The 56,442-nt window shown below is 66.3% G+C and carries 52 protein-coding genes and 1 tRNA gene (1 of these 53 only partly in view); 28 read left to right on the top strand and 25 right to left on the bottom strand.

All coding sequences use genetic code 11. From position 1 onward, the window contains the following. From JMF82_RS08550 to cycA, 5 genes are all read left to right on the top strand, one after another. On the top strand, positions 1-433 hold the 3' portion of the coding sequence (locus JMF82_RS08550; RefSeq protein ID WP_201314101.1) for a DUF2058 domain-containing protein. 107 nt of this gene lie to the left of the window's left edge; 433 of the gene's 540 nt are visible here — the last part of the coding sequence; the start codon falls outside the window, past its left edge; its stop codon occupies positions 431-433. A 101-nt stretch (positions 434-534) separates the two neighbouring features. Then, positions 535-1,419 (top strand): oxidoreductase, encoded by an 885-nt coding sequence (locus tag JMF82_RS08545; RefSeq protein WP_201314100.1) that lies wholly within the window; start codon positions 535-537, stop codon positions 1,417-1,419. A 25-nt stretch (positions 1,420-1,444) separates the two neighbouring features. Then, entirely contained in the window at positions 1,445-2,443 is a 999-nt protein-coding gene (locus JMF82_RS08540; protein WP_201314099.1) for an AraC family transcriptional regulator, read from the top strand. A gap of 113 nt (positions 2,444-2,556) precedes the next feature. Then, the gene (locus tag JMF82_RS08535; RefSeq protein WP_201314098.1) at positions 2,557-3,279 is read left to right on the top strand and encodes a 2OG-Fe(II) oxygenase; all 723 of its coding nucleotides are present in this window, start codon (positions 2,557-2,559) and stop codon (positions 3,277-3,279) included. A gap of 76 nt (positions 3,280-3,355) precedes the next feature. After that, the gene (cycA, locus tag JMF82_RS08530; protein ID WP_201314097.1) at positions 3,356-4,768 is read left to right on the top strand and encodes a D-serine/D-alanine/glycine transporter; all 1,413 of its coding nucleotides are present in this window, start codon (positions 3,356-3,358) and stop codon (positions 4,766-4,768) included. Between the two features lie 120 nt (positions 4,769-4,888). Here cycA and JMF82_RS08525 read toward each other — a convergent pair. The 4 genes from JMF82_RS08525 to JMF82_RS08510 form a co-directional block, all read right to left on the bottom strand. After that, positions 4,889-4,964: transfer RNA gene (locus tag JMF82_RS08525), tRNA-Gly, on the bottom strand. 60 nt (positions 4,965-5,024) lie between these two features. After that, positions 5,025-5,627 (bottom strand): CDP-diacylglycerol--glycerol-3-phosphate 3-phosphatidyltransferase, encoded by a 603-nt coding sequence (gene pgsA / locus JMF82_RS08520; RefSeq protein ID WP_201314096.1) that lies wholly within the window; start codon positions 5,625-5,627, stop codon positions 5,025-5,027. A gap of 83 nt (positions 5,628-5,710) precedes the next feature. After that, a complete protein-coding gene (gene uvrC / locus JMF82_RS08515) occupies positions 5,711-7,537 on the bottom strand; it encodes an excinuclease ABC subunit UvrC (RefSeq protein WP_201314095.1) in 1,827 nt (608 codons plus the stop codon). A 32-nt stretch (positions 7,538-7,569) separates the two neighbouring features. Further along, complete coding sequence (locus tag JMF82_RS08510) at positions 7,570-8,052, bottom strand: low molecular weight protein-tyrosine-phosphatase (protein ID WP_201314094.1); 483 nt, start codon at positions 8,050-8,052, stop codon at positions 7,570-7,572. A gap of 338 nt (positions 8,053-8,390) precedes the next feature. Here JMF82_RS08510 and JMF82_RS08505 point away from each other — a divergent pair, with 338 nt between their 5' ends. Both JMF82_RS08505 and JMF82_RS08500 read left to right on the top strand, forming a co-directional pair. Next, positions 8,391-8,897 (top strand): pilin, encoded by a 507-nt coding sequence (locus tag JMF82_RS08505; RefSeq protein ID WP_201314093.1) that lies wholly within the window; start codon positions 8,391-8,393, stop codon positions 8,895-8,897. Positions 8,898-9,041: 144 nt separating this feature from the next. Beyond that, positions 9,042-9,200, top strand: coding sequence for a hypothetical protein (locus tag JMF82_RS08500; RefSeq protein WP_201314092.1), 159 nt, complete (start codon positions 9,042-9,044; stop codon positions 9,198-9,200). Positions 9,201-9,203: 3 nt separating this feature from the next. On the opposite strand, the gene kdsB is transcribed toward JMF82_RS08500, so the two are convergent. The 5 genes from kdsB to JMF82_RS08475 all read right to left on the bottom strand — a co-directional run bounded on the left by kdsB (position 9,204) and on the right by JMF82_RS08475 (position 14,566). Further along, positions 9,204-9,974 carry a 3-deoxy-manno-octulosonate cytidylyltransferase gene (gene kdsB, locus JMF82_RS08495; RefSeq protein ID WP_201314091.1) on the bottom strand — a complete coding sequence of 257 codons (771 nt, stop codon included), beginning with the start codon at positions 9,972-9,974 and terminating at the stop codon, positions 9,204-9,206. Positions 9,975-10,110: 136 nt separating this feature from the next. After that, positions 10,111-11,412, bottom strand: a complete 1,302-nt coding sequence (aroA, locus tag JMF82_RS08490) for a 3-phosphoshikimate 1-carboxyvinyltransferase (protein WP_201314119.1) — start codon at positions 11,410-11,412, stop codon at positions 10,111-10,113. A gap of 37 nt (positions 11,413-11,449) precedes the next feature. Beyond that, positions 11,450-12,538, bottom strand: a complete 1,089-nt coding sequence (gene pheA / locus JMF82_RS08485) for a prephenate dehydratase (protein WP_201314090.1) — start codon at positions 12,536-12,538, stop codon at positions 11,450-11,452. Between the two features lie 77 nt (positions 12,539-12,615). Further along, positions 12,616-13,701, bottom strand: a complete 1,086-nt coding sequence (serC, locus tag JMF82_RS08480) for a 3-phosphoserine/phosphohydroxythreonine transaminase (protein ID WP_201314089.1) — start codon at positions 13,699-13,701, stop codon at positions 12,616-12,618. 97 nt (positions 13,702-13,798) lie between these two features. After that, positions 13,799-14,566, bottom strand: a complete 768-nt coding sequence (locus tag JMF82_RS08475) for an FHA domain-containing protein (protein WP_201314088.1) — start codon at positions 14,564-14,566, stop codon at positions 13,799-13,801. 102 nt (positions 14,567-14,668) lie between these two features. Between JMF82_RS08475 and JMF82_RS08470 the strand changes: the two genes are divergently transcribed. Together JMF82_RS08470 and infA are read left to right on the top strand one after the other, a co-directional pair. Then, positions 14,669-14,944 (top strand): polyhydroxyalkanoic acid system family protein, encoded by a 276-nt coding sequence (locus tag JMF82_RS08470; RefSeq protein WP_201314087.1) that lies wholly within the window; start codon positions 14,669-14,671, stop codon positions 14,942-14,944. 82 nt (positions 14,945-15,026) lie between these two features. Further along, entirely contained in the window at positions 15,027-15,245 is a 219-nt protein-coding gene (infA, locus tag JMF82_RS08465) for a translation initiation factor IF-1 (protein WP_019466733.1), read from the top strand. 154 nt (positions 15,246-15,399) lie between these two features. Here infA and clpA read toward each other — a convergent pair whose 3' ends face one another. Both clpA and clpS read right to left on the bottom strand, forming a co-directional pair. Then, a complete protein-coding gene (gene clpA / locus JMF82_RS08460; protein WP_201314086.1) occupies positions 15,400-17,667 on the bottom strand; it encodes an ATP-dependent Clp protease ATP-binding subunit ClpA in 2,268 nt (755 codons plus the stop codon). A 106-nt stretch (positions 17,668-17,773) separates the two neighbouring features. After that, on the bottom strand, positions 17,774-18,100 hold the full coding sequence (gene clpS, locus JMF82_RS08455; protein WP_019466735.1) for an ATP-dependent Clp protease adapter ClpS: 327 nt from the start codon (positions 18,098-18,100) through the stop codon (positions 17,774-17,776). 155 nt (positions 18,101-18,255) lie between these two features. Between clpS and JMF82_RS08450 the strand changes: the two genes are divergently transcribed. From JMF82_RS08450 to hflD, 3 genes are read left to right on the top strand one after another with little or no spacing between them, the layout of a single operon-like run. Further along, positions 18,256-18,750: an NUDIX hydrolase gene (locus JMF82_RS08450; protein ID WP_201314085.1), complete on the top strand. Its 495-nt coding sequence runs from the start codon at positions 18,256-18,258 to the stop codon at positions 18,748-18,750. Then, positions 18,747-19,889 carry a tRNA 2-thiouridine(34) synthase MnmA gene (mnmA, locus tag JMF82_RS08445; protein WP_304487913.1) on the top strand — a complete coding sequence of 381 codons (1,143 nt, stop codon included), beginning with the start codon at positions 18,747-18,749 and terminating at the stop codon, positions 19,887-19,889. Before JMF82_RS08450 ends, mnmA begins: the two co-directional genes overlap by 4 nt. Positions 19,890-19,899: 10 nt before the next feature. Then, complete coding sequence (hflD, locus tag JMF82_RS08440; RefSeq protein ID WP_201314084.1) at positions 19,900-20,523, top strand: high frequency lysogenization protein HflD; 624 nt, start codon at positions 19,900-19,902, stop codon at positions 20,521-20,523. Between the two features lie 42 nt (positions 20,524-20,565). On the opposite strand, the gene JMF82_RS08435 is transcribed toward hflD, so the two are convergent. Further along, positions 20,566-21,888, bottom strand: coding sequence for an MFS transporter (locus JMF82_RS08435; protein WP_201314083.1), 1,323 nt, complete (start codon positions 21,886-21,888; stop codon positions 20,566-20,568). 274 nt (positions 21,889-22,162) lie between these two features. Here JMF82_RS08435 and aqpZ point away from each other — a divergent pair, with 274 nt between their 5' ends. Beyond that, the gene (aqpZ, locus tag JMF82_RS08430) at positions 22,163-22,864 is read left to right on the top strand and encodes an aquaporin Z (protein WP_201314082.1); all 702 of its coding nucleotides are present in this window, start codon (positions 22,163-22,165) and stop codon (positions 22,862-22,864) included. A 6-nt stretch (positions 22,865-22,870) separates the two neighbouring features. Here the strand turns inward: aqpZ and JMF82_RS08425 are convergent, their stop codons facing one another. Genes JMF82_RS08425 through ligA form a run of 3 tightly spaced genes read right to left on the bottom strand, consistent with a single transcriptional unit; the run spans position 22,871 to position 26,608 of the window. Continuing rightward, positions 22,871-23,260 (bottom strand): VOC family protein, encoded by a 390-nt coding sequence (locus JMF82_RS08425; RefSeq protein WP_201314081.1) that lies wholly within the window; start codon positions 23,258-23,260, stop codon positions 22,871-22,873. Positions 23,261-23,264: 4 nt separating this feature from the next. Beyond that, entirely contained in the window at positions 23,265-24,221 is a 957-nt protein-coding gene (gene epmA / locus JMF82_RS08420) for an EF-P lysine aminoacylase EpmA (protein ID WP_201314080.1), read from the bottom strand. Beyond that, positions 24,218-26,608, bottom strand: a complete 2,391-nt coding sequence (gene ligA / locus JMF82_RS08415) for an NAD-dependent DNA ligase LigA (RefSeq protein ID WP_201314079.1) — start codon at positions 26,606-26,608, stop codon at positions 24,218-24,220. Before ligA ends, epmA begins: the two co-directional genes overlap by 4 nt. A 131-nt stretch (positions 26,609-26,739) precedes the next feature. On the opposite strand from ligA, the gene JMF82_RS08410 reads away from it, so the two are divergent. Together JMF82_RS08410 and JMF82_RS08405 are read left to right on the top strand one after the other, a co-directional pair. Further along, positions 26,740-27,360, top strand: coding sequence for a phosphatase PAP2 family protein (locus JMF82_RS08410; protein ID WP_201314078.1), 621 nt, complete (start codon positions 26,740-26,742; stop codon positions 27,358-27,360). Between the two features lie 149 nt (positions 27,361-27,509). Next, positions 27,510-28,103: a phosphatase PAP2 family protein gene (locus tag JMF82_RS08405; protein ID WP_201314117.1), complete on the top strand. Its 594-nt coding sequence runs from the start codon at positions 27,510-27,512 to the stop codon at positions 28,101-28,103. 48 nt (positions 28,104-28,151) lie between these two features. Here JMF82_RS08405 and rnk read toward each other — a convergent pair whose 3' ends face one another. Next, entirely contained in the window at positions 28,152-28,562 is a 411-nt protein-coding gene (gene rnk, locus JMF82_RS08400; protein ID WP_201314077.1) for a nucleoside diphosphate kinase regulator, read from the bottom strand. A 246-nt stretch (positions 28,563-28,808) separates the two neighbouring features. Between rnk and JMF82_RS08395 the strand changes: the two genes are divergently transcribed. Together JMF82_RS08395 and JMF82_RS08390 are read left to right on the top strand one after the other, a co-directional pair. Then, complete coding sequence (locus JMF82_RS08395) at positions 28,809-30,284, top strand: MFS transporter (protein WP_201314076.1); 1,476 nt, start codon at positions 28,809-28,811, stop codon at positions 30,282-30,284. A gap of 63 nt (positions 30,285-30,347) precedes the next feature. Further along, positions 30,348-31,553 (top strand): cation:proton antiporter, encoded by a 1,206-nt coding sequence (locus JMF82_RS08390; RefSeq protein WP_201314075.1) that lies wholly within the window; start codon positions 30,348-30,350, stop codon positions 31,551-31,553. 116 nt (positions 31,554-31,669) lie between these two features. On the opposite strand, the gene JMF82_RS08385 is transcribed toward JMF82_RS08390, so the two are convergent. After that, entirely contained in the window at positions 31,670-33,085 is a 1,416-nt protein-coding gene (locus JMF82_RS08385) for a deoxyribodipyrimidine photo-lyase (RefSeq protein ID WP_201314074.1), read from the bottom strand. Between the two features lie 86 nt (positions 33,086-33,171). Then, entirely contained in the window at positions 33,172-34,377 is a 1,206-nt protein-coding gene (gene fabV / locus JMF82_RS08380) for an enoyl-ACP reductase FabV (protein WP_201314073.1), read from the bottom strand. 357 nt (positions 34,378-34,734) lie between these two features. On the opposite strand from fabV, the gene JMF82_RS08375 reads away from it, so the two are divergent. The 4 genes from JMF82_RS08375 (at position 34,735) to JMF82_RS08360 (ending at position 38,081) form a co-directional block, all read left to right on the top strand. After that, positions 34,735-35,868, top strand: coding sequence for a porin (locus tag JMF82_RS08375; RefSeq protein WP_201314072.1), 1,134 nt, complete (start codon positions 34,735-34,737; stop codon positions 35,866-35,868). Between the two features lie 108 nt (positions 35,869-35,976). Then, entirely contained in the window at positions 35,977-36,249 is a 273-nt protein-coding gene (locus JMF82_RS08370; RefSeq protein ID WP_201314071.1) for a hypothetical protein, read from the top strand. Continuing rightward, on the top strand, positions 36,246-36,503 hold the full coding sequence (locus JMF82_RS08365; RefSeq protein WP_201314070.1) for a hypothetical protein: 258 nt from the start codon (positions 36,246-36,248) through the stop codon (positions 36,501-36,503). The genes JMF82_RS08370 and JMF82_RS08365 overlap by 4 nt, the downstream gene beginning before the upstream one ends. 15 nt (positions 36,504-36,518) lie before the next feature. After that, a complete protein-coding gene (locus JMF82_RS08360; RefSeq protein ID WP_201314069.1) occupies positions 36,519-38,081 on the top strand; it encodes a PepSY-associated TM helix domain-containing protein in 1,563 nt (520 codons plus the stop codon). A 19-nt stretch (positions 38,082-38,100) separates the two neighbouring features. Here the strand turns inward: JMF82_RS08360 and JMF82_RS08355 are convergent, their stop codons facing one another. Next, entirely contained in the window at positions 38,101-38,418 is a 318-nt protein-coding gene (locus tag JMF82_RS08355) for an antitoxin Xre/MbcA/ParS toxin-binding domain-containing protein (RefSeq protein WP_236585363.1), read from the bottom strand. Between the two features lie 249 nt (positions 38,419-38,667). Then, positions 38,668-40,101: a PLP-dependent aminotransferase family protein gene (locus JMF82_RS08350; RefSeq protein ID WP_201314068.1), complete on the bottom strand. Its 1,434-nt coding sequence runs from the start codon at positions 40,099-40,101 to the stop codon at positions 38,668-38,670. Between the two features lie 103 nt (positions 40,102-40,204). Here JMF82_RS08350 and JMF82_RS08345 point away from each other — a divergent pair, with 103 nt between their 5' ends. Together JMF82_RS08345 and JMF82_RS08340 are read left to right on the top strand one after the other, a co-directional pair. Next, complete coding sequence (locus JMF82_RS08345; RefSeq protein ID WP_201314067.1) at positions 40,205-40,642, top strand: carboxymuconolactone decarboxylase family protein; 438 nt, start codon at positions 40,205-40,207, stop codon at positions 40,640-40,642. A gap of 10 nt (positions 40,643-40,652) precedes the next feature. Continuing rightward, the gene (locus tag JMF82_RS08340; RefSeq protein ID WP_201314066.1) at positions 40,653-41,117 is read left to right on the top strand and encodes a cupin domain-containing protein; all 465 of its coding nucleotides are present in this window, start codon (positions 40,653-40,655) and stop codon (positions 41,115-41,117) included. A 150-nt stretch (positions 41,118-41,267) separates the two neighbouring features. Here JMF82_RS08340 and JMF82_RS08335 read toward each other — a convergent pair whose 3' ends face one another. Continuing rightward, entirely contained in the window at positions 41,268-43,697 is a 2,430-nt protein-coding gene (locus JMF82_RS08335) for a TonB-dependent receptor (RefSeq protein ID WP_201314115.1), read from the bottom strand. A gap of 133 nt (positions 43,698-43,830) precedes the next feature. Then, positions 43,831-45,855: a tetratricopeptide repeat-containing sulfotransferase family protein gene (locus tag JMF82_RS08330; protein ID WP_201314114.1), complete on the bottom strand. Its 2,025-nt coding sequence runs from the start codon at positions 45,853-45,855 to the stop codon at positions 43,831-43,833. 403 nt (positions 45,856-46,258) lie between these two features. On the opposite strand from JMF82_RS08330, the gene JMF82_RS08325 reads away from it, so the two are divergent. The 4 genes from JMF82_RS08325 to JMF82_RS08310 are packed head-to-tail and all read left to right on the top strand — an operon-like array spanning position 46,259 to position 52,041. Beyond that, entirely contained in the window at positions 46,259-47,329 is a 1,071-nt protein-coding gene (locus tag JMF82_RS08325; protein WP_201314065.1) for an aromatic ring-hydroxylating dioxygenase subunit alpha, read from the top strand. Continuing rightward, the gene (locus tag JMF82_RS08320; RefSeq protein WP_201314064.1) at positions 47,326-48,624 is read left to right on the top strand and encodes an amidohydrolase family protein; all 1,299 of its coding nucleotides are present in this window, start codon (positions 47,326-47,328) and stop codon (positions 48,622-48,624) included. Before JMF82_RS08325 ends, JMF82_RS08320 begins: the two co-directional genes overlap by 4 nt. A gap of 16 nt (positions 48,625-48,640) precedes the next feature. Continuing rightward, positions 48,641-49,954, top strand: coding sequence for an amino acid permease (locus JMF82_RS08315; protein ID WP_201314063.1), 1,314 nt, complete (start codon positions 48,641-48,643; stop codon positions 49,952-49,954). A gap of 5 nt (positions 49,955-49,959) precedes the next feature. Beyond that, the gene (locus tag JMF82_RS08310) at positions 49,960-52,041 is read left to right on the top strand and encodes an FAD-dependent oxidoreductase (RefSeq protein ID WP_201314062.1); all 2,082 of its coding nucleotides are present in this window, start codon (positions 49,960-49,962) and stop codon (positions 52,039-52,041) included. Here JMF82_RS08310 and JMF82_RS08305 read toward each other — a convergent pair whose 3' ends face one another. Beyond that, positions 52,042-52,911, bottom strand: coding sequence for a LysR substrate-binding domain-containing protein (locus JMF82_RS08305; protein ID WP_201314061.1), 870 nt, complete (start codon positions 52,909-52,911; stop codon positions 52,042-52,044). A 193-nt stretch (positions 52,912-53,104) separates the two neighbouring features. Here JMF82_RS08305 and JMF82_RS08300 point away from each other — a divergent pair, with 193 nt between their 5' ends. Further along, positions 53,105-54,049 (top strand): alpha/beta hydrolase, encoded by a 945-nt coding sequence (locus JMF82_RS08300; protein ID WP_201314060.1) that lies wholly within the window; start codon positions 53,105-53,107, stop codon positions 54,047-54,049. A 34-nt stretch (positions 54,050-54,083) separates the two neighbouring features. Here JMF82_RS08300 and JMF82_RS08295 read toward each other — a convergent pair whose 3' ends face one another. After that, positions 54,084-55,655, bottom strand: coding sequence for a phospholipase D family protein (locus JMF82_RS08295; RefSeq protein WP_201314059.1), 1,572 nt, complete (start codon positions 55,653-55,655; stop codon positions 54,084-54,086). A gap of 380 nt (positions 55,656-56,035) precedes the next feature. Further along, positions 56,036-56,442: cell division protein ZipA (zipA, locus tag JMF82_RS08290; protein ID WP_236585362.1), on the bottom strand; the 407-nt coding region annotated here is incomplete at its 5' end.

Raw genomic sequence — 56,442 nt, 5'->3', positions numbered from 1 at the left:
AGGGGCTGCACCTGACGACAAGATCGACGCCCAGCGCCTGCAGGCGGAACGTGCGGAGCGCGACCGCGCGCTGGCCGCCGAACGCAATGCACAAGCCCGTGCCCGTGAACTCGCAGCGCAGATCCGCCAGATCGTCGACGCCAACAAGGTCAGGCGCGAGGGTGAGATCAGCTATCGCTTCACCGACGGCGACAAGATCCACAGCGTGCTCGTCAACGAATCGCTGCGTGCGCAGCTTGCGAAGGGCACGCTGGTCGTCGTCCGTTCCGGCGATGGGTACGAACTGCTGCCGCGCGCCGCCGCGGAGAAGGTCCGGGAACGCGACGCCGCGGCCATCGTGCTGGACCACGGCCAGCCTTCCGACACCAGGCCCCCGGGCGAAGACGACGAGTACTACAGCCAGTTCAAGGTCCCCGACGACCTGACCTGGTAACGAAACAAGCACCCCGCATTTTTGGCGCAATCGGATTACCTGGCATCCCTGCCCGCCTCCTAAGGTCTTGTCACCCACAAGACCCCGGCAGGAGGTAACCCATGTCACAGGTATGGCTCATCACCGGCAGCTCGCGCGGCTTCGGCAAGGCGCTCGCGGAGGCTGTGCTGGCCGCCGGCCATCGACTGGTCGCCACGGCGCGCCAGCCGGCCCAGCTTGAAACCCTCGTCACGCGCTACGGCGACCAGGTGCGCACCGTCGCCTTGGACGTCACCGACGCCACCGCTGCACACGCCGCCGTACAGGCTGCCGTCGACGCGTTCGGACGTCTGGACGTCGTGGTCAACAACGCCGGCTACGGCAACCTCGCCACCATCGAGGAAGGCAGCGACGCCGACTTCCGTGCGCAGCTGGAAACCAACTTCTTCGGCACCGTGAACGTCACCCGCGCCGCCCTGCCCATACTGCGTCGCCAGCGTGCCGGCCACATCATCCAGTTCTCGTCCATCGGCGGGCGCATCGGCGTGCCCGGCCTGGCCGCCTACCAGTCGGCCAAATGGGCGGTGGAAGGCTTCTCCGAAGTGCTGGCCAAGGAGGTGGCTGCCTTTGGCGTCAAGGTAACCCTGGTCGAGCCGGGTGGTTTCCGCACGGACTGGGGTGGGCCATCCATGACGGTGTTCGAGCCGGCGGCGGATTCGGAATACAACGCCGTGCTCGCTCCCATGTTCGCCGCACGCCAGAGCTACGTGGGCAACGAAAGCGGCGACCCGTCGAAGGCCGCGCAGGCGATCCTTACCATCGCGAACGATCCGCAGCCTCCGCTGCGCCTGCTGCTGGGCTCGGATGCGGTGTATCTGGCCGAACAGCAACTGGCCAAGATCGCTGCGGAAGACGCCAAATGGCGTACGCTCAGCCTCTCGACCGATTTCGACCTCTCGCCACAGGCCGCCGAGGATCGCGAACGCATGGTGCGATCGGTCTTGTAAACAGGCCCGCCGGATTGACGCGACGATGAGAGCCGACCAGATTCCGCTGAGCCGCGGTGCCTTTTCGCGCATGAGCGCACTCGGCCTTGACGTGCCCGCCGTGCTCGCGCACGCGGGCCTCTCGCTGGATCTGATGTCGGCATCTCGTCCCGTCGTCACCACGTCGCAGTTCTTCGCGTTCTGGCGATCCGTGGAAGCCTTGTGTCCGGATCCGTCGCTGGGCCTGCGGCTCGGCGACGGCACCCGCACCGAGGTCTACGACATGGTGACCGCCGCGGCGCTGCACGCCGGCACCCTCGGCGATGCCCTGGACAAGCTGGCCCGTTACAAGCGCCTCACCTGCCCCGAAGACGTCGTGGTCGAATACACCCGTGACGAAGCCGCCGTCTCCATGCGATGGATGCTGGGCGAGGGGCATACCCCGCGATTGCTGGTCGACGCGATGTTCGCCTCGAACTTCGCACTGGCGGAGCGCGGTACCGGCCGTGCGCTGCACCTGCGCCGGATCGAACTGACGCGGCGCCCGGCCGACGGCGCGCTGTTGCAGCCGCATTTCCGCTGCGAACTGCGTTTCAATGCGCCGCAGGATCGCATCGTGTATCCGCGATCGGATCTGGAGCTTCCCTTTGTCACGCAGGACGAGGGTCACCTCGCCAACGTGCTGCCGTTGCTGGAAGGCTCGCTGCGCGAGCAGACCGCCGCCACGCCGTTGCGGGACAAGGTATGGAATGTCCTGTCGCGAGGCATGCGTGGCGGCCACCTGCGGATGGCCCAGGTAGCCGACGCACTGCATTTGAGTCCACGCACCCTGCAACGCCGCCTGGGTGACGCCGGCACCAGCTATCAGCAGGTGCTGGACCAGGTGCGCCACCATCTGGCGCGCCGCCTGCTCGACGCCACCGACCTGGATGTCGGCGAAATTGCCTTTCTTCTCGGCTTCGAGGAGCTCAACTCCTTCAACCGCGCGTTCCGCCAATGGGAAGGAGCGACACCGGCGCGCTGGCGCACAGCCGCCTCCGCTTGAGTGCCGCGGCCGCTGGACCGCGCGGCACCGGCGTGGGCCAAGCGCAAGAACCGGAGTGTCTTCCGCCTGGAACGGCCTGAAGATGGCTCGTTTCCACAGCGCGCCTTTCGCCCATGACATCCGCAACGCCACTGCTCGACCGATACCTGCATGAAACGGACTGGGTCGCGCTCACGGAGCAATTGAACCTGTCCGGCTGCGCTTTGCTCCCGGGCCTGCTTGCGCCCGACGCTTGCGCCGCGATGGCGGCGATGTATGAGCGGCACAGCGGCTTCCGCAGTCGCGTGGTGATGGCTCGCCACGGTTTCGGGCGCGGCGAGTACCAGTACTTTGCGTATCCGTTGCCTGATCTCGTGCAACGCCTGCGTACGCAGCTGTACCGCCGGCTGGCCCCCATCGCCAGCGCCTGGAATGCGCAGATGGGCATCGACACGATCTTTCCGGACACGATCGAAGCCTTCCTCGCGCGTTGCCACGATGCAGGGCAAGGGCGTCCCACGCCGCTGCTGCTTCGCTATGGAGCAGGCGACTACAACTGCCTCCATCAGGACCTGTACGGCGAGCATGTATTTCCGTTGCAGGTCGCCGTTCTGCTGTCCGAACCCGGCAAAGATTTCACCGGCGGCGAGTTCGTGCTGACCGAGCAGCGGCCACGCATGCAATCACGGCCGGAAGTGGTGCCGCTGCGCCAGGGCGATGCGGTGGTATTCGCCGTCAACCAGCGCCCCGTGCGGGGCACGCGCGGCGTCTATCGCGTCACCATGCGCCATGGCGTCAGCCGGTTGCGCAGCGGACACCGCCATACGCTGGGCATCATCTTCCACGACGCCCGGTAGGCGGTACCGGCACGACGGTCCGGGAATCCTTTAGGATGACCGCTTTCGCCCCGCCGCCGAGAGGATCGTGCCGACGATGAAGACCCATGAAACCACCGCAGGGCCTGCCGGGCAGGAGCATCACCTGCAGCGAAACCTGCGCAACCGCCATTTGCAATTGATCGCGATCGGCGGCGCCATCGGCACCGGCCTGTTCATGGGCTCGGGCAAGACGATCAGCCTCGCCGGCCCGTCGGTGATCTTCGCGTACGCGATCATCGGCAGCGTGTTGTTCTTCATGATGCGCGCGATGGGCGAGCTGCTGCTCTCCAACCTGCACTACAAGTCATTCGTCGATTTCAACTACGACCTGCTCGGCCCCTGCGCCGGCTTCTTTACCGGCTGGACCTACTGGTTCTGCTGGGTGGTCACCGGCATCGCGGACATCGCCGCCATCACCGGCTACATCCAGTTCTGGGCGCCCGGCGTTCCCCTGTGGCTGCCCGGTACGGTGTGCATTTCGCTGCTGCTTGGCCTCAATCTCCTCACGGTGAAGCTGTTCGGCGAACTGGAGTTCTGGTTCGCCCTGGTGAAGATCATCGCCATCGTGTCGCTGATCGCCATCGGCGCCGTGCTGATCGCCATCGGCTTCACCTCGCCCTCCGGCGCGAAGGCCGCGGTGTCGAACCTGTGGAGCCATGGTGGCTGGTTCCCGCATGGCGGCGCGGGCTTCCTCGCGGCGTTCCAGATCGCGGTATTCGCCTTCGTGGGCATCGAACTGGTCGGTACCGCGTCGGCCGAGGCGCGCGATCCGGAGAAGACGCTGCCCAAGGCCATCAACTCCATTCCCATCCGCGTGATCGTGTTCTACGTGCTCGCGCTGCTGGTGATCATGACGGTGACGCCGTGGAACCAGGTGGCGCCGGACCGCAGCCCGTTCGTCAACCTCTTCATGCTGATCGGCATCCCGATCGCCGCCAGCCTGATCAATTTCGTGGTGCTGACGTCGGCCACCTCGTCGGCAAACAGCGGCATCTATTCGACGGGCCGCATGCTGTACGGCCTTTCCGCCGGCAAGCTCGGCCCCACGCCGTTCGCCCGCCTGAGCAACAACAACGTCCCGGCGAACGGCCTGGCCTATTCCTGCGCGCTGCTGTTCATCGGCGTGCTGCTGCTGTACCAGGAAGGCGATGTCATGAAGGTGTTCACCATCGTGACCACGATCTCCAGCATCTGCTTCATCTTCGTGTGGTCGCTGATCATGATCGCGTACATGCGCTACCGGAAACTGCACCCCGAGCGCCATGCGGCTTCCATCTTCAAGATGCCCGGCGGCGTTGCCATGTGCTGGCTGGTGCTGGCGTTCTTCGCCTTCGTGCTGTGGGTGTTCGCGCAGAAGGACGACACGCTGCAGGGCCTGATCTACACGCCGGTGTGGTTCGTGGCGCTGGCGGCCTGCTATCCGTTCTACCGCAAGCAGGCGATCGAGCATCGCAAGCACACGCATTGACCGATCAGGAGCGGCGACCGCGCGTCGCCGCTCCATGCGGCGCGGACTTCATGCAGGCAATAAAAAAGCGACCCCGGGGTCGCTTTTTTTGTTGATCGCGATGCATCGACCAACGGAATCTGGAGCGGGAAACGAGACTCGAACTCGCGACCCCGACCTTGGCAAGGTCGTGCTCTACCAACTGAGCTATTCCCGCATCGGAGTCGCGCATTGTAATGGGTAATCGCGGCTCGTCAAGCACCCGTCATGCATTTGTTCAGTCGTCGCCCCGGATGTGTCCCATGGCGTCGCCCTTCAGGCTGGGCCAGGCGGCGCGCAGGTAATACAGGCCCGACCAGATGGTGAGGATGCCGGCGATCACCAGCAGCACTTCGCCGATGTGGTACAGGCGCAGCGCTTCGGCGCTCTTTTCGTGCTGCACGATCAGCACCACCAGCGCCACCATCTGCATGACCGTCTTGAGCTTGCCGATGAAAGCCACCTTCACCGTGGCGCGCATGCCGATCTCGGCCATCCATTCGCGCAACGCGGAGACGCTGATCTCGCGGCCCACGATGATCGCGGCCGTGATCGCCATCACCACGCCCGACCAGCCGCCGCGATGCGATTCGACCAGCAGGAACAGCGTGACGGCGACCATCAGCTTGTCCGCGACGGGATCGAGAAAGGCGCCGAACGCCGACGTCAGGTTCATGCGTCGCGCGAGATAGCCGTCGAGCCAGTCCGTGATCGCCGCCAGCAGGAACACGACCGCGGCGGTGATGTTGTGCCCGGGGAACTGCCAGTAGAACACCAGCACCATGACCGGCAGCAACAGCACGCGGAACAGGGTGAGCCAGGTGGGCAGGTTGATGTGCATAGATCCTTTCCGGGACGGTTCTTCAGCCATACAGGGGCAGCGTACCTGCGAGCCGCAGGCGCGCGCAGCGATCCACTGCGCGCCTAGCCATGCAGTACAGCATAAATGCGTTCCGCCAGGCCGCGATCAATGCCTTTGACCTGCGTGAGTTCCTCCACGCCGGCCGCTTCCACGCCGGCCAGTCCGCCGAAGGCCTTGAGCAGGGCCGTGCGGCGACGTGCGCCGATGCCCGGAACGTCCTCGAGCACACTGCGCTCGCGCGCTTTCTCGCGGCGCTTGCGATGCCCGCTGATGGCGAACCGATGCGCCTCGTCGCGCACGGCCGCCACGAGATGCAACGCGGGCGACGCCGGGCCTGGATGCAGGTTGCGGCCGGAATCGGCGAGGATCAGTGTCTCTTCGCCGGCGCGGCGCCCAGGGCCCTTGGCCACGCCCACCACGTTGATGCCGGTGACGCCAAGCTCCTTCAGCACATCCAGCGCCTGGGCCACCTGCCCGCTGCCGCCGTCGATCAGGAGGATATCGGGACGCGCGCCCTCACCTTCCGCCACTTTGCGGAACCGGCGCACCAGCGCCTGATGCATCGCGGCGTAGTCGTCACCGGGCGTGATGCCGCTGATGTTGAAGCGCCGGTAATGCGATTTCTCCGGACCTTCCGGACCGAACACCACGCACGATGCAACGGTGAGCTCACCCTGCGTGTGGCTGATGTCGAAGCACTCGATGCGGCGAGGCGATTCGCCCAATGCCAGCAATTTCTGCAGGTCGTCGAAGCGCGCCCCCAAGGTCTGCCGGCTCGCCAGCTTTGCCGTGAGCGATGCCTGCGCATTGCGCTCGGCCATCTGCAGGAAGCGCGCGCGTTCGCCACGCACGCTGGATTTCAGCTCGACCGCGTGGCCGGACTGCTGCGCCAGCATCTCGCCGAGGATCTGCTGGCTGGGCAGTGTTTCGCCCAGGATCAGTTCGCGCGGCACGGGACGATCGAGGTAGTACTGCGCGATGAACTGTTCCAGCACGTCGGCGGGCTCCGCATCCAGCGGCAGGCGCGGGAAGAAATCGCGCGTGCCGAGGCTGATGCCGTTGCGGAAGAACAGCACGCTGACGCAGGCCATGCCCGATTCGATGCGGCAGGCCAGCACGTCCATGTCGGCACTGGCGCCCTGCACGTGATGCTCCGCCTGCAGCTTGCGCAGCGCGGCCACCTGGTCGCGCAACGCGGCGGCGCGCTCGAATTCCAGGTTTTTGCTTGCGGTTTCCATCTGCCCGGCCAATTCATCGATGACCGCGCTGCTGCGCCCTTCGAGGAACATCTCGGCATGGCGCACGTCATTGCGGTAATCGTCGACCGTGATCAGCTTGACGCACGGCGCGGTGCAGCGACCGATCTGGTGTTGCAGGCACGGGCGCGAGCGATTCTTGAAATAGCTGTCCTCGCACTGCCTCACCTTGAACAGCTTCTGCATCAGGTTGAGGCTCTCGCGTACCGCGAAGGTGCTCGGGAACGGGCCGAAATAGCGCCCCGGCATGTTGCGCGCGCCACGGTGGAACGCCAGCCTCGGATAATCCTCGCCACCCGACAGGTAGATGTACGGATAGCTTTTGTCGTCGCGCAGCAGGATGTTGTAGCGCGGCTTGAGCGACTTGATCAGCTGCGATTCCAGCAGCAACGCCTCGCCTTCGGTGCGCGTCACCGTGATCTCGGCGCGCGCGATCTGCGACACCATCGCGGCGATGCGCGGCTCCATGCGCGGCTTGAGGAAGTAGCTGCCGACGCGCTTCTTCAGGTTGCCGGCCTTGCCGACGTACAGCAGATCGCCGTCCTCGTCGAAATAACGATAGACGCCGGGCGAAGTGGTGAGGGTCTTGACGAAGGCCTTGCCGTCGAAGGCCTGCGGCGAACTGGGCTGCATCAAGGAATTCTAGCTGGTTAAGGCAAGCCTGACTAAGCATCGCCTGCCAGGCAAAGGCGGGCGATGAGGCCGTCCACGCCACGCTCGGCGAGCGCGACGGACTCACGGAATCCGTCCTCGTCGCCGAAGTACGGGTCGGGAAACTCCAGCGGCGACGGCACGCCTGCCCAGGGCAGGAACAACTCGGGCGCGTTGCCGCGATCACGGCGCAGCGACTGGAGCGCCTCGAGGTTGTCGCTGTCCATCGCGAGCACCCAGTCGTACAAGGCGAAATCGTCGGACCGCACCTGCCTGGCGCGATGCGACGCCAGGTCGTATCCGGCCGCCGCCGCCGCACGCCGCATGCGCGGATCGGCACCTTTCCCCACATGCCAGTTGCCGGTACCGCAGGAGCCCAGCGTGAGCTGGAGTCCTGCCTCCGCGCAGCGCCGGCGCGCCACGGCCTCCACCAGGGGTGAACGGCAGATATTGCCCAGGCACACGAACAAAACGGATGGATTGTCTTTTTTAATCATGTAGTTATTCCGCACCCGGGGACGGCGGCAAGCCATCGGGCGTCGACGCCGGCGGCCTCAGGACATATGGCTGCGGCGCAAGCCATCGTCAAGGCTTCGTGATCGGAACGACACGTCCTTCCCGGTGCCGGCCACGTCGTCGTCACCGGGTGGGTGGTCACGCATGGCGGTATCCACCAGGCCCCTATGGCCTATTAACGGTACGTACACCGCCAGTGGGCAAGATCGAGCGGCGGCCGGCGCCTTCCAAGGTGCCGCCGGCCGCCTCGCGAGACAACCCAGGGAACCGAAGGGGAATACGATCCATGAGCATAAGAAGGCGACTGCGCCATTTGCCGATGGTCAACATCCTGGTCGTCGCCGCCGTGATCGCGGTGCTCCTCGCGTTGATCATCCCTGCGTGGCGCAGCCACGGCATTAAGCAGCACATCGCCGATGCGCTGAAGGGCGCTGACGCCGTGAAGCTGGTAGTGATGGAAGCGGCCACGGTGCATGGCGGTCTGGCCCAGGTTCGCGCCAGCGACCTGCAATACAACGCCAAGGCATCGAGCGGGGAGCACGTGGCCAATGTCGAAGTCGCCGACGGCGGACTGATCACGCTGTCGACCCGCGACACGGGCGCGAGTCCCGATCCGGTGATCATGTTCATCCCGACCGAGGGGACGGGCTCGGCCGGCGCCGATATCACCTGGACCTGCCAGGTCGTGCTGGGGGATGCCTCGCTGGCCCCGGCCAATTGCCAGGGACATGGATACGTACCTTCCACCGCAAGCTCCACGGCACCGGCCCCCGCGCCGGCAACGTCAGCACCCGCGCCGAAAGCCGCGCCGCCCGATAAATCCTGAGCACGCCGGGCAAGCGGGATCATCGATGACGAGGTGCAGGCGCTCCCGCATGGCTTGCAACCGGAACGCGTTGAGGTGAATTGGCCACCCCCCCCCCCTCGCGCCCATCGGCAACACGCCGCGCCTCGATGGATTGAAGCCGTCATGGGCTGCCTGCCACTACCCATACTGTTCTTGTCGGGCCTGCTGATCGGCCGCGCCGCAGGTGGCACCGACGGCGCCCTGTGGGGCGCCGGCACCGGCCTCGCGCTGGGCCTGCTGCTCGGTGGATGGTTCGTGGCGTCGGTGCGACGACGCCGCTAGCTCTCAGACCTCGGCGAGCCAACGCTCCGCGCGTTCGAGGTCGGCCTCGGTATCGATGCCCGGCGGAAACGGCTCGGGTGTAAGACGCACGGCAATGGGATGACCGTGTTCCATCACGCGCAGTTGCTCCAGCGATTCCGCCTGCTCCAGCGGCGTGCGCGACAGCGTGGTGTAGCGCTTCAGGAAGCCCGCGCGATACGCATAGATGCCGATGTGGCGCAGGAACGGCACGTCCGGCGGCAACACGTTGCGCTGCAAGGCGAAGGCGTCGCGCGCCCAGGGCAACGGCGCGCGGCTGAAATAGAGCGCGCGGCCCGCCGTGGTACGCACGAGCTTCACCACATTGGGATCGAACAGCTCATGCGCCTCCACGATGGGCGTCGCCAGCGTGGCCACCGGCGCGTCGTCCTCCGCCAGTGCGCGCGCCACCTCGCGAATGCCGGCGGCGGGCGCAAACGGCTCATCGCCCTGCAGGTTCACCACGATGGCATCGTCGGCCCAACCGTAGTGCAATGCGCATTCGGCAAGACGGTCGCTGCCGGAAGCATGGTCGCTGCGCGTCATGCACACGTCGACACCCTGCCCCGTCAACGCGTCGGCGATGCGCGGATCGTCCACCGCCACCACCACCTGCGTGGCACCCGCCTGCAGAGCCCGCTGCGCGACGCGTACCACCATCGGCACGCCACCAATCGCACGCAACGGCTTGGCCGGCAGGCGCGTGGAACCGTAACGCGCGGGAATGGCGACGATGAAAGGAGGAATGGCGGACATGGCGACCTCGATGTGAGGCGCCAAGCCTAACCGCAAACGCGCATTTGTAGGAGCGCACCCTGTGCGCGAAAAGCCGACGAAGCGGCGATGCCGACGCGCCGCGGTCACCCGCGGGGCGGCTCCTGCAAAGGGAGGCCTATGCCAGTCGAAAACCGCAGCCGTTGGCGAGCTCGAGGAACCCCGGGAACGACGTGGCGACATTGGCGCAATCGCCGATATGCACCGTGCCGTTCGCCACCAGCCCGGCGACGGCAAAACTCATCGCGATGCGGTGGTCACCGTGGCTGTCGATGCTGCCGCCTCCGATGGCGCCGCCTTCGATGGTCGCACCGTCCGGCGCTTCTTCGATGGACACGCCCAGGGCACGAAGACCTCGAGCCATGCAGGCAATGCGGTCGGATTCCTTCACGCGCAGCTCCGCGGCACCGCGCACGACCGTACGCCCCCTGGCAGCGGCAGCGGCAACGAACAGCGCCGGGAATTCGTCGATCATGTCGGGCACCAGGGCTTCCGGCAGCTCGATGCCGTGCAGGGGCGCGTGGCTGACCAGAAGGTCACCCACCGGCTCGCCGCCGCTCTCGCGCTCGTTCTCGATGCGGATATCCGCACCCATCAAGCGCAAGGCCTGCAGCAGACCGGTGCGCCGGGGGTTGAGGCCCACGGCCGGCAGCCGCAACCGCGAGCCGGGCACGATGCTCGCCGCGACGAGGAAGAACGCGGCGGAGGAAAAATCGGCCGGCACGTCGACGTTCGTCGCACGCAGTGCATGCCGTCCGGTGAGCTTGGCGCGGCCCGGCGTGAAGTCGATCGGCCAACCGAATGCGGCCAGCATGCGCTCCGTGTAATCACGCGTGGGGTGGGGCTCGATCACCTCGGTCTCGCCCTGTGCATACAGGCCCGCCAGCAGCAGCGCGGATTTCACCTGCGCGCTGGCGACCGGCAACGTGTACGAAATACCGTGCAGCGGCTGGCCGCCGCGCACCACCAGTGGCGGAAGGCCGTCCTGCGTGTCGATGCGGGCGCCCATCAATGCCAGCGGTTCGGTGACGCGACGCATCGGGCGCCTGGACAGCGATGCATCACCCACGAGCGTACTGTCGAATGCCTGCCCGGCCAGCAAACCGGCCAACAGGCGCATGCCCGTGCCCGCGTTGCCGCAATCGAGCTGCTGCGTGGTTCCGCGCAAACCATGCAGGCCAACGCCATGAACGACGCGTTCGCCGTCGGCCGGGGTGTCGATGCGCACGCCGAGCTGCTGCAGTACGGCAGCGGTTGCGCGCGTGTCTTCACCCTCGAGGAAGCCGCGGATGTGCGACGTGCCGTCCGCCAGGGCACCCAGCATCAGCGAGCGATGCGAAACGGATTTGTCGCCGGGCACGCGCACGTCGCCGTGCAGCGCGCCGCCGGGTTGGCTGGTCCAGTCGAGTCGGGTCACGATGAAATCTCCGCGACCGCCCTGGGCGGCCGCACATGGATCAGGGCAAGGCCACCGGGTATGAGCCAAGCACGCGCACCTGCGCGGCGGCGTCGCCCATTTCCTTCATGGCGGCCTGCATCGGTTCGTCGTTGATATGGCCGGATACGTCGATGAAGAACGCGTACTGCCATTTGCCCGAATGCGCCGGGCGCGACTCGATGCGATTGAGGCTGATGTCGTGCTCGGCGAACGGCTTGAGCACGTGATAGAGCGCGCCCGGCTTGTCGTTCACCGTGATCAGCAGCGACGTGCGGTCGTTGCCCGACGGCGGGAACAGCGAGCGACCGATCACCAGGAAGCGCGTGGTGTTGTCAGCGCGGTCCTCGATGGCCTGCGCAACGGTCTTGAGCCCGTATACGCGGCCCGCCGTTTCGCCGGCAATGGCGCCCGCGTCATCCGCGTGGCGCGCCAGGCGGGCGGCCTCGGCGTTGCTGCCGACGGCAATGCATTCCACATTGGGCAGGTTGATGCGCAGCCATGTCTTGCACTGCTGCAGCGACTGCGCATGCGCATAGACGCGCTTGATGTCCTCGAGGCGGCCATTGAGCGAGTGCAGGCACTGGTGCACGCGCAGTTCGACCTCGCCACAGATGGTGGCTTCGGACGTAAGGAACATGTCCAGCGTCACCTGGATCATGCCCTGACCGGAATTCTCCACCGGCACCACGCCGAAATCGGCATGGCCCGCGGCGACCTCCTGGAACACTTCCTCGATGCTGCCCAGCGGCAGGCCGTAAGCCGCGTGGCCGAAATGCTTGCGCACCGCCTGCTCGCTGAAGGTACCCTCGGGGCCAAGGAATCCGACCTTCAGGGGATCTTCCTGCGCCAGGCAGGACGACATGATCTCGCGGAACAGCCGCACCATTTCGGTGTCGGTCAACGGGCCGTTGTTGCGGTCCACCACCATCCGCAGCACGTGCGCCTCGCGTTCGGGGCGGTAATAGTCGATCGCCGAAAGCCCCTCGCCCTTCACGCGCGCCACTTCCTGCGCCCAGCCGGCGCGCTCGGAGATCAGCTGCTGGATCTGCTGGTCGATGCTGTCGATGCGCTGGCGCACATCGGAGAGCGAGGATTTCTTTTCGGTCATGTCGTGATCTGGCGGTAAAGCAGTCCAAATGGGGAACCGGGGATAGTCCCCGATCTACCGACGTGCGCGCAACGGTTTCATCCGTGACGGTTGGCGAAGTCCTTCATGAAAGCCACGAGGGCTTGCACCGCTTCCAGCGGCACGGCGTTATACAGCGACGCGCGCATGCCGCCCACGGCCTTGTGCCCCTTCAGCGCGAGCAGGCCTGCCGCTTCCGATTCCTTGAGGAAGTCCGCGTCGAGCGCGCTGTCGTGCAAGGTGAACGGCACATTCATCCGCGAGCGTGCCGATGGATCGACCGGGCAGCGGTAATAGCCATGGGAATGGTCGATCGCGCCGTAGAGCAACGCCGCCTTGGCCGTGTTGCGCTCGCCCATCACGGCAAGGCCGCCCTGCTCCTTCAGCCACTGGAACGTCAGGCCGGCGAGATACCAGCCCCAGGTATTGGGCGTGTTGAGCATCGAGTCGTTTGCCGCGTGGTCGGCGTAACGGAAGATGCGCGCCATCGGACGCGTGCTGCGCTCAAGCAGGTCGCGGCGGATGATCAGCACGACCAAGCCGGAGGGACCGATGTTCTTCTGCGCACCCGCGTAGATCAGGCCGAATTTCGACACATCGATCGGTCCGGAAAGGATGTCCGACGACATGTCGGCCACCAGTGGCACGTCGCCGACGTCCGGGATGTCGTGGAATTCCACGCCATGGATGGTTTCGTTCGGCGTGTAGTGCACATAGGCCGCGCGCGGATCCAGCTGCCACGTCTCGCGTGGAGGCAGCCGCAGGTAGTGCTCGGCCTTGCTGCTGCCGGCGAGGTTCACCTTGACGTACGGCGCCGCTTCGCTGGCCGCCTTCTCGCCCCAATGGCCGGTGACGACGTAATCGGCGCTGGCCCCCTCGGCGGCCAGGTTCATCGGGATCTGGGCGAAATGCTGGGTCGCACCGCCCTGCAGGAACAGCACGGCGTAGTTCTCGGGAATGGCGAGCAGTTCGCGCAGGTCGGCCTCGGCTTGCCGCGCAAGGCCCATGAACAACTTGCCGCGGTGAGAGAGCTCCATGACCGAGGCGCCGCAACCCTGCCAGTCCAGCAGTTCGCGTTGTGCACGTTCGAGTACGGCCTGAGGCAGCGCGGCGGGGCCTGCGCTGAAATTCCAGAGTCTGCTCACGAAAGACGCCTTGACGGTACGGGTCACCGCATTATGCCGCGTCGCAGCAACCGATCGTCAACGGCCAGTCGTGTCGGCGAATCGCCCGCAAGAGGCCTCAGAAACGCACCAGCAACGCCACCGCGATGCCCAGGGCCAGCACGGCGGCGGTGGCGATCAGCCACCACACCTCGCCACGCGGGCCGGCATCTTCCTCGGGCAGGTGCTCGGGCTCGGGGGGCGGCAGGACAATCTCGGGCTCGGGCTCCAGCCCCGGCGCATCCACCACGAAGCGGTGCATGCCCAGCCCGATCTGGTCGCCGGGCCGCAGCGTGGCCTGCTCGACCGGCGTGCCGTTCACGCGCAGCGGGTAACGCGCGGATTGCTGCCCGGCCTCCAGCCACAGCTGGCCGTCGCGCCAGAGCACCGACATCGAAGCCGCTTCGCCCTGCGGCAGCTCCAGCGGAATGCGGCCCAGCGGCCCCAGTTCGAGCTTGTCCTGCAGCGACAGCACGCGCCCCGAAAGAGGGCCGGCCACCGCACGCAGCGCCACCGTGCAACGCCCCTCCGCAGGCACCGTGACCGGTGAGCTGTGGGCGGGCTCTTCGTCGGAACGCAGCAGCATGCGGCAGTCACCCACGCTGAGGATGTCGCCCGCGCGAAGCAGGGCCTTCTCGCGCACGGGCCGCGCGTTGACGTACACGCGACCGCCCTGTGGCAGCACCTGCAGTACCCAGCCGCGACGGTCCAGAAGGATCTTGAGGTGATGGGCGCCGGCCTGGTGGGCCGCCAGGATCAGGTCGTTGTCCGGTGCGCTGCCGATCCGCAAGGCGGGGGCGTCCCAGTGGAAATCCTCTCGGGCCGAATTGGGAAACTCGATGCGCATCGGTGAACCGCTGACTAGTCGCCGGGGACTCTAGCAGATGCGTACGCACTCTCCGAGCACATCTGGCATACGATGCGGGTTTACGTTTTGAAGGAGTACGTCATGCCGAAGATCGACATCCGCCGCCCCCATCAGCTACCCCTTGCCGAGGCCCGCGCCGTGGTCGACCAGGTCGCCGCGCGCATGCGCGAGAAGTTCGGCATGGACGGCACGTGGGAGGGCGACACCCTGCGTTTTTCCCGCCCCGGCGTGAACGGCAGCATCGCCGTGGGCAGCGACGCCATCCAGGTCACGGCCGAGCTCGGCATGATGCTGGCCCCCCTCAAGGGGATGGTGGAACAGGAGATCCGTCGCAAGCTGGATGAGCACTTTGGCTGATATTTCTTTAACCATAAGAACTTCCGTGGCATAATCGATGGCTTACGCGGCCATGACGGCTGCCCTTGCCCCACCGGAACGCATGGCCAAAGACGACGTCATCGAAATGGAAGGTACGGTCCAGGAGACCCTGCCCAATACCATGTTCCGCGTGCAGCTGGAAAACGGCCACGTCATCACGGCCCATATCTCCGGCCGCATGCGCAAGCACTACATCCGCATCCTCACCGGCGACAAGGTGAAAGTGGAAATGACCCCGTACGACCTGACCAAGGGTCGTATCACCTACCGCATGAAGTAATCCAACGCCCCTCTGTAGGAGCGCACCCAGTGCGCGAAAAGCCTACGGAGCGGCAATGCCTGACTCTGCGGTCGCGCACTGGGTGCGCTCCTACAGAGGCACGCAAAAAAAAGGCCGCGCGGTGCGCGGCCTTTCCGTTTCCTGGCGCTCCGGGTCAGATCACCGTCGCCGGCAACTTCTCCGCCGCCTCGGTGCTGACCACCAGCTCGCCGTCCTTGACGCTCAGGCTGACCTTGCCGCCGTCGGCCAGCTTGCCGAACAGCAGTTCGTCGGCCAGGGGGCGCTTGACCTTCTCCTGGATCACGCGGGCCATCGGGCGGGCGCCCATCTGCGGGTCGAACCCGTGCTCGGCCAACCAGCGGCGGGCATCGGCGTCCACGTCCAGCGACACGTGCTTCTCGGTCAACTGGGCCTCCAGCTCGATCACGAACTTGTCCACGACGCGCAGGATGTGGTCGAAGTCCAGCGCGTTGAACTGGATGACCGCGTCCAGGCGGTTGCGGAACTCCGGCGTGAACGTGCGGCGGATCACTTCCATCGCGTCCATCGAATGGCTCTGCTTGACGAAGCCGATGCCACGGCGCGAAGCCTGCTGGGCGCCGGCATTCGTGGTCATCACCACGATGACGTTCTTGAAGTTGGCCTCGCGGCCATTGGTGTCGGTCAGCACGCCGCGATCCATCACCTGCAGCAGGATGTTGTACACATCCGGATGCGCCTTCTCGATCTCGTCGAGCAGCAGCACCGCGTGCGGATGCTTGGTCACCGCCTCGGTGAGCAGGCCGCCCTGGTCGAAACCGACGTAGCCCGGAGGTGCGCCGACCAGGCGCGAGACCGAATGCGCTTCCATGTACTCGGACATGTCGAAACGTATCATCTCGATGCCCAGCTGCATGGCGAGCTGCTTGGTCACCTCGGTCTTGCCCACGCCGGTGGGACCGGCCAGCAGGAAGCAGCCGATCGGCTTGGACGGGTCGGCAAGACCCGAACGCGCCATCTTGATCGAGGCGGCCAGCGCCTCGATGGCCGGATCCTGGCCGAACACCACCATCTTCAGGTTGCGCTCGAGGTTCTTCAGCACGTCGCGGTCGGACGCGGACACCTGCTTGGCCGGGATGCGCGCCATCTTGGCGACGATGTACTCGACCTCGGGCACGTCCACCTTGCCCGAGCGCTGGTCGAGCGGCAGCAGGCGCTGGCGGGCGCCGGCTTCGTCGATCACGTCGATGGCCTTGTCCGGCAGCAGGCGGTCGGGAATATGCTTCACCGACAGGTCCACCGCGGCCTTCAGCGCCTCGTTGGTGTAGGCGACGTTGTGGTGCTCCTCGAAGCGCGAACGCAGGCCCTTGAGGATCTCGAAGCTATCGGCCACGGTCGGCTCGACCACGTCGATCTTCTGGAAGCGACGGGCCAGCGCGCGGTCCTTCTCGAAGATGCCGCGGAATTCCTGGAACGTGGTGGAACCGATGCAGCGCAGCTCGCCCGACGCCAGCATGGGCTTGATCAGGTTGCTTGCGTCCATGGTGCCGCCCGAGGCGGAACCCGCGCCGATGATGGTGTGGATCTCGTCGATGAAGAGGATCGCGCCCGGCTGCTTCTTCAGCTGGCCGATGACCGCCTTCAGGCGCTTCTCGAAATCGCCGCGATACTTGGTGCCGGCGACGAGGGCGCCCAGGTCCAGCGACCAGATGGTGGCGTTCTCAAGCACCTCCGGCACGTCGCCGTCCACGATGCGCTTGGCGAGGCCTTCGGCCAGCGCCGTCTTGCCCACGCCGGCCTCGCCCACGTAGAGCGGGTTGTTCTTGCGGCGACGGCACAGCACCTGGATGGTGCGCTCGATTTCGTCCTGGCGACCGATCAGCGGATCGATCTTGCCTTCCAGCGCCAGTTCGTTGAGGTTGCTGGCGTATTCGCTGAGCGGATTGCCCTTGGGCTCGCCATCTTCGCTCTCGCGCTCGCCGCCGGGCATGCTGCTCGACGGCTCGTCGCCGATCTTGGCGATGCCGTGCGAGATGTAGTTGACCACGTCGAGGCGGGTGATCTCCTGCTGGTGCAGGAAATACACCGCGTGCGAATCCTTTTCGCCGAAGATGGCCACCAGCACGTTGGCGCCGGTGACTTCCTTACGGCCGGACGACTGCACGTGGTACACGGCACGCTGCAGCACGCGCTGGAAGCCCAGCGTGGGTTGCGTGTCGCGCTCGTCGCCGTGCGGCAGCACGGGAACGGTCTCGGCGATGATTTTTTCCAGCTCGCGCGTGAGGCGCGGCAGGTCGACGCCGCAGGCGCGCAGTGCGCCCAGGGCCGATTGGTTTTCGGTAAGCGCGAGCAGGAGGTGCTCCACCGTCATGAATTCATGACGCTGCTCACGGGCCTGTTTGTAGCACTGGCCGATGGTGACTTCGAGATCCTTGCTGAACATCCGGACCTTCTCCGCTGTGTGGCAGGGCGGCAACGCCGCGATGGCTACAAAATGGGGGTGACGGCTACTTGTTCAATATCTCCGAACAACCCCGTTTTGACAGGCGCTAAAGCTTTTCCATAGTGCACAACAAAGGATGCTGATGGGCACGTGAATATTCGTTTACCTGGGTGACCTTGGTCTCGGCCACCTCCCGCGTGAAGACCCCGCATACGCCCTTCCCGCGCGTATGGACGTGGAGCATCACCTGCACGGCGCGCTCCTGATCGAGGTTGAAGAAGCTGCGCAGCACTTCGACCACGAAATCCATCGGGGTGAAATCATCGTTCAGCAGCACCACCTGGAAGAGAGGGGGGCGAGCCACCTCCGGTCGCGAGGTTTCAAGCGCCAGGCCGTGACCACTGCCTTGTTCGTGTTCGGGTTCGTGAGCCATGGGTTCTACGTGAGATTTCCTGGGAAAAAGTATAGCGCTGCCGTCCCGGTCCGGCCTGTGCCGGTGGATGCAGAGCCTCGTGAAAGCGTGGTTGCCTTCAGGTAATGGCACAATGACCGCTTTTCCAGTGCCGTCATCGCCGCCATATGGCCTCCATGGCTGATTCCCCCACCCTTTCCGGTCATCCTGTCTGGTGCCCGCATGTGACAGTCGCGTGCGTCGTGGCCGACGGCGATCGCTTCCTCATGGTCGAAGAGGAGGTGAACGGTCGCGTTGCCTATAACCAGCCGGCGGGCCACCTGGATGACAGGGAAAGCCTGGTTACCGCCGCAGCGCGCGAGACGCTGGAGGAGACCGGTTGGACGGTGGCGCCGGAACACCTCGTTTCCGTCAACCAGTGGCGCAGCACCGAGCACGGCGACGGCGTGGTGCGCTTCACTTTTGCCGCCCGCGCGCTCAGCCACGACCCGACGCGCCCGCTCGACGACGGCATCCGTCGCGCCCTATGGCTGACCCGCGACGAAATCGCGGCGCTCGGTGAGCGGCTGCGCAGTCCGCTGGTGCTGATGAGCATCGACGCCTGGCTGGCCGGACAACGCTATCCGCTGGGCCTGTTGCACAGCCTGCTGGATGAGGATCGGTTTCCGTGAAGGTGATGCTGGGCATTTCCGGCGGCGTGGACTCGTCCGTGGCGGCGCTGCTGTTGCAGCAGGCCGGCTACGAGGTGGAAGGCCTGTTCATGCAGAACTGGGAAGAGGACGACCGCGACGGCCCTTGCACCACCGACGCCGACCGCAAGGACGCCGTGGCGGTGTGCGGACGTCTGGGCGTCCCTTTCCATGCGCGCAACTTTGCGGCGGAGTACTGGGACGGCGTGTTCGAGCATTTCCTCGCCGAATACCGCGCCGGCCGCACGCCGAACCCGGACGTGCTGTGCAACCGCGAGATCAAGTTCAAGACCTTCCTCGATGAAGCGCATGCGCTGGGTGCCGACAAGATCGCCACCGGCCACTACGCCCGCGTGGATTTCCACGAGGGCAGGTACCGCCTCCTGCGCGCCGTCGACGCCGCCAAGGACCAGACCTACTTCCTGCATGCGCTGGGCCAGCAGCAACTGGCGGCCACGTTGTTCCCGGTGGGCGAAATCGAGAAGCCGGAGGTCCGGCGCATGGCGCAGGAGGCCGCGCTGCCGACCCATGCCAAGAAGGATTCCACCGGCATCTGCTTCATCGGCGAGCGCGATTTCCGCAGTTTCCTGGCGCAGTACATCCCGGCGCAGCCCGGTCCCATGCGCACGCCGGAGGGTGAAACCGTCGGCGAGCACCAGGGCGTCATGTATTACACCCTGGGCCAGCGCAACGGCTTGGGGATAGGCGGCCGCCACGGCGCCAGCGGCGAAGCCTGGTACGTGGTGGGCAAGGACGTGCCCCGCAACGAGCTCTACGTGGCCCAGGGCGGCGAGAACCACTGGCTCTACTCGCGCCGCCTGCATGCCGAGCCGCCCAGCTGGATGGCCGGCGAGCCGCCGGCCCAGCGCTTTCGCTGCACCGCCAAGACGCGCTATCGCCAGGCCGACCAGGCCTGCGAGGTGTTCGTGCGCGGGGACGGCCTGGAGGTGGTGTTCGACGAGCCGCAGCGCGCCGTGACCCCAGGGCAGTCCGTGGTGTTCTACGACGGCGAGGCCTGCCTGGGCGGCGCCGTGATCGATCGCACCGATGCGCCGTTCGGTGGCTGGAACGATGTCCGCCCCTCCTTCCCCTCCCCTACCGAGTCCGTGTCCGGTGCTTGAAACCTTTGCCATGAACGAAGAGCGCGTGCTCGCCCTGGCCGGCCTGTTCCAGGCCGCCACGCTTGCCCAGCAGTTGGCCAACGACGGGCGCTGCGACGAGGTCGCGATGGCCGGCAGCATCGCCAGCGTGTTTCGCATCGACGCGCCTTCCGTGGTGGGCGTGTATGGCGACGTCTCGGCGGTGCGCCTGGGCCTGCGCCAGCTGATCACGTTGCTGGACGAGAGCAACCGCGACGTGGCGATTACCCGCATGGCGTTCACGGTGATGCGCCTGGAGCGCAGCCTGGCGCGCCGCAGCGACCTGCTCGACCAACTGCAGCAGGGCATCGTATCGGCGCAGCGCCAGGTCGAGCACTTTGGCCAGGATTCGCCACAGGTGGTGAAGCGTCTCGCCGAGCTTTATGCCACCACGTTGTCCACGCTCAAGCCGCGCGTGATGGTCACCGGCAACCCGCAGCAGCTGCAGCAGCCGGCCGTGGTGGAAAAGGTGCGTGCCAGCCTGCTGGCAGCGGTGCGCTCGGCGGTGCTGTGGCGCCAGTTGGGCGGGCGCCAATGGCAGATGCTGTTGTATCGCAAGCAATGCGGCATGCTGGCGCGCGGGCTGCTGACGGGGTCGACGATCAGCAACTCGTGACGGACGGCCTTGGTGCGCGCCCATCGCGCACTGGATGCGCTCCTACAGGGGCTGCTCGCCGCCGTTGCGCCTGGAAAGCATCAGCCATAGCGCGACCAGCACGCTGACGACCGCCGTCATGGCCACGTAGTGAGCGGGTGCCATGCGGCCGACCCGTTCGCCGAGGTAGCTGATCAGCGTCGCGGTGAGCGCGCCGAATGCCGCGTAGGCCACGTTGTAGGCGAACGAAATGCCCGAATAGCGGATGGGCGCGGGAAACGCCATCACCATCACGGTCGGCACCACGCCCACGCTTCCCACCAGAAAGCCGGTCAACGCATAGAGCGGCAGGAAATGCGCGCCGCCGGCTTCGAGGTCGGCGAACAACGCATAGGTGACCGCGATCAAGGCCAGGGAACCCACCAGCAGCGCGCGGGCGGAGCCAATGCGGTCGGTGAGCCAGCCATAGGCCAGGCACCCCAGGCCCAGGCAGAAGGCCGCCACGCTGTTGCCGAGGAAGGCCACGTCCGGCGCGATGCCGAACGGCTTCTGCGCCAGGTTCGGCAGCATCAGGATCAATACCAGGATGGCCGCGGTGAGCGTCCAGGTCACCGCCATCGACAGCAGCACGCTGCCGCCGTGGCCGGCCAGCACCGTGCGCAAGGGCAGCTCGCTGCTCAGCGCCTTGCGCTCGCGCAACTGGGCGAACACCGGCGTCTCGCTGAGCCAACGGCGCAGCCACACGGCAACGAAGCCGAACAGGCCGCCCAGCAGGAACGGCAGGCGCCAACCCCAGCCCAGCACCTGTTCCGGCGCCAGATGGTGGTTGATCCATGCCGCCGTCAGCGAGCCGATCAGGATGCCGGCAGTGAGGCCGGCAGTGAGGCAGGCGCAGGCAAAACCCACGCGACCGGGCGGTGCATGCTCGGCCACGAATACCCAGGCGCCGGGCACTTCGCCGCCGATCGCCACGCCCTGCACCACCCGCATCACCAGCAACAGCACGGGGGCCAGCACGCCCACCTGCGCGTAGACCGGCAGCAGGCCGATCGCCAGGGTGGGCAAGGCCATCAGGAACACGCTCAGCGTGAACATGCGCTTGCGACCCTGGCGGTCGCCGAAATGCGCCATCACGATGCCACCCAACGGACGCGCGAGATAGCCCGCGGCAAAAATGCCGTACACCTGCAGCTGGGCCAGCCAGGGCGCGGTGTTGGGCGGAAAGAACAGGTGGCTCAACGGCAGCGCGAAGAACACGAACACCACGAAGTCGTAGAACTCCAGCGCACCGCCCAGCGAGGCGAGCAACAGGGTCCGCACATCGCCGCGGGCCAGCGTACCGGCCGCGGGAGCCATCGGAGGTGTCGACGAAATGATCTGCGTCATCAGCGATACCAAACTCTTGGTGTAAGCGACGCGGCAGCATACACAAAGGCGATGGCCGGCAACCGCGTCAGCCTTCATCCAATCGCGATCCCGGGTTTTGCTAGCCTATGGCCGCCCGGGCCCCTACCCGGGGAGCGACACCGGATCAGGAGCGGCATGGAAACCACGCAAGGATGCGCGAGAGCTTTCCCCTGAAACCAAAGGGGTGCCCTGCTCCGTGCCGCGGCGACGCCCGCGCCATCGACCGGGGCATCCCGCAGCAAGGAGAGTCCCCATGAGCATGGGCAAGCGTTTGGGAGCTGAGTTCTTCGGTACGTACTGGCTGGTCTTTGGCGGTTGCGGCAGCGCGGTGTTCGCTGCGGCCTTTCCCGAGCTGGGCATCGGTTTCGCCGGTGTGGCGCTCGCCTTCGGTCTTACCGTGGTGACCATGGCCTACGCCGTGGGCCATATTTCCGGCGCCCATTTCAACCCGGCCGTGACCGCGGGCATGTGGGCCAGCGGCCGCTTTCCGGCCAAGGACGTGATTCCGTACTGGATCGCCCAGGTCGTTGGCGGCATCGTGGCCGGCGGCACCATCTACCTGATCGCCAGCGGCAGGCCCGTGTTCGATCCCGTCGGGGGCGGTTTTGCCTCCAACGGCTATGGCGAGCATTCGCCAGGGCAGTATTCGCTGCATGCCTGCATGATCGCCGAGTTCGTGCTGACCGCGTTTTTCCTCATCGTGATCAACGGCAGCACCCACAAGCTGGCGCCGACCGGTTTTGCGCCCTTGGCCATCGGCCTCGCGCTCACGCTCATCCACCTCATCTCCATCCCGATCACCAATACCTCGGTCAATCCGGCGCGCAGCACCGCGGTTGCCGTCTTCCAGGGAAGCTGGGCGATGGGGCAGCTATGGATGTTCTGGCTGGTGCCGCTGATCGGTGGCGTCGTGGGCGGCTTGATCTATCGACACCTGCTCGACTGGCACGACTGATCGCGCCTACTGCTCGTAAAGCTCGATCGGCAACCCGTCGGGGTCGGCAAAGAACGTGAAACGCCGGTTCGTGTACTCATCGACACGGACCGGCTCGCACGCCACGTCGCGCTCGAGCAAGGTGGCGATCACCGTGTCGATGTCGGGAACGGCGAAGGCCAGGTGACGCAGCCCCTGCGCCTCGGGCCGCGACGGTCGCGGCGGCGGCGAGGGAAAGGAGAACAGTTCCAGGCTCACGCCTGGGCTGACTTCCAGGTCGAGCTTCCACGAATCGCGTTCGGCGCGATACACCTCGCGCACGATGCGGAAGCCCAGCGTCTCGCTGTAGAACGCCTTGGAGCGCGCGTAATCGGAGCAGATCAGCGCCACATGATGGATCGCGGGCAACAACGACACCGGTTCAAGCCTCCGCAAACGGAAAGGTAAGCACGTCGGCGATCGCATCGGTGCCGACCAGGCACATCAGCAATCGCTCGATGCCCAGCGCCACGCCGGCACAATCGGGCATGGCATCGAGCACGTCGAGCAGTCGTTCGTCGACGGGGATCTCGCGCTGTCCACGCTCGCGGCGCATCGCGTTGTCGCGCGCGAAGCGCAGGCGCTGTTCCGTGGCGTCGTTGAGCTCGTGATAGCCATTGGCCAGCTCATAACGCCCGAGGTACAACTCGAAGCGCTCGGCCAACGGCGGATCGCCCGGCCGCACCTTCGCCAGCGCGCACTGCGAGGCCGGGTAGTCGTGGATGACCGTGATGCGATGGTTCGGGAATGTCGGCTGCAGGCGATGCGTGATGAGCAGGTCCAGCCAGTCGTCACGCGTCAGCCCGTGGGGGTCGATGCCGTACTCGGCCAGCGGTTCGCGCAGCGCCCCGATGGACGCATGCGCGGGATCGATGCCGAGTTCGTCGATGAACAGCTGGCGATAACCCTCCACCCACACTTCGGCACGACGCCCCACCATCGCCAGCGCCATCTCCACCAGGGCGATGGTCTCCTCCATCAGGCGGTGGTGGTCCCAGCCCACGCGATACCACTCCAGCATGGTGAACTCGGGATTGTGGCGCCCACCGGCCTCGCCGTCGCGGAACACACGACCCATTTCATAGCAATCGCCGACACCGCTCGCCAGCAGGCGCTTGAGCGGATATTCCGGCGAGGTGCGCATCCATCGCTCAGGCGAGCCCGCATCGACATGACCGGTGAAGCGGGTGCTGAAACTCTGGATATTCGGATCGGTGTTGCCGGCAGCGGAAAGCATCGGCGTCTCCACCTCGAGCACGTTGCGCTCCGCGAAGAACTGGCGGATCTGCGCGTACAGACGCGCGCGCATGTGGAGACGACCGGCCAGGTGCAAGGTCATGCCCCGCCCTCGTGCTTGGCCAGCAAGGCCAGCAATTGCGCCTCGTCCCACACCGCGACGCCAAGCTCCTGCGCCTTGTCGAGCTTGGAGCCCGCCGCTTCCCCCGCCACCACGAAGTGGGTCTTCTTCGATACGGAGCCGGCCACCTTCGCGCCCAGCGCCTCCAATCGCTCCTTCGCCTCGTCGCGGCTGAGCGACGCCAGCGTGCCGGTGAGCACGACGGTCTGGCCCTCCAGCGGCGCCTCGCTTGCGCCGGACGACCTGGGGATGGCGCCGAGCAGTTCATGCATCGCGGCATCGGCGTCACGCAACGGCGCCACGTTCTTTTCGTGGGCGAGGAAAGCTTCGAGATTGGCCGCCGCGGCGGATGGCAGCCCTGCCGTCACCCAGTGCGCGGGACCGGCGGCGATCAGCTTGTCGATCGTGGGAAAGTGCTCGGCCAGCAGTTTCGTGCTCTTGGGTCCCAGCTTGTTGACGCCAACGGTATCGAGCAGGACCGCGAGATTCAGCCGCTGGCGCAGCTTCGGCGACGGATGCCCTTCGTCGGCGAAGCGGATGCCCGAGGCCAGCAGATCGTCGACTACCTTCTGGTTGCCCTTCTGCGCGAAGAAACCGGCGATGGACGTGGCCACCTCGTTGCCGATGTCCGGCAAGACGCGCAGCACGGCGGCCGGCATGCGGCGGATCACGGCCAGGCTGCCCAGCCAGGCCACCAATGTCTTGGCCGTGCTTTCGCCGATATGCATGATGCCGAGCCCGAACAGGAAGCGCGGCAAGGTGGTCTGCTTGCTCGCCTCGATCGCCTCGACCAGGTTCTCCGCCCACTTGGTGGCGACCTTGCCCTGCTTCACCGTTTCAGGCGTGGTGCCGTCGCGATCGTCCGCCCGGCGCTTCATCTCGAGGAAATCCTCGAGCGTGAGTCTGTAGAGGTCCGCCGGTGTGTGCACGTAGCCGAAATCGACCAGCGCCTCGACAAAACGCTCGCCGATGCCTTCGATGTCCATGGCGCGACGCGCGGCGAAATGGATCAACGCCTCCTTGCGCTGCGCGGCGCAGATCAGGCCACCCGAACAGCGCCAGACCGCCTCGCCTTCCTCGCGCAGCAGGGCGGAACCGCAGACCGGGCAATGCGAGGGCATGTGCCAGGGCCTGGTATGCGGCGGGCGCAGCTCGGGCATCACGCGCACCACTTCAGGAATCACATCGCCCGCGCGGCGCACGATCACGGTGTCGCCCACGCGCACGTCCAGGCGCGCGACCTGGTCGGCGTTGTGCAGCGTGGCATTGCTGACCGTGACACCGGCCACCTGCACCGGCTTCAACCGCGCCAGCGGCGTGGCCGCACCGGTACGGCCGATGTTGATCTCGATGGCTTCGACCGTGGTGGTCTGCTCCTGCGCGGGAAACTTGTGCGCGATGGCCCAACGCGGCGCGCGCGATACGAAACCCATGGCGCGCTGGCCTTCGTAGTCGTCCAGCTTGTACACCACGCCGTCGATGTCGTACGGCAGGCGGTCGCGCTTCTCGCCGATGCGACGGTAATAGGCGACCAGGCCATCGAAGCCCTTGGCCGTATCCACTTCCGGCGACACCGGGAAACCCCAGTCGCGCAGCTTGGCCAGCGTCCTGGAATGCGTCGGCGGCAGCTCGCCCCCCTGCACGTCGCCCACCGCGTAGGCGAAGAAGCTGAGCTTGCGCCTGGCGGTGATCGCCGGGTCCAACTGGCGCAGCGAACCCGCCGCGCCGTTGCGCGGGTTGGCCAGGGTTTTTTCGCCCTGGGCGCGGGCGTGCTCGTTGAAGGCTTCGAAGTCCTTGCGCAGCATGATGACTTCGCCGCGCACTTCCAGCACTTTCGGCCAATCGTTGCCGCGCAAGCGCAACGGAATGGCGCGCACCGTGCGCAGGTTCGCGGTCACGTCCTCGCCGGTTTCGCCGTCACCGCGCGTCGCGCCCTGCACGAACACGCCATCCTCGTAACGCAGGCTGATGGCCAGGCCATCGAGCTTGGGCTCCACCGAAAACACCGGGCTGCGCCGATCCAGCGACTGCTCGATGCGCCGCTCGAACTCGGCCACTTCGCGGAAGCGCTCGCGGTCGCTGTCGCCCTCCTGCTCGAACGCATTGCTGAGCGACAGCATCGGGATCACGTGGCGAACTTCGGCGAAGCCCCCGCTCGCTCGCGCGCCCACGCGCCGGGTCGGCGAATCGGGCGTCGCCAGCCCGGGATGCGCGTCTTCCAGCGCCTCCAGCTCGCGGACGGCCTGGTCGTACTCCGCGTCGGTGATCTCGGGATCGTCCAGCACGTGATACTGGTGGTTCGCGCGCTCGATCTTCTCGCGCAGTTCGGCGGCGCGCTCGCGCCAGTCGGATGCGGGGCTCTTGCTCATGCGGGTGTCCTCATGCGCCGGAGTTTACCGGGACTGGCGGCGTTTTCGGCTTTGCTAAGCACAACGAAAGACGTGCGGAGTAGCGTCCCAGGCGCCGTTTCGACGCTGTCGGATACCACCGGAGGCAGACCATGCGCGCTTTGCGATGGACGATGTGCGTGCTCGCACTCGCCTGCAGCCCTGCCTGGGCCGGCAGCGGCATCCTGGGCCTCGACCACAAGGTCGCCTACGACGACAGCGGCATCTGGAAGCGCAGCAACCAGCAGATCCTGGCCTACGGCACCATCGCCACGATCGCCGGTGGCGCCATCTGGCTGGGCGACCAGGACAAGCTCGGCGATACCTTCTGGCGCTCGGTGGATTCCATGGTCGTCACGGCGGCCAGCACGCAGGTGCTGAAATGGACGTTCCAGCGCGAGCGCCCCTCGCAGACCGACTCCCCGAACCAGTGGTTCCAGGGTTGGCATGCGCAGAGCTTCCCCAGCGGCGAAGTGGCTTCCGTCACGGCGGCGGTGACGCCTTTCATGATCACCTACGGACACGATCATCCCTCGGTCTACCTGCTGGCGCTGATTCCCGCCTACGATGCCGTAGCGCGCGTGAAGACCCATGGCCACTGGCAAAGCGACGTGCTGTTTGGCGCGGCGATCGGCGTCGGCGTCGGCTACTGGGCCACCCATCGTGATTCACCGTGGATCATTTCGCTGCTGCCCGGCGGGTTCCAGGTCGGCTATAGCCGTCACTTCGATTGATGCCGCTTCCCATGGACCCGAGCGGCTTCGCCTGATCCCACCCTAAGGACGCGGAAAGCCGCCTTCGCTACCATTTCCTGCGACCGCGGCAACTGCCCGCGGACAGGGGAAATCAGCGAGTGCGTATCTTCAAACTGGCCGTTCTGGCCATGGCCGTCGTCGCCAGTGGCGCGGCCCAGGCCGGAGGCGGTCCCTTCGGCATCGACCACACGGTCCATTACGACAACAGCGGCATCTGGAAGCGAAGCAACCAGAACATCCTTTTCTACGGCACCGTGCTCACCGTGGGTGGCGGCGCGCTCTGGCTGGGCGGCCAGGACAAGCTCGGCGACACGTTCTGGCGATCCACCGATGCGATGGTCACCACGGCCATCACCACGCAAACCATGAAATGGATCTTCCAGCGCGAGCGTCCCTCGCAGACCAACGACCCCAACAAGTTCTTCCAGGGCTGGGGAGCACACAGCTTCCCGAGCAACGAAGTAGGCGCCATCACGGCAGCGGTGACACCGTTCATGGCCGCCTACGGCAGGGAGCATCCCTCCGCCTACCTGCTTGCGCTGTTGCCGGCCTACGCTGCCGTCGCCCGCGTAAAGACGCACGGCCACTGGCAAAGCGACGTGCTGGTAGGCGCAGCCATCGGCACCGGCATGGGCCTGTGGGCCATGCATCGCGAGTCACCCTGGACGCTGAGTCTGCTGCCGAACGGGTTTCAGCTCGGCTACTCGCGGCATTTCGATTAAGGCAAGGGTAAACGGCCCCGGGCGCCTTTTGCCCGGGGCATGCACCACTCAGCGATGCAGATCGCCGGCGGATTCGGGCTGGTATTCGATTTCCAGCACGCGCAGGCGGCGCGTGCGGCCGTCCGGCATGGGCCACTCGATGTGCTGTCCAACGGCCATGCCGAGCAAGGCGCTGCCGACCGGCGCGAAGATGGACACGGTGCCGGGCACACCCGCGCCCGACGGATAGACCAGGCTCACCGTCAACTCGTCGCTGCTGTTCTCGTCTTCGAAGGTGACGACGGAGTTCATCGTCACGACGTCGGCCGGCACCTGGGACGGCTCCACCACCTCGGCGCGATCCAGCTCCGCGCGCAGCGCCTCGTACGGCGCCTGCTGCGCGTGAGGCATGCGCTCGAGCAAGGCCTCGATGCGTTCCATATCGAGACGAGAAACGACGATGGGTGGCTTGCTGCTCATGATGACTCCTGCCGGAGAACGCCGTGGCGTCCGCTTGCTGATGACCTGAAAAAAGCGACGCGCCCGGACGAAGACGTCCCGGCGCGCCTGGGTGATGTTCAACCTGTCATGGTCGAAGCCTGCCAGGCCCGCGTTCGCGCCGCGTTTGACGTCACGCGCACACGCGAGCCCTAAGATGAAACAGCACTGACTTTGGACGCGACGGCTGCCGAAAGCAAGCTGTCATAACAGTTATCATGGAGGTCCATGCCTGAGTCCATCCCCGCCACGGAGGCCAACCTCCCTGTTCCGCCCCCTGGCGAAGAGGCGTCGCTACCCGTCACGCCGCCCGCATCGCCACGCGACCGCTACCGTGGCCTGATCTGGCTCGTTGCCGCAGCGTTCTTCATGCAGGCGCTCGATTCCACCATCGTCAACACGGCGGTGCCGGCCATGGCCGAGGCGCTCAACGTGACGCCGCTGGGCATGCGCACGGCGCTGACCAGCTATGTGCTCACGCTGGCGATCTTCATTCCCGCCAGCCCCTGGCTTTGCGATCGCTTCGGCACGCGGCTGGTGTTCGCCACCGCCATCGGTACCTTCACCGTCGGCTCACTGCTGTGCGGCATCGCGCAGACCCTGCCTCAGCTCGTCGCAGCGCGTGTATTGCAGGGCCTCGGTGGCGCGGCGTTGATGCCGGTGGGCCGTTACGTGCTCGTGCGCAGCATCGACAAGCGGGACTTCGTGAAGTCGATGAGCACCGTGGCCACCGTGGGCCTGCTGGGTTCGGTGCTGGGCCCCCTCCTGGGCGGCGCGCTGGCGCAGTACACCTCGTGGCGACTGATCTTCCTCATCAACGTGCCGGTCGGCATCGTCGGCATGTGGATGAACCGGCGCGACATGCCCGACTACCGGCTGGACGACCCGCACAAGTTCGACATCGTCGGCTTCCTGCTGTTCGCCGCGGCATCGGCGATGCTGCTGACCGCCTCCGAAGTGGCCAGCGGCGGTGGCGCGCAGTGGCCTCGCATCGGCGCGTACGGCGTGCTGGCCATCGTGTTCGGCTGCATCTACGTCTGGCACAGCCGGCATACCGATCACCCGGTCGCCGACCTGAGCCTGCTGCGCGTGCGCAGCGTGTGGGTATCGCTGGCGGGCAACCTGTTCACGCGCCTGGGCGTGTCGGGCATGTTCCTGTTGCTGGTGCTGTTCCTGCAGGTCGGTTGCGGCTGGTCGCCGCTGATGGCCGGCCTGATGATGGTGCCCCAGGCCCTGGGCTCGATCACCGCCAAGTGGGGTATCAACCGCCTGCTCAACCTGTTCGGCTATCGCCGGCTGCTGTTCACCAACACGCTCATCGTGGCCGCGCTGCTGGCTTCGTTCTCGTTGCTGGGCAAGGGCTCGCCGATGTGGCTGATCGCCCTGATGGTGTTCATCTATGGCGGCTTCATGGGCATGCAGTACACCGCCATGAACACGCTGATCTACAACGACCTGGACGTGAAATACGCCTCGCAGGCGTCGTCCATGGCATCGACCGCGCAATACCTGTCGATGAGCTTCGGCATCGCACTGGCCTCGTTGCTGATGGAAGCCTTGTTGCAGGGACACGCACACGAGGACTATGTCCCCGCGTTCCGCTGGACGGTGCTTCTGCTGGGCGTGGTCACCGCCACGGCCAGCTGGGTCTTCAGTCGCCTGCAGCCCGACGCCGGCAAGCGACCCTCGCGCGCAGCCGATTGAGGGGCGCGTTGCGCCGCGAGCAGGTAGCATGCCGGGCATCGCTTCCTGACTACGTAGCGCCACATGCACCACGCCAGCGACATCCTGCTCACGCTCTTCGTCGTCTTCATCGCCGCGCAGATAGGCGGTGAGATCGCGCAACGCCTGAAACTGCCGGGCGTGGTCGGCGAAATCGCCGCCGGCTGCGTGGTCGGGCCTTCCCTGCTTGGATGGATCACGCCGGAGCAGATCGCCGCGGGCACGCCGCTGGATGTGCTGGCGGAAATCGGCGTGGTGCTGTTGCTGTTTTCCGTAGGCCTGGAAACCCGGCTCGAAGACCTGAAGAAGGTCGGCAAGGTCGCCTTCCTCGTGGGCGTGCTCGGCGTGCTGGTGCCGTTCGGCATGGGCGGCGTGTGGGCGCATGGCAATGGCTTCGACTGGAGCCGCTCGCTGTTCATCGCCGCGGCCTTCGTCGCCACCTCGGCGGGCATCACTGCCCGCGTGCTGCAGGAACTGGGCGCGCTGCAGCGCACCGAGAGCAAGGTGATCCTTGGCGCCGCGGTGATCGACGACATCCTGGCCATGCTGCTGCTGGGCGTGGTGGTGTCGATCCAGGGCGGCGAAGGCATCGACCTCATGCACCTGTTCGCCGTGCTGGCGGGGGCGATCGGCTTCATCGCGGTGATCGGCGTGGGCGGCGCCCGCGTGATGCGCTGGAATTCCAGCTGGCTGGACACGCCGCGCAGCCCGCACTCCGCATTGGCCATCGTGCTCGCACTGTGCCTGGGCCTGGCCTATGTCTCCACACTGTTCGGCCTGGCGGCCATCATCGGCGCCTTCCTCGCCGGCATGATCGCCTCCGAAACACGCCAGCAGCATGCGCTGGAGAAACAGACGCAGCCGCTGCTGGCGCTGCTCACGCCGTTCTTCTTCGTGGTGACCGGCAGCAAGATCGACCTGTCGCAACTGGCCAGCGTGGAAGCGGACATCATGTTGCTGGTGGTGACGCTGGTCGCCATCGTGTCCAAGCTGATCGGTGGCTTCCTCGGCGCGCTGTCGCTGGGACCGCGCAGCGCGACGGTGGTGGGCTTCGGCATGGTGCCGCGTGGCGAAGTGGGCGTGGTGATCGCCAGCCTCGGCCTGTCCGCCGGCGTGTTCACCGCGCAGATCTACGCGATCATCGTGGCGATGTCGCTGCTCACCGCCATGGTGACGCCGCCGGTGCTGGCGTGGATGCTGCGGCGTAGTGGTGCTGACAGCGGGAAAGCGCAGGCGCCGGAGCTTCGTTGAGACCTTCCCAGCGTCCCCTTGTGGGAGCGCACCCTGTGCGCGACGGGTCCGCGGCAACGTTGCAACGAGGTATGTCGAGTTTCTGCGGTCGCGCACAGGGTGCGCTCCCACAAAAATTATTTCCCGCGCATGGATTGATAGGCGCGGAGGGCCGCCGCACGGCTTTCGCCCAGATCGATCATCGGCGCGGGATAACCCCAACGCTTCAGCAGCGCCGCGTCTTTCCACGGTTCATGCAGCAACGGCAGCGGCGCGGCGCGCAGTTCGGGCAGCCACCGCCGCAGGTACTCGCCTTGCGCGTCGAACTTCTGCGCCTGCGAAACCGGATTGAACACGCGGAAATAAGGCGCGGCATCCGCGCCACTGCCGGCGACCCACTGCCAACCCAGGGTGTTGTTGGCGAGATCGGCGTCTACCAGCGTGTCCCAGAACCAGCGTGCGCCGTGGCGCCAATGCTGCCTGAGGTTCTTGCACAGGAAACTGGCCACCACCATGCGTACGCGGTTGTGCATCCATCCCGTGTGCCATAGCTCTCGCATGCCGGCATCGACCAGGGGAATGCCCGTGCGTCCTCGCTGCCAGCGCTCAAGCCACGACCCGTTGTCGGCCTGCCAGGCGAAGCGATCAAAGCGGCTGTCGAAGTTTGCCTCCGGCGTGGAGGGAAAGTGATAAAGCAGGTGGTGCGAGAACTCCCGCCAACCCAGCTCGCGCAGGAATGGCTCGATATCCGGACGCCGCCGCGCATCGATGGCCGCCGCTCGTGCAGCGAGCGCATGGTGGATCTGGCGCGGCGAGATCTCGCCGAAATGCAGGTGCGGCGACAGGCGCGAGGTGCCATGGCGCGCCGGCACGTCGCGGGCCGTGGCGTAGTCGCTCATGGCATCGTCCTGAAAGATCTCCAACGCTTCTTGCGCGCCTCGCTCGCCGGGCCTGCAGGCGTCGCGCAAGCCACCGTCCCAGGGAATCGAGGGCAGCAGTTCGAGCGCGTCAATCGGCAGCCCGCCGGCGACGTCGATGCCGTGCATCGATGGCCTGGCCAATGGCGGCGTCACCGGCAACTGCGTGCGAACGCTCCGCCAGAACGGCGTGAATACCCGATACGGCGCCCCCTGCCTGGTTTCCACTTGCCATGGCTCGCGCCACAGCGACGCGTTGAAGCTGTGCGCCTCCACGCCCTGCCCGCGCAACGCGGACTTGACGGTACGGTCGCGCGCGATCGCCGCGGGCTCGTAGAGGCGGTTCCAGTAGACGGCCGAGGCGCCGGTCGCATCGATCAGGTCGCGCAGTGCCGCGAGGCTATCGCCCCGGCGCACGTGCAGCGATACGCCCTGCTCGCGAAGCTGCGATCGCAGGTCGACCAGGGAATGGTGCAGCCACCATCGGCTCGCTGCGCCAGGCGTCCATGCACCGTCTTCATGCGGCGCATGGATAAAAACGGGCAAGACACGTTCGTGTGCCGCGCAGGCGGCGCTCAGCGCGGGTTGGTCGGCGAGGCGTAGGTCACGGCGGAACCAGACGATGGCGGTACTCATGCCGCCAGCCTAGCGTGCAAGGGGCGTCCGTGCCCGCCCCTTCGGCATGCACTCCACGTCAGCGCCGGGGAGTGCCATGCGTTCGATCAGAGTTCGACCACGTCGAAACGACGATCGGAATCGACCTCTTCCTCGTAGTTCACATCTTCACGGCCGAAGCCGAACAGGCGCAGGAAGTCGTGCTTGTAGCCGGCGTAGTCGGTGAGCTGGTTGAGGTTTTCGGTGGTGATGGTGGGCCACAACGCCTTGCACTCGCTCTGCACGTCCTCGCGCAGCTCCCAATCGTCCAGGCGCACGCGGCCTTCGCTGTCCAGCTCGATCGGCTGGTGGTCCTTGCGGTACATGCGGTCGCGGAACAGGCGGTTGATCTGCTCGATGGTGCCTTCGTGGATGCCCTTTTCCTTCATCACGCGGAAGGAGATGGCGATGTACAACGGCAGCACGGGAATAGCCGCGCTCGCCTGCGTCACCACCGACTTCATCACGCCGACGTAGGCATCGAGATGCTCGGCCTTGTGCTCGGCCACCAGTTGCCTGGCGGTGTTGTCCAGGTGCTGCTTGGCCTGGCCCAGCGTGCCGTGCCAATACATCGGCCAGGTGATTTCCGTACCGATGTAGCTGTACGCGATGGTCTTGGCGTGGTCGGCCAGCACGCCGGCCTTGCTCAGCGCGTCGATCCAGAGCTTCCAATCCTCGCCGCCCATCACGGTGACGGTGTCCTTGATTTCCTGCTCCGTCGCCGGTTCCACCGAGGCCTGCACCACGGTGTCGCGGTTGGTGTCGATCGAATTGGCGGTGAAGGTTTCGCCGATGGTCTTGAGCGAGGAACGCACCAGTTCGCCGGTGTCCGGAAGCTTGCGTACCGGCGAGGCCAGCGAGTAGACGACGAGATCGATCTTGCCGCCCATCTCGTTCTTGATCATCTCGATGGCGCGCTCGCGCGTTTCGTTGGCGAACGCATCGCCATTGATCGAGCGGCTGTACAGACCCGCCTGCTTGGCGAACTTGTCGAACGCGGCGGAGTTGTACCAGCCGGCCGTGCCGGTCTTGGTGTCGCTGCTGGGCTTCTCGAAGAACACGCCCAGCGTGGCCGCGCCATAACCGAAAGCCGCGGTAATGCGCGAGGCCAGGCCATAGCCGGTGGACGCGCCGATCACCAGCACGCGCTTGGGGCCCTCACCCAGGTCGCCCTGCGCCTTGGTGATCTCGATCTGCTCGAGCACGTTGCGCTCGCAACCGACCGGATGAGCCGTCACACAGATAAAACCACGCACCTTGGGGTTGATGATCACGCGAGCGCTCCTGGCAAGACAGTGCAAACCGCCATCTTAACCCGCGGCCCCAGCCATGCGCTGCCGTAGGGAGCCGGGCGCCGTCGCACCGCTCCCGCCCAAGCGCCCCATGCAGACCGCGACTTCACAATCCCGGCACTATGAATGGCCGGGTTGAGCCTTGGGTGGAAGTACGCCCTTCACGACAAGGATCGGGGGTGAACGGACGGCATGGCTGATCGGCGGCTCCGCAGGCGGTCCAAACGCGCATCGGGCGTCCTCGCGGCGGCCCTCGCCTGGGCGCTGTCCGCGTGCACCAGCCAGCCCGCGAAGCCAGCCGCAGGCACGTCGCCGGAAACGTCCGACCACGGCCCTGGCGTGGCGGCCACCGATGCGCTGCGCCGCCTTTCGCTGTACCGGCCCCTGGAGGGCGGTATCGAGACGCCGCTCATCCATAGCCAGATCCACGGCTACCTGATGGTCGACGCCGCCGCGTATTCCAACAGTGGGCTGGGCCACACCGATGTCAACGTGCGCCGCGCGGACATCAACTTCCAGCGGCAGCTCTGGCGCGACTGGTTGTTCTACGCGGATGCGCAGCTGGTCGACTGGCACCTGGAATTCAAGGACGTGTACCTGCGCAAGCGGACGCAACGCTTCGGCGTCGTCACCCTCGGCAACCAGCAGGAACCGTTCGGGCTGGAGCAGTACGGCAGCTTCCGGAACACCACGTTCCTCGAACGTTCCACCAGCAGCGCCATCGCCCCCAGCCGCAGCGTCGGTGCCACCTCCAGCGATTTCCATGGTCCATGGATCTGGAGCTATGGCTTCTTCACGGCGGGCACCAAGGACGAGGGACGCCAGCAGCGCGGCCTGGCGATCACCGGGCGACTCGCCTACGCACTGCATGCCGGCACAGGCCTCTACCACCTGGCCGTCGATTTTTCGGACCGCCGGTTCGGGCCCAGCAACGAGCAACGCTTCAACTCCGCGCCGGAGGTGGCCCTGTCTTCGGGCTCCTATTTCCTGGACACCCACGGCATCGAAGGCTCGGACCGCGTGCGGCGCTACGGCCTGGAGGCGGCCCAGGTGAGCGGCCCGTTCTCATGGCAGGCCGAATACATGTCGGCCCACCTGCAGCGCAACAGCGGGCTGCCGTCGTTGAACTTCAGCGGCTGGTACGCCTACGTCAGCTGGATGCTCACCGGCGAAAGCCGCGACTATCGCGAGAGCAACGCCACCTTCGGCCAGGTCGCTCCACGCGTCGCCTGGAACGGACATGGCGGCGGCGCCCTGGAGGTGGCTGCCCGCCTCAGCCAGACCGATCTGAACGACCACGACGTGTTCGGCGGCAAGGAAACCAACCTCACGCTGGGCATCAACTGGTACCTGGATAAATCCGTGCGTCTCTCCGCCAACGTCGTCCGTGCGCTCAGGCTGGACAAGCCGGGCGCCAGCTACGACGGCAAGCACCCCACGGCCGTGGTGGGCCGTTTGCAGTACCAGTTCTAGGCGCGGGCGCCGGTTTTACCGCAGGCCGGTTGACACGCGCAATCATAGAAATGAGAATTGTTCTCAACAATTCCAGGGCGTCCTGCGCCCGACAAGGATGCCTTCCGCGTGACTGTTCTGTGTGCGCTGCTGCTGACGTTGGCGGGCGCGGCGTTGGTTTACCTGGCAAGCGCCCGGCAGCGCCTGCGCGCCATGCCGCTGCCCGGGCCGGCCCGCGCCATCGGCTGGCTATCGATGCTGGCCGGTCTGGTGGTGTGGCTGTTCGCTTACGGCGTGGGAGCCGGCACCGCCAGCGCGCTCACGGCAATCATGCTGGCCTGGGTGCTGCTGCCTTATGTCGCCTGGTGGCGTGCGGCGAGCAACGGCGCGGAAAAGCCATGATCGCGCGCTGCCTTGCCGGCACCCTGCTGGGCTTTCCACTGGCCGCCGCGGTGTTGGCCCTGGTGCTGCAACTGCTGCCGAACCACGGTGCCGCGTTCGTCATTCCCGCGCTCATCCTGTTTTTTCCGCTGTGGACCGGCCTCATGGCGGCTGCCTACCTGTTCCGCAGCGGAGCGCGCGCCTGGCTGGTGCTCGGCGCCGCCAACGCGCTGGTGTTCGTTGCCTTGTCGGCCGCGCGCCTCGCGGGCTCCTGACACGAGGATGTCGAGATGAAAGCCTCCACCCTGCGCACCTACCAGACCGTCCACACCTGGACGGGACTGCTGGCCGGCTTCGCGCTCTTCATCGCGTTCTATGCGGGTGCGCTCACGGTGTTCCACGACGACATCGCCGCCTGGCAAAACCCGCCGTGGCGCAGCGCCACCGACGCGGATGCATCGATCGACGCGATGATCGGGCAACTGCTGCGGAAGCACCCCGCCGCGCGCGACGATTTCGGCATCGTGCTGCCCACCGACAGCTCGCACGCTGCGTACGCCTACTGGGTGGACAAGGGCGAGACCCGCTTCGCCACCGCCAGCCAGATGGACGCGCCCACCGGCGAAGCCGCCTGGAACGAACTGGCCGACTTCGTCTATGCCCTGCACGATTCACTGGGCCTGCCGGTGGTCGGCCTTTACCTGATGGGCGTCGTGAGCGTGCTCTACGGGCTCGCGCTGGTGTCGGGCATCCTGATCCACCTGCCGCAGCTGGCCGGCGACCTCTTCGCCATGCGGGTGGGCCGCAACCTCAAGCGTCTCTGGCAGGATGCCCACAACGCGATCGGCGTGCTGAGCCTGCCGTTCCATGTGATCTTCGCGGTAACCGGCGCGCTGTTCTGCCTGTTCACCATCACCCTGGCCGCACTCAACACCATCGCCTTCGATGGCAAGCTGTTCGACGCTTTCGCCAAGGCCACCGAGACCACGCCGGTGGTGGTTGCCAGCGGCACGCCGGCGACCATGCTGTCGATCGACACGCTCATCGCGCGCGCACGCGCCCAGGCCTTGGCCAGCGGCGTCACCAGCTTCGAGCCCGACTACCTGCACTTCGTGCATTACGGCGACCGCAACGCGGTGGCCGAGGTGCGCGGGCTTTCGCAGCACACGCTCGGCACCTACGGCACCGTGGGCATGTCGGCGCACGATGGCAGCGTGATGGCCACGCATGTGGGCAAGCGCTACACCCTCAACGGCATCAGCTACGCCGCCCTGTTCGGCCTGCACTTCGGCAGCTTCGGCGGACGTACCGTGCAATGGCTGTACTTCATCCTGGGACTGGCCGGCGCCTTCCTGTTCTATTCGGGCAACCTGCTGTGGATCGAGTCGCGTCGCAAGCGGCGTCATCTGGACCAGCCGCGGCGCACGCAGGTCATGGCGCGCGCCACCATCGGCGTGTGCATCGGCAGTTGCCTGGCCATCTCCGGCGCGTTCGCCGCCACGTGGATCGCGGTGCGGCTGGGCGTGGACGCCGGACTGCCGCAACGCCTCGCCTGCTACGGCCTGTTCCTCGCCGCCTGCGCCTACGCCTGCGTACGCCCGATCGCGCGCGCCACCGTAGAACTACTATGGGCCACCTCGGCCCTCACCATCGCCGTGGCCGTGGTCGACCTCGCGGCCAACGCCGCCGACATGACCCGCGCGTGGACACCGCTGGGCTGGGGCGTGCTCGGGGTGGATCTCACCGGCATCGCGCTCGGCCTGGTGTTTGCCGGCTTTGCGCGCGCGGCCGCACGACGCGCTCGACGCGGCGATGCCAACAGCGTGTGGTCGCTTCAGGCGGCGCGGGGCTGAGCCCGCGCCATCGCAAGGCTCAATAAGCCATCCTGACCGAATTGAGTCGCGCCGCCACGGGGGCGTCTCCCATCAACGCGATCTCGTCCCAGACGGCGTCGTCCTCGCCGTCGGAAATCAGTTCGTAAGCGGTGCGGCCGCCGAACGCGCTCTGGTGGCGGCACATCCAGCGCACCGCGCGCTGGCGGTCACCCAGGCTCTGCACCAGCATGGCGGCCAGCGTGCCATGACGTTGCTCCAGCGAGACGAAGGCCCGCTCCATCACGTCATCCCGCAAGGCGTTGATCTGGGCAAGCTCGGTGCCGACGTCCTGAAACCTGATGGTCATCTTGCGCATACGTTTGCTCCCTTTTCCCCCACGCCGTCAGCTCACGTCGTCTTCTGTCGCCTCCCTTCAAGCGGAGGCAGGCAAGTTCTGCATGCGCCCTCCTGGACGGTCGATCACTGGTCAGGCAGGAACCGCCGTGCAGCAACGGCGAATCCTTCGGCCCGATCATGCGCAAGCAAATGGCGAATTTGCGTGAATTCCCGAGAGCTGTCGGCTAGGCCATTCGGAGGACGCCGACGGGAGAAAAATGCGCAGGCGTCACGCTTGTTTCCCCAGCAGCGCACGCAGCGCGGAAAGGGACGACCCGATGTCTTCCACCGGCATGTCGCCATAGCCGAACAGCAATCCCTGCCGGGCGCGACGTCCCGCATAGAAACCGGCGATCCCGTACAGGCCGATGGAAGCGCCGCGTGCCTTGGCGATGACGGCATCTTCCCTGAGGCCACGGCGAAGAAACGCCGCCAGATGGATGCCCGCCACCGGAGCGATCGGCTCCAGCCAAGGCGACAAAGGCCCGCGCAGGTGTTGCAGCAGCACCTCCCGGCGCTGCGCGTAATGTTTCTGCACGCGCCTGAGGTGGCGACCGAATTCGCCGTCCAGCATGTACCGGCCCAGCGCAGCCTGGGTGAGACTGCAGCCATGCCAGTCGTTGATCTGCTTGGCCTTGAGGAAATCCTCCGCGAGCGAAGCCGGCGGCACCACATAGCCCACGCGCAGCTCCGGGAACAACGTCTTGGAAAACGTGCCGACGTAGGCCACCACGCCGTCGCGGTCCAGGCTCTTGAGCGACTCCACCGGCCGGCCCTCGAAGCGGAACTCGCCGTCGTAATCGTCCTCCACGATCAACGCGCCCCGCTTCCTTGCCCAGGCCAGCAACGTCAGTCGACGCTCCAGGCTCATCGGCATGCCCAGCGGGAACTGGTGCGATGGCGTCACATAGACCCAGCGCGCCTGCCCGGGAAGGAGGTCCACGCGCAAGCCTTCTTCGTCCACGGGCACCGGTACCACGCGCGCGCCCTGCGCCAGCAGGCTTGAACGGACCGGCGGATAACCCGGCTCCTCGACCGCGACCGTGTCGCCCGGGCTGACCATCACGCGCGCGGCAAGGTCGATGGCCTGCTGCGCGCCCTGCGTGGCGATCACGTCCTGCCAGTTGCAGGTCACGCCGCGGCTGAAGCCGACATAGCGGGCGATCGCCAGGCGCAGTTCCTGCTCGCCCGCGGGGTCGCGGTAGATGCCCCGGCCGCGCGCCTGCATGCGCAGCGCGTGCCCCACGCATTTGCGCCATGGCGCGGGCTGGAACAAGGCTTTGTCGGTGACGCCGCCCAGGTAGTCGTAAGGCAGCCGTTCCCCGGGCTTGGGCATCGCCAGGGCTTCGGGCACGCGCCGCCAGATGCGCGCCGGTCGCAAAGCGATCGCCCCTCGCACGGATTTCCGCGCCGGTGCGCTGGCCAGTCCGTCGGCGACGAAGGTGCCATCGCCCGTACGGCCATCGAGGAAACCCTCGGCCACCAGGCGTTCGTAGACCTCGAGCGTGGTCTTGCGCGATACGCCCAGCTGCAGCGCGAGATCGCGCGTGGACGGCAGGCGCGATCCCGGCGGCAGCCTTCCGTCGACGACGGCTGCGCGCAGCTGCTGGTAGATCTGCCCCGAAAGATCGCGGCGTCCGGCTATGGTCAATTGGATGTCCATCCAATGGCTACCTCAAATCTCTAAAAAATGGACATTCAAGCAGGCCAATGGGAAGTCTAACCTGATCCCGCTTTCCCAACACACCTCACTTGGAGATCACCTCATGAGCCAGCGTCTCGACTTCTACAAGTCCAGCCCCGAAGCCATCAAGGCCATGGTGGGCCTGGAACAGCGCATCGGCAAAAGCGGCCTGGAAAAATCCCTGGTCGAACTGGTGCGCCTGCGCGCCTCTCAGATCAATGGCTGCGCCTACTGCGTGGACACCCACTCGGCCGATGCGCGCAAGGCCGGAGAGAACGAGCGCCGCCTGGCCACGCTCAGCGTGTGGCGCGAAACACCGTTCTTCACGGACCGCGAGCGCGCCGCGCTGGAGTGGACGGAGTCACTCACCCTCATTGCCGGCAACCACGTGCCCGACAGCGTGTGGGAAGCCGTGCAACCGCATTTCTCGCCGGAGGACCTGACCGATCTGACCCTGCTGATCGTGGCGATCAACGGTTGGAACCGGTTCGCGATCGCCTTCCGCAAGCTTCCCGCGTGAGGGCATCGCCATGAACACCAACGCTTCGCGCCTCGCCGCCCTGCTGCTGGCCTGCGTCGCCAGCCTCGGCTTCGCCCATGCCGCACTCGCGCACGAGGGCGGCGAGGAATCGGTGCAGCCGCTGATGAAGCAGGCCCTGGGCGATGCGCCCGGCAAGAACGTCATGATCGCCACGGTCACCCTCGCGCCCGGCCAGGGCGCGGCGCCGCATCTGCATCCGGGATCGATCTTTGCCTATGTGCTCGAAGGCAGCGTGGTGTCGCAGCTGGAAGGCGAACCGCCACGGACCTACCGGCAAGGCGAAACCTGGTACGAGGCGCCGCGGGTGCATCACCTGGTCACCCGCAATGCGAGCACGACGCAACCCGCGCGACTGATCGTCTGGGCGATCGTGGGCGAGAAGGAACCGATCAAGTTGCCCTTGCCCGGGGCACCAGCACCGGGCGCATCGCTGCCGAAGCCGGTGACGCCTTGAACCCGCGCCGGGGAACATGCGTCCTCGGAACCGGCGCCCGGCATGAAAAAAGCCCCGGCCGTGCCGGGGCTGCTCTGCCGCAGTGCATCGTGCCGGCATGGGGGCGGCACGCCCTCGTTCCGGCCAGGCCGGAACGAGGGCCGCAGGGCATCAGAAGTCCTGCGTGAAACGAACGCCGATGGTCCGCGGCGGCGTCATCACCGTGTACACCTGCCCGTTGGGATAGGCCGGCACCACGTTGTGCGCGGCGCAAACCTGCTCTGCACATTCGGCAAAGCGGTAGAGCTGCCCGCGCTTGTCGAAGACGTTGTTGACGTAGAAGTCCAGCGCGAGGCCATGCCTCTTCACGCCCGCCGAGAAGTCCACGGTCGTGTACGAAGGCATGTCGCCCAGGAGGTTCCGCTCCACCAGTCGCAGATCGGACTTGCGATCGCCCACGTAAACCACCGCACCCTGCACGAACGCCTCCATGTCGCTGATGTCCCACGCATACCGCGCGGTGAGGTTGCCCTTGAAGCGCGGCGTCAGTGGCAGCTGCGTGCCCTTGGGCGCCTGCGGCCCATCGACGACATCGCCGGTTAGCGGATTGACCGTGCCCGCGGGGCAGTTGGTGATCGGCGTGCCGCTCGTGTCGGTGAAGCCGCAATAGTTTTCCGTCAGCTTGGAGTGGTACAGGGCAAAGCCCGCGCCGATCTGCAGGTTGTAGGTGGCCGCCCAGTTGAGATCGGTCTCCAGGCCGTCGATCTGCGCCTGGCCGGCGTTCTTGATCTCGGTGAGGCCATTGGCGCCAAGGATGCTGAACTGGAAGTCCTTCCATTTCTCGCGGAACACGGCGCCGTTGAACGACAGCCGGTTGCCGAACCACGTGGTCTTCCAGCCGAACTCGTAGTTGGTCAGGTAGTCCGACTTGTACGGCGGCAGGCTGCCGCGACGGTTGATGCCGCCGGGGCGATAACCTTCCGACCAGGTGCCGTAGATCATCTTCGTGGGCGTGATCTGCCAGGTCAGGTTGGCCTTGCCGAGCGAGCCGGATTCCTTGGTGTCCTTGGCGAAATCCATGCACGGTGCGCCGTAGTAAGGCTCGGCATTGATACAGCCCGCCTCGCCATAGGTGGAGCTCGGCGAGTAGCCCTTGCTGAAGCCGTAGAAGCCTCCCAGGCTGTTGTCGCTGCGGAAATAGCGTCCGCCGATGGTGCCGGTCAGCGTCTCGGGGATGAAGTCGTACGACAGCTCGCCGAACACCGCCTTGTCCATGTCGATGCGCCGCTGCTCGGTCAGCCACAGCGTATTGGGCCAGCCGGTCACGGACAGCACGTCGGCCAGCCCGTTGATCATGTAGCGCTGCTCGATGTCGTGCAGTTGCTTCTCCCAGAACAGGCCACCGACCACGCGCAGGCGATCCTCCTTCGGCGAGGCGATGCGCAGCTCGTGGCTGTTCATCGTGTAGCGGTCCTTGCCCTGGATGTACTGCGACGGATTGATCAGGTGGCCGCTGTTGTCGTAGATGTACGCGCCATAGCCCGCCAGCGTGTCGTACCAGAACGAGTAATCGCTGTAGTCGCTGTCCTCTTCCTGGTTGCGCTTGAGATGGCTGTACGCATAGGTCAGGTCGAAGTTGCCGATCTTGCCCTGCACCGTGAGCGCCGCCTGGATCCAGCGGTCGTTGGTGTATTCGGGATAGAAATGCGTGAGCGAGAGCGAGCCCACCTGCGGATCGGAGAACGGCGTGCCGTGCGCGATGGTCTGCTGGCCCATCAGCGTGGGGCTGATCGACCAGTCGTCGTTGAGGTTGACCTTCAGCGCCGCGCGCGCACCGCTGGTATCGACATCGTTGTAGTTGTTCTTGGCCGCGCCGGTGCAGACCAGGTCCGGCGTCGACGGGCAGCCTTTCGCGTTGCTGACCGTGATGCCCGACGTTGGATACGTTCGCGAACCCACCACGTTGTCGATGTAGCCGGCGTCGTGTTCGTGCCAACCGACCAGGCGAATGGCCGCGTTGCTGGACATGGGAATGTTGATCATGCCCTCGGCGGTGTAGCCGACACCGCCATGGTCGACCGAATCGACGCCCAGGCTGTAATTGGCGGCAAACCCGCCGGGGTCCGGCTTGTTGGTGATGATGCGCAGCGCGCCCGACTCCGCGCTGGCGCCGTACAGCGTGCCCTGCGGGCCGGCCAACGCCTCGACGCGCGCGATATCGTACATATGGATATCGAGCGGGCCCTGGATCGTGGTGACCGGCTCTTCATCCAGGTACACGCCCACGCTGGGCTGCGAGCCGGAGTGGTTGACGTTGGCGCCGCTGGCGACGCCGCGCATGAAGATCGATGCGAAACCCGGCCCGAACGTCTGGTAGGACACGCTGGGCAGGTACTTCACGTAGTCGTCGAAATTCTTGACGTGGAGTTCTTCCAGCTTGTCCTGGCCCAGCACGTCGATGCTGACCGGGACCTTCTGCAGGTTTTCCTCGCGCTTCTGCGCGGTGACGGTGACCGCCCCGAGCGTCGTGGCCTTTTTGGTGGATGGCGGGCTGGCGGCCTGCCCTTGATCGGTGTCCTGCGCAAACACCGGCTGTGCCATCGCCAGGCAAATCGCCGCGGCCAATGGCACTCTGACGAGCTTCAATCGCTCCCTACGCTTGGGCCATGTTGGCCTGCCCTTCTGCATCGACTACCCCTCCCCGTGGTGTGACGACGAAACAAGGCGTCTTTCGCTAGCACGCCTCCCCGATGGACGCGTCGGGATAACTCCCGAGCACCGTCCCCAAAGCCTGTTCCAGCGGCGCCAGCCATGGCGCGTAGTGCTGCCAGTGATCCACCCCCTCCCGGTAGATCGGCCGGCGCACCTGTTCGGAACTCGCCGTGCGTACCGGCCTCGCGTTCTCGAAGAAGCGCAGGCACGACGATTCGAATGGCAGTCCGCAATAGTCGAGCAGGCGGCGCACTTCGCCTTCGGTGTCTTCCACCATGCGCTCGTAGATCACGCGATGGATGCGCCCGGGCAGCACGGCGTCGAAATGCGCCATCAAGGCCACGTAATCGCGGTAGTAGCGTCCCAGGTCGTCGAGGCTGTAGCTGAAACTCTGCCCGCGCGCGAAGTGCTGCTTGAAGGCGGAAAAGCAGCACGCCAGCGGATGGCGGCGCGCATCGATGATCCTGGCGTTCGGCAGCATCAGCTGGATGAGGCCGATGTGCATGAAGTTGTTCGGCATCTTGTCGATGAACAACGGTGCCGACGTCTTGCGATGGATGCGCGTGTGTGCGAGATACCGCTCGCCGAGCTCGCGCAGCGCATCGCCGCCGAGCGAGGCGAGCACGTCGTGGTACGGCATGGCGCTGGCCGCGTCGCCCTGTTCGCGCAGCAGGCGCGTGATCGAGGTGATCTCCGGCAGCTCCATCGTTCCTTCCACCTGGCTGTGGCTGGAAAGGATCTGCTCGATGAGCGTCGAACCGGCGCGGGGCAGGCCGACGATGAAGATGGGATCGCCCGCCTGGCAGCCCCTGCCCTGGCGATCGGCGAAGAACTCGCGTGTATAGCGTTTGCGAATGTGCTCCACGCGAGCGGACGTCTCCTCCGCGCTGTAATGCAGCTGGCCGCGGCGAATCGCATTGCCGTGCGCGTAATGCGCGAACGAAGACGCGTAGTCGCTCGCGTCTTCCAGCGCCTTGCCCACGGCAAATTCCAGGTGCAGGCGATCTTCCTCGGCGAGATCGCCGCGGGCGAGCTGCCCTCGCATGGCAGCCAAATCGTCCGCGCTGAAGCGAAAAGTCTTGAGGTTGGCCAGGCTCCACCACACTTCGCCAAACGATGGCTCCAGCGCCAGGCTGCGCCGGTAGGCCGCGATGGCCTGCTCCTGTTGGCCGGCGGTCTTCAGCGCATGGCCGTAGCTCATCCAGACCTTGGGGTTGCCCGGATACTTCTCGAGCAGGTCGGCGTAGAGCTCGATGGCGGGCTCCACATCGCCGATGCGGCACAGCACCACCGCCTTGAGGTTGCGGTACCCCGGATGCTCCGGCGCGACGGCGAGCAGGCGCTCGATTTCGCCCAGCGCCTGCTCCGGCTGGTTGCTGCGATGCAAGGCCAGCGCGTAGTTCTGTCGTGCCGCATGGAAGCCCGGCGCCAGTTCCAGGCAGCGCGCCAGCAGGTTCAGCGCGTCTTCGTTGCGTCCGAGCCGCAAGGCGACTTCGGCGAACATGCGGATCGCGGCGACGTCCGTGGGTGCTTCGCGCAGGTGCTCGCGCAGAAGCGCCTCGGCCTGCGGCACCTGGTTTTCCGCCAGCGCCGTGGCGGCCGCGAGCAGGCGTGGATCGCGAATGGAATGACGAACATGCTGCGCATACGCGACGTCCGCAGCCTCATGGTCGCCCACGGCCAGCAGATGGTCGCCCAGCAGGCGCCACGCCTGCGGTAGGCCCGGCTTCAAGGCGACCGCCTTGCGCAAGGCGACAATCGCTTCCTGGCCGCGCCCACGCAGGCCAAGCACGGCGCCGAGGTCGAAATGTACCTGCGCCCAGGAGGGTTGCGCGCGCGCGAGCGGGCCGAGGATGGCCAGCGCGGCATCCGCCTCGCCCCGCATGGCTCGCGCGACGGCGAGCAGGCGCAACGCGGCGGGATGGCCCGGCACCGCCTTGAGTATCTCCGTCGCCTGCTCGGCGGCGAGCAAAGGCTCGCGCTCGAGCAGCCGTTCGGCGTGGGCCAACGCCTGTTCCAGCGTGCCTGCACTGTCGGTAGAGGGCATCGCAGTGTTCATGGTCGCTCCATGGCCGGGGCATGTCCCCGACCAACGCCTGCATGAAGACTAACCAAAGCGCGGCGCGGATAGTTGCGCCGTGGCGCAAACGTCGACGTCATCGCGGACGCACCGCGACAGCGCCGTCGCGTTCAGGCGAGCCGGGCGCCCCTTCATTCGGCCGCAAGCTTTCTGGGAGCTTGCGCATCGCCGCCGACGGAGCCATGGTCATGGACGCACCGCCGGAAACGCCCGACCGTCGAAGGGTTCGCCCTGCCCCCTTGCGCGCGGCTCGGTTGCCAAGGCAATACTGCGCAACAGGCACGACGCAAGCGGTAGGCGAAAGCGGGGCATGGCATCTCCGTCAGGCAAACCTTCGTCAAGCCAGACTATCCCGGAACCGGAGCCACGCATGCAAGCCGATACGACGATCCTGGAGCTCGAGCGCGCCCGTGCGCTCTCGCCGCGTTACTACTTCGGGGACGACATGCTTGCGATGGAGCTTCGCGCGGTATTCGCGCGAAGCTGGCAGCTGGTCGCGCACCAGGGGCTGCTGGCCGAACCCGGCGACCACGTGGTCGAGCAGGTCGGTGGCGTGCCGGTGCTGCTGGTCCGCGGCCAGGATCACGTGCTCCGTGCATTCCCGAACGTATGCCGCCATCGCGCCGGCCCGCTTGCGCTCTGCAACGGCAAGGGCATCCGCTCGCTGCACTGCAAATACCACGGCTGGACCTACACGCTGGAAGGCCAGCTGCGCAGCGCGCCCGAAATGCAGAGCGCCGCCGATTTCCGCGTCGAGGACATCCGCCTGCCGCCGCTGCGCGTGCACGAATGGCAAGGCCTGGTGTTCGTCGCGCTGGACAAGGACGTGCCACCGTTCGAGGAGGTCTACGGCGGCATCGTGGAGCGCATCGCGCCCATCGACCTCTCCGCCATGCGCTACCTGCGCCGGGACAGCTACGACATCGACTGCAACTGGAAGGTCTACATCGACAACTTCCTGGAGGGCTATCACCTGCCCCACGTGCACCCGGGGCTGTCCAAGGTGCTCGACTATCGCGCGTACGACACGGAGCTGTTCCCGTGGTACTCGCTGCAGTCCTCGCCGCTGCGCAACAGCTCGGACATCTATGGCGACGGCCAGGCGTTCTACTACTTCGTCTATCCGAACGTGATGCTCAACATCATGCCGGGTCGCATGCAGACCAATCGCATCCTTCCGCTCGGCCCGGGGCGTTGCCGGGTGGAGTTCGACTATTACTACGCGCAGGACGAGGCAGCGCAGGCACGCATTCTCGCCGACCAGTCCTTCAGTGACGAAGTGCAGCACGAGGACATCGAGATCTGCGTGGCGGTGCAGAAGGGGCTCGCCTCAGGCCATTACCAGCCCGGCCGCCTCTGCCCCCGGCGCGAAAGTGGCGTCTGGCATTTCCACAACCTGCTGCGCAGCGCGTATGCCGGCGACACGGGAGCGTCCGCATGAGCCTGAAGCTTTGCGGCCTGTGCTGTGCCGTCGCCGCCCTGGCGTCGCTGCCGGCGCAGGCGACGGACGCCGGGCGCACCGTGGTGCATGTCGGCCACCTGCTCGATGTCGACAGCGGCGCGATGCTCGCCGACCAGGCCGTCACCGTCGAGCACGGCCATGTGGCCAGCGTGAAACCCTGGTCGTCGGCTGTCGCGGCGAACGCGACGGTGGTCGATTGGACCGCCTACACCGTCGTGCCCGGCCTGATGGACATGCACACGCACATCGCCGACGAACCCGAGAGCGCCGACCCGGGCGCGGCGTTGAAGAGCACGCCCGCGCGCGATGCCTTCATCGGCGCCAGGAACGCCCGCGACACCCTGCGCGCGGGATTCACCACGGTGCGCGACGTCGGCGTCTATCGCGGCTTTGCCGATATCGCGCTACGCGACGCCATCCATGCCGGCTACGTGCCGGGCCCCCGCATGTTCGTCGCGGGTGCGTATATCACCATCCCCGGCGGCGGCGGCGAGATCACCGGGCTTCCCGCGGGAACCGTGGTGCCCGAGGAATTCCGCCGCGGCGTGTCCAAGGGGCCCGACGACGTGCGCAAGCATGTGGATTCCATCCTCGACCACGGCGCCGACCTGATCAAGGTGATCGCCACCGGCGCCGTGCTCACCGATGGCACCGAGCCCGGCCAGTCCGAATACACCGAGGAAGAAATCCACGCCGCCGTGACCGAGGCGGCCAAGCGCGGCAAGTTCGTCGCCGCGCACGCGCATGGCGCCGAGGGCATCAAGCGCGCGGTACGTGCAGGCGTGCGGTCCATCGAACATGGATCACTGATCGACGACGAAGGCATCGCGCTGATGAAGCAGCACGGCACCTGGCTGGTGGCCGACATCTACAACGGCGACTACATCGACAGCGTCGGGCGCAGCGAAGGCTGGTCGGCGGAGAAGATCCGCAAGAACGTCGAGACCACCGAGGCGCAGCGCGAAGGCTTCCGCAAGGCCGTCAAGGCGGGCGTGCACATCGCGTTCGGCACCGACGCGGGCGTCTATCCCCATGGCGACAATGCACGGCAGTTCGCCTACATGGTGCGCTATGGCATGACACCGCTGCAGGCCATACGCGCTGCCACCATCGATTCCGCACGCCTGCTGGGCAAGGAAAAGGAACTCGGATCGATCGCGCCAGCCAAGGCCGCCGACATGGTCGCCGTGGCATGTGACCCGCTGAAGGACGTGGAATGCCTGCGCCAGGTGCGGGGCGTGATGAAAGCCGGCGAAACGATTTCCATCGACTGAGCGGGACAGCCCAAGCATGAGCCAAGGCAACAAGATCGGTTTCTGGACCTGTACCGCGCTGGTCGTGGGCAACGTCATCGGGCTGGGCATCTTCATCCTGCCTGCCTCGCTGGCGCCCTACGGCTTCAATGCCATGATCGGCTGGCTCGTCACGCTCGCCGGCTGCCTGGCCCTGGCGCGCGTGTTCGCCCACCTGTCGCATGCCCTGCCCGATGCCGACGGCCCATACGGCTATGTCCGCCACACGCTGGGCGACCTGCCGGCCTACATGGCCCTGTGGGCCTACTGGGTTTCGATCTGGCTCACCAACGCGGCGCTCGCCACCGGCGCCGTCGGTTACCTCACCGTGGTCGTGCCCGAACTGGGGCGGATCCAGCCCACGCTGTTCGCGCTCGGACTGCTATGGTCGTTCATCGCCGTCAACCTGCTGGGCGTGCGCATGGGCGGCGGCGTGCAGGTCGTCACCAGCGCGCTCAAGCTGGTTCCCATGGCCGGCATTGCGTTGCTGGGCGCCTGGGTGTTGTTCACCGCGCCCGCCTCCTACGTGGCGCACCCGCCGACCACGCCGCTGACGCTGGGCAACGTGACGGCGGCGTCCACCATTGCGTTGTTCGCCATGCTCGGCATCGAATCGGCCAGCATTCCCGCGTCCCGCGTGATCAACCCCGGGCGCACGATCCCGCGTGCGACCATGACCGGCACGCTGCTGGCCGCGGTGGTCTACATCATCGTCTCGGCCGTGCCGATGCTGCTCATCCCGCAGGCGGAACTGGCCAATGCAAACGCGCCGTTCGCCTTGCTGATGGAACGCCACCTCGGTGCCGGCGTCGGCCGCTGGCTCGCCCTGTTCGTGGTGGTGAGCGGGCTCGGCTGCCTCAACGGCTGGACGCTCCTGATGGGCGAAATCACGCGGACCATGGCCAACAACGGCGTGTTGCCGGCCATGCTCGGCCGCGAGAATCGCCGGGGTGCGCCCGCCATCGCGTTGCTCGTCACCGGCGCGCTGGCATCGGCGATGGTGTGGATGAGTTACAGCAAATCGCTGGTCGCGGCGTTCACCTTCATCACGCGCGTGGTGACCGCGGCCAACCTGCCACTGTACCTGTGCTGCTCGCTGGCGCTGCTGGTGCTGTGGCGGCGCGGCGGCGCGCCGGAAGCTGGCCGTGAAGCGGCGCTCTTCGGGTTCGCCGGTGTCTGCTACGTGGTCTTTGCCTTCATCGGCAGCGGGCACGAGCCGTTCCTGCTTGCCCTCGGCCTGATCGCGGTAGGCCTGCCGCTGTATGCCCTCATGCGCCTGCGGCGCCCGGCGGCGGCTCCGCTCAAGGTATGACGACCATGCGCGATCCCCGCTACGACATCCTGTTCAGCCCGGTGCGGATCGGCCCGGTCACCACCAAGAATCGGTTCTTCCAGGTGCCGCACTGCAACGGCATGGGTCACGCCATGCCGCTCGCACACGCCGCGATGCGAGAGATGAAGGCCGAAGGCGGCTGGGCCGTGGTGTCCACCGAAGAGTGCGAAATCCATCCCAGCAGCGATCTCACGCCCTACGTGGAGGCGCGCCTGTGGGACGACCGTGACATCCCCGCCCTCGCGCTGATGTGCGACAAGGTGCATGCGCATGGCGCCCTGGCGGCGGTGGAGTTGTCGCACAACGGCCCGACCGCATCGAACCTCTATTCGCGCGAGGTATTGATCGGCCCGTCGCACCAGCCGTCCAAATACGGCTACCCATCGCAGGCGCGCGCGATGACCCTCAAGGACATCCGCGAGTATCGGCGCTGGCATCGCGACGCCGCGTTGCGCGCGAAACGTGCCGGCATGGACATCATCTACGTCTACGCCGCGCACGACTTGTCGCTGCCCATGCACTTCCTGCAGCGCAGGCGCAATCATCGCGGCGACGCCTACGGCGGTTCGCTGGAGAACCGCGTGCGCCTCTTGCGCGAAGTGCTGCAGGACACGCGCGAGGCCGTCGGCGACCGCTGCGCGGTCGCTCTGCGCTTCGCCACCGAAGAACTGCTTGGGCCCGAAGGCATCGAACTGTCCGAGGCGCAGGACATCGTCGGGCTGATCGCCGAGCTGCCCGACCTGTGGGACGTGAATGTCGCCGCCTGGTACAACGATTCGGTGCCGTCGCGCTTCGCCGCCGAAGGCGCGCAGGAGCCATTCGTCTCCTTCGTCAAGAAAGTCACCACCAAGCCGGTGGTCGGCGTGGGCCGTTTCACCTCGCCCGACACGATGGTGTCGCAGATCCGCCGTGGCGTGATCGACCTGATCGGTGCCGCGCGGCCATCGATCGCCGATCCGTTTCTTCCACGCAAGATCGAAGAGGGCCGCATCGACGATATCCGCGAATGCATCGGCTGCAATATCTGCGTATCCGGCGACATGACCATCTCGCCGATCCGCTGCACGCAGAACCCGACCATGGGCGAGGAGTGGCGCAAGGGCTGGCATCCCGAGCGCCTGCCGCCCAGGCGCGAGGCCAGCCGCGTGCTCGTGGTGGGCGGTGGTCCCGCGGGGCTGGAAGCGGCGCGCGCGCTGGGGCAGCGTGGCTATGAAGTCAGCGTGGCGGAAGCACGCCGCGAACTGGGTGGACGCGTCACCCGCGAGGCACGCCTGCCCGGCCTGGCCGAATGGGCGCGCGTGCGCGACTGGCGCGCTGGCCAGATCGGCAAGTTGCCGAACGTATCGGTCTATCTCGACTCCCCACTCTCCGCCCAGGACGTGCTGGACTTCGGCGCCGAACACGTCGTGCTCGCCACGGGCTGTCATTGGCGCCGCGACGGTTTCGGACGCAGCAACGGGCTGGGCGTCGAAGGACTCGCCGACCACCCGGCCGTGTTCACGCTGGATGACCTGATGGACGGCCGCATGCCCGCCGGGCGCGTGGCCGTCTTCGACGACGACGGCTTTTACTACGCAAGCGTTGCGGCCGACCTGTTGCACCAGCAAGGCTGCACGGTCACCTACGTGACGCCCGAAGACAGCGTGGCGCCGTGGAGCGTGAACACGCTCGATTATCGCCATATCCGCAAACGCATGGCCAAGCAAGGCATCGAGGTACGGGTTTCACACACCATCGTGCGGTTCGATGGCACGACCCTGATGCTGGAAAACACCTGGGATGGGTCGCGCAGCGAACAACCCTGCGACGCCATCGTCATGGTCACCTCGCGCCTTCCGGACGACGCGCTCTACCAGGCACTGCTGGATCGCGAGACCGAATGGAACCCTGCGGGCATCCGTTCGCTGCGTTGCATCGGCGACGCGGAAGCACCCGGCCTGATCGCCCATGCGGTATACGCCGGCCATCGCTATGCGCGCGAATTGGACGAACCTGTTTCCGATGACGTGCCTTTCAAGCGCCACTTCCATGGCGACGATGCGGGCAGCCTGCAGCGGGGCGGGTAACTAGCGCGCCAGGCTCATCAGCCACTGGTGGAATGCAACCGCCGGGGCGGAACCCGGCGAGCGTGAGCGCACCAGGTAATACGCACCAGGAGAGGCTGCTTCCCTCGTTCCCACGCGTACCAGGGCGCCGGAGGCCAAGGCGTCCGCGACCAATACGCTTCGACCCAGGGCAACGCCCTGCCCTTGCTCCGCCGCCTGCAGCAACAACGCGGAATCGCTGAACACGGCGCCCGCGCGCGAACCTTCCAGGCTCCCGCCCGATTGTTCGCACCACTGCTCCCAACTCTGGAAATCGTCGCGCAGCAAGGTCAATCCGTACAGTCCGGCTTTGCCGCGTTTCCGTGCACGCGCGATGTAACGGGGCGAAGCGACCGGGAAAACCCGTTCCTCCAGGAACCGCTCGCCCTGCGCATCGAGCCAATCGCCATGACCGTAGCGTATGGCGAAGTCGGCCTGTTCGGCATTGAGATCCAGGACCCGCGTGGTGGCGTGCAGGCGAAAATCGATATCGGGATGCCGGCCCAGGAAGGCGCCGAGGCGCGGCATCAGCCAGCGACTGACCAGCGACGGCGGAGCCGTCACCGAGAGACGCAGCGAATCCTTGCAGCGCAACGACTCGCTCACGGACGACAGCTTCAGCAGCACGTCCTGCACCACGTCGAGCAACCGCTCACCCGCCGGCGTCAGCGACACATCGTGGCGATTCCGCTGGAACACTCTTGCTCCGAAGAACGATTCGAGCGCGCGTATCTGGTGGCTCACCGCGCTGGCGGTGAGATGCAGTTCATGGGCGGCCGGCGCGAAGCCCCGCAACCTGCTCACGGCCTCGAATGTCCGCAAGGTATGCATGGGCGGCAACACGTAGCGCATCGTTCAAACCTGGATGAATGAGATTCATGCCGGCGTGAGAAACGATCGCTTCACTCGCCGGGTGCGCTCGCGAATACTTCCGAAGGGAAATATCGCACCGCCTGGTGGGCACGATCTTCTTTCATTCCGTCGTTACGGAAAAGGGGACGCTTCACCCGCCCCGGCGATGCCCTGCCACATGACGGGAGCATCCATGAAATCCGCCTTGACCCTGATCGCCTTGCTGTTGCTCGCCTTCATCACCTCCCCCGCGCATTCCGGCGGCTTGCGCGAAGGCTGGCAGGAGGTGGATGGCCTGCATCTGTTCTACCGCGAAGGAGGCGACCCCGCCGACCCGACGCTGGTATTCCTGCACGGCAATCCGTTGTCGTCGCTCATGTATGCGAAGGTGATGGAGGACCTCGTGGCGAAGCGGCACCTCCACGTCATTGCCGTCGACTATCCTTCGTTCGGCTACTCCGATACGCCGGATCACGATGCCTATCGCTACACGTTCGATCATCTCGCCGATACCGTGTCCGCCTTCCTGGCGGCCCGCGGCGTCACGCGCTATGGCCTGTACATGCAGGACTATGGCGTACCGGTGGGATTTCGCCTGATCGCCCGGCAGCCCGCCGCGATCACCTCGATCATCGTGCAGAACGGCGTCATCCATCTGGATGGATTTCCTTCCGCGCAGGATCCACAAGGCGAACTCCGGCGCCATTGGAATGCGCGGAATGCGGCAGTGGACGCGCGGCGCGCCGCCTACGCGCGCTCGCTTGGCTATCCCCAAGCAGGCCACTGGGAGGATGAAGACCGCATCGGTCCCGACGCGATGCTGCAGATGATCGCCGCGGAGCAGCGCCCCGGCGTCATCGACGCGCGCAACGACCTGTGGTTCGACTACGGCTCCAACGTGAAACGCTACCCGCAATGGCAGGTCCTGCTGCGCGGCCTGCACGTGCCGGTGCTGGTGCTATGGGGCAGGCAGGACCAGTTCTTCACCACACCGGGGGCGGAAGCCTATCGACGCGATGCGCCGCAGGCGGAGGTGCATATCCTCGACTCGACCCATTTCGCCACGCTCGATCATCCAGAGGAAGTCGCGCGGTTGGTGGGTGAATTCCTGGACCGTCACCCCGTCGCGGAGCGATGAGCACACCGACGGGAAGTGTTGCCCGGCTGGCAACCTAGAGCAGCCCCTCGATCGGCAGCAGCCCGCCGACATTCACCTTGAAGCGGCGCCACCAGCTGGTTTCCGGCGAGTGATCGTAACGGATCACCTCGCCGCCCGATGACTTGCCCTCCCAGTAAACGCCGCCGTTTGCGTCGAGCAATACGTGGTAGCTGTGCTCAGGCCTGGTGGCGTCGGCGAAGATCGACAGCAAGGCCTTGGCCAGGGCCGGCGAGTGGACGATCACGCCGTCCTCGGTGTTGATGTCGATCGAGCGCGGGTCCAGGTTCATCGAGCCCACGAAGGCATGTTGCGCATCCACCACGAAGGCCTTGGCGTGCAGGCTGTTGGCGCCGCTGGACGAACCGAAGAAGTGGCTGCCACCGCCGCTCCTGCGCGCATCGGGCTTGAGCTCGTACAGCTTCACGCCCGCCTTCAGCAGCGGCGGACGATAGGACGCATAGGCGACATAGACGTTGCCCGCATCGGTGGAGGCCAGCGAGTTGGTGAGCACTTCGACGGTCACGCCACGCTCGCGCATGCCCTGCAGATAGGCCACGCCTTTCTTGCCCGGCACGAAGTACGGCGAGATCAGGGTCAGGCGATCCTTGGCTTCATCCAGCCATTCGCGGATGGCCGGCGCCATGTGCAGATCCGGGTTGTTGGCCGTCGGGTCGCCCTTTTCCGGATCATCCGCCAAATAGGTGGCCTGACCCCATGCCCATTCCTTGGCGGGGGTTTCGCGCGCGAGATCGCCGACCCGCGCCACCAGGTTCTGCGCATAGCTGCCCTGGCTGAACGTGCGCGCATGCGCGGCCATCGACTTGCGCAGATCCTCCAGTTCTTCCGGGCCGGGGACGTGGTGATGGAAGGCCGCGACGGGAAAGGACTGCGGGCTGTTCCAGTAGCGATCGAACGCCTGCCCGACCTCGGCCACCACCGGGCCCACGACCAGCACGTCCAGGTCGCGGAAGTTCACGTTGTCGTTGGCGTCGAAATACTCGTCGCCGATATTGCGCCCGCCCACGATCGCCATCGCACCGTCGGCGATATACGCCTTGTTGTGCATGCGGCGATTGAGCCGCGAGAAATCCCCGGCGAACTGCTTGCCCATGCCCCACAGCGAGGAGTTGCGTTCGAGGAACGGATTGAACAGCCGGATCTCGATGTTGCGATGCCCGTCGAGCACCCGCAGCACCTTGTCGTTGCCGGCCACGTGCAGGTCGTCCAGCAGCAGCCGCACGCGCACGCCGCGGTCGGCCGCCGCCAGCAGGCGCTGCGCCAGCAGCTCGCCGGTCGCATCGCTGTGGAACATGTAGTACTGGATGTCGAGCGAATGCTTGGCGCGGTCGGCCAGCGCGATGCGCGCAAGCAGCGCATCGCCGGAGTCGCTGATCAGCCGCACGCCCGAATCGGTGCCGTGCTCCGCGGTCATGCGGGCCGCATACGCCACCAGCGGCGCATCGGCCTGCACCGGCAATACCGTGCTGGGGGTGCGTGGATAATCGGGGCGAAGGTCCGAATGGGTGCAGGCGGCCAGCGCCACGAGTCCCAACCAGGCAAGGTGACGCAGCGATGTCCAGGCCATGCTCCCCTCCTTGGACATCACTCTAACCTGCGGAGGCGCGTATTGGGTGTCCCGCGGGGAACACCGTGAGCCGCACCTTTCTGTGGGAGCGCACCCTGTGCGCGACTGTCGGCCGAGTGCAGACCGCACGGCACGACGTGACAGGCTCGTCGCGCACTGGGTGCGCTCCCACGGAAGGGCGCGGATCCTTGTCGCCCGAAGCTGCATCCTTGCCTGAGGCCCCCGGCGTTGCCTCAAGATGGGATCGCGCACTGGGTGCGCTCCTACAAAGAGCAAGATGCCATGTGGGAGCGCACCCAGTGCGCGATGGGTCTACCCGATTCCGCCCCGCAGCTTGTCACGCACGGCGTGCGCCCACACGAAGGCCGGCCACGCGCGGCTTACCGCCCGAAGGTGATTTCCTTGCCTTCGTGGTCGCGGTCCCAGCCGCGCAGCTCGTCGCGGATATGGGCGATGCGCTGGCGGCCCAGCGCATTGCGCTCTTCGTCCAGCACCTGGCCATCCAGCAGTTCGGCCAGTCGCTGGGCAGTGGGGAGCATGGTGTCCCACGCGTCCAGCGCCGGAATCGGCGCCGGCAGGGTCATGAAGAAGCTCAGTCCCGGGGTGCGCAGCGCATCCAGGCGGGTGAGGTCGAAATTGCCGGGCTTGAGCATGTTGGCCACGCTGAAGATCGGGCCCTGCTCGCGCTTGCCGTCCACCAGGCGGTGGTAGATGCCCATGTCGCCGAATTCCAGGCCGGCCTTCTCGGCCGCGACGATCAGGTCCGCGCCATGGAACACATTCCCTT

The organism is Dyella sp. EPa41, assembly GCF_016586165.1.
In the GTDB taxonomy this organism is placed as follows: Bacteria; Pseudomonadota; Gammaproteobacteria; order Xanthomonadales; family Rhodanobacteraceae; genus Dyella.
The sequence above is the reverse complement of the archived record's forward strand: the minus strand, read 5'-3'. Positions and strand labels throughout refer to the sequence as shown.

Excerpts from the sequence above, each read along its gene's own strand:
- JMF82_RS08335 (WP_201314115.1), bottom strand. The coding sequence starts at position 43,697 with ATGGCACAGCCGGTGTTTGCGCAGGACACCGATCAAGGGCAGGCCGCC.
- JMF82_RS08355 (WP_236585363.1), bottom strand. The coding sequence starts at position 38,418 with ATGCGCAAGATGACCATCAGGTTTCAGGACGTCGGCACCGAGCTTGCC.
- JMF82_RS08395 (WP_201314076.1), top strand. The coding sequence starts at position 28,809 with ATGCCTGAGTCCATCCCCGCCACGGAGGCCAACCTCCCTGTTCCGCCC.
- epmA (WP_201314080.1), bottom strand. The coding sequence starts at position 24,221 with ATGACCTTGCACCTGGCCGGTCGTCTCCACATGCGCGCGCGTCTGTAC.
- uvrC (WP_201314095.1), bottom strand. The coding sequence starts at position 7,537 with ATGCAGCCCAGTTCGCCGCAGGCCTTCGACGGCAAGGCCTTCGTCAAG.
- JMF82_RS08405 (WP_201314117.1), top strand. The coding sequence starts at position 27,510 with ATGGCCGTCGTCGCCAGTGGCGCGGCCCAGGCCGGAGGCGGTCCCTTC.
- JMF82_RS08410 (WP_201314078.1), top strand. The coding sequence starts at position 26,740 with ATGCGCGCTTTGCGATGGACGATGTGCGTGCTCGCACTCGCCTGCAGC.
- JMF82_RS08320 (WP_201314064.1), top strand. The coding sequence starts at position 47,326 with ATGAGCCTGAAGCTTTGCGGCCTGTGCTGTGCCGTCGCCGCCCTGGCG.
- JMF82_RS08300 (WP_201314060.1), top strand. The coding sequence starts at position 53,105 with ATGAAATCCGCCTTGACCCTGATCGCCTTGCTGTTGCTCGCCTTCATC.
- JMF82_RS08345 (WP_201314067.1), top strand. The coding sequence starts at position 40,205 with ATGAGCCAGCGTCTCGACTTCTACAAGTCCAGCCCCGAAGCCATCAAG.
- JMF82_RS08310 (WP_201314062.1), top strand. The coding sequence starts at position 49,960 with ATGCGCGATCCCCGCTACGACATCCTGTTCAGCCCGGTGCGGATCGGC.
- JMF82_RS08295 (WP_201314059.1), bottom strand. The coding sequence starts at position 55,655 with ATGGCCTGGACATCGCTGCGTCACCTTGCCTGGTTGGGACTCGTGGCG.
- JMF82_RS08500 (WP_201314092.1), top strand. The coding sequence starts at position 9,042 with ATGGGCTGCCTGCCACTACCCATACTGTTCTTGTCGGGCCTGCTGATC.
- JMF82_RS08545 (WP_201314100.1), top strand. The coding sequence starts at position 535 with ATGTCACAGGTATGGCTCATCACCGGCAGCTCGCGCGGCTTCGGCAAG.
- JMF82_RS08510 (WP_201314094.1), bottom strand. The coding sequence starts at position 8,052 with ATGATTAAAAAAGACAATCCATCCGTTTTGTTCGTGTGCCTGGGCAAT.
- JMF82_RS08330 (WP_201314114.1), bottom strand. The coding sequence starts at position 45,855 with ATGCCCTCTACCGACAGTGCAGGCACGCTGGAACAGGCGTTGGCCCAC.
- JMF82_RS08365 (WP_201314070.1), top strand. The coding sequence starts at position 36,246 with ATGATCGCGCGCTGCCTTGCCGGCACCCTGCTGGGCTTTCCACTGGCC.
- hflD (WP_201314084.1), top strand. The coding sequence starts at position 19,900 with ATGAACGAAGAGCGCGTGCTCGCCCTGGCCGGCCTGTTCCAGGCCGCC.
- JMF82_RS08305 (WP_201314061.1), bottom strand. The coding sequence starts at position 52,911 with ATGCGCTACGTGTTGCCGCCCATGCATACCTTGCGGACATTCGAGGCC.
- JMF82_RS08325 (WP_201314065.1), top strand. The coding sequence starts at position 46,259 with ATGCAAGCCGATACGACGATCCTGGAGCTCGAGCGCGCCCGTGCGCTC.
- JMF82_RS08535 (WP_201314098.1), top strand. The coding sequence starts at position 2,557 with ATGACATCCGCAACGCCACTGCTCGACCGATACCTGCATGAAACGGAC.
- JMF82_RS08390 (WP_201314075.1), top strand. The coding sequence starts at position 30,348 with ATGCACCACGCCAGCGACATCCTGCTCACGCTCTTCGTCGTCTTCATC.
- JMF82_RS08470 (WP_201314087.1), top strand. The coding sequence starts at position 14,669 with ATGCCGAAGATCGACATCCGCCGCCCCCATCAGCTACCCCTTGCCGAG.
- JMF82_RS08360 (WP_201314069.1), top strand. The coding sequence starts at position 36,519 with ATGAAAGCCTCCACCCTGCGCACCTACCAGACCGTCCACACCTGGACG.
- ligA (WP_201314079.1), bottom strand. The coding sequence starts at position 26,608 with ATGAGCAAGAGCCCCGCATCCGACTGGCGCGAGCGCGCCGCCGAACTG.
- JMF82_RS08385 (WP_201314074.1), bottom strand. The coding sequence starts at position 33,085 with ATGAGTACCGCCATCGTCTGGTTCCGCCGTGACCTACGCCTCGCCGAC.
- JMF82_RS08540 (WP_201314099.1), top strand. The coding sequence starts at position 1,445 with ATGAGAGCCGACCAGATTCCGCTGAGCCGCGGTGCCTTTTCGCGCATG.
- pgsA (WP_201314096.1), bottom strand. The coding sequence starts at position 5,627 with ATGCACATCAACCTGCCCACCTGGCTCACCCTGTTCCGCGTGCTGTTG.
- JMF82_RS08315 (WP_201314063.1), top strand. The coding sequence starts at position 48,641 with ATGAGCCAAGGCAACAAGATCGGTTTCTGGACCTGTACCGCGCTGGTC.
- JMF82_RS08450 (WP_201314085.1), top strand. The coding sequence starts at position 18,256 with ATGGCTGATTCCCCCACCCTTTCCGGTCATCCTGTCTGGTGCCCGCAT.
- clpA (WP_201314086.1), bottom strand. The coding sequence starts at position 17,667 with ATGTTCAGCAAGGATCTCGAAGTCACCATCGGCCAGTGCTACAAACAG.
- aqpZ (WP_201314082.1), top strand. The coding sequence starts at position 22,163 with ATGAGCATGGGCAAGCGTTTGGGAGCTGAGTTCTTCGGTACGTACTGG.
- clpS (WP_019466735.1), bottom strand. The coding sequence starts at position 18,100 with ATGGCTCACGAACCCGAACACGAACAAGGCAGTGGTCACGGCCTGGCG.
- infA (WP_019466733.1), top strand. The coding sequence starts at position 15,027 with ATGGCCAAAGACGACGTCATCGAAATGGAAGGTACGGTCCAGGAGACC.
- JMF82_RS08435 (WP_201314083.1), bottom strand. The coding sequence starts at position 21,888 with ATGACGCAGATCATTTCGTCGACACCTCCGATGGCTCCCGCGGCCGGT.
- JMF82_RS08340 (WP_201314066.1), top strand. The coding sequence starts at position 40,653 with ATGAACACCAACGCTTCGCGCCTCGCCGCCCTGCTGCTGGCCTGCGTC.
- JMF82_RS08350 (WP_201314068.1), bottom strand. The coding sequence starts at position 40,101 with ATGGACATCCAATTGACCATAGCCGGACGCCGCGATCTTTCGGGGCAG.
- cycA (WP_201314097.1), top strand. The coding sequence starts at position 3,356 with ATGAAGACCCATGAAACCACCGCAGGGCCTGCCGGGCAGGAGCATCAC.
- JMF82_RS08505 (WP_201314093.1), top strand. The coding sequence starts at position 8,391 with ATGGTCAACATCCTGGTCGTCGCCGCCGTGATCGCGGTGCTCCTCGCG.
- rnk (WP_201314077.1), bottom strand. The coding sequence starts at position 28,562 with ATGAGCAGCAAGCCACCCATCGTCGTTTCTCGTCTCGATATGGAACGC.
- pheA (WP_201314090.1), bottom strand. The coding sequence starts at position 12,538 with ATGACCGAAAAGAAATCCTCGCTCTCCGATGTGCGCCAGCGCATCGAC.
- kdsB (WP_201314091.1), bottom strand. The coding sequence starts at position 9,974 with ATGTCCGCCATTCCTCCTTTCATCGTCGCCATTCCCGCGCGTTACGGT.
- JMF82_RS08475 (WP_201314088.1), bottom strand. The coding sequence starts at position 14,566 with ATGCGCATCGAGTTTCCCAATTCGGCCCGAGAGGATTTCCACTGGGAC.